The sequence below is a fragment of the Acinetobacter sp. GG2 genome (assembly GCF_000292385.1).
GTDB classification, from domain to species: Bacteria; Pseudomonadota; Gammaproteobacteria; order Pseudomonadales; family Moraxellaceae; genus Acinetobacter; species Acinetobacter seifertii.
In genome coordinates, this window is sequence record NZ_ALOW01000031.1 from 57,672 (window position 1) to 115,342 (window position 57,671).

50 protein-coding genes (2 of these 50 cut by a window edge) are annotated in these 57,671 nt (G+C 39.7%); 32 read left to right on the top strand and 18 right to left on the bottom strand.

Translation table 11 applies throughout. The features are described 5' to 3' along the window. The 12 genes from B554_RS0107695 to B554_RS0107760 all read left to right on the top strand — a co-directional run. A protein-coding gene (locus B554_RS0107695; RefSeq protein ID WP_019457606.1) for an enoyl-CoA hydratase-related protein crosses the window boundary here: on the top strand, positions 1-38 show its final stretch. The gene continues 736 nt to the left of window position 1, outside the view; the window shows 38 of its 774 coding nt (coding positions 737-774); its start codon lies off the left edge, out of view; it ends in the stop codon at positions 36-38. Continuing rightward, positions 38-829 carry a 2-(1,2-epoxy-1,2-dihydrophenyl)acetyl-CoA isomerase PaaG gene (gene paaG, locus B554_RS0107700; protein ID WP_005041595.1) on the top strand — a complete coding sequence of 264 codons (792 nt, stop codon included), beginning with the start codon at positions 38-40 and terminating at the stop codon, positions 827-829. Before B554_RS0107695 ends, paaG begins: the two co-directional genes overlap by 1 nt. A 2-nt stretch (positions 830-831) precedes the next feature. Beyond that, on the top strand, positions 832-2,370 hold the full coding sequence (locus B554_RS0107705; protein ID WP_019457607.1) for a 3-hydroxyacyl-CoA dehydrogenase: 1,539 nt from the start codon (positions 832-834) through the stop codon (positions 2,368-2,370). Positions 2,371-2,382: 12 nt separating this feature from the next. After that, positions 2,383-3,591: a 3-oxoadipyl-CoA thiolase gene (gene pcaF / locus B554_RS0107710; RefSeq protein WP_019457608.1), complete on the top strand. Its 1,209-nt coding sequence runs from the start codon at positions 2,383-2,385 to the stop codon at positions 3,589-3,591. A 40-nt stretch (positions 3,592-3,631) separates the two neighbouring features. Beyond that, positions 3,632-4,921, top strand: coding sequence for a phenylacetate--CoA ligase PaaK (gene paaK, locus B554_RS0107715; RefSeq protein WP_000377855.1), 1,290 nt, complete (start codon positions 3,632-3,634; stop codon positions 4,919-4,921). 53 nt (positions 4,922-4,974) lie between these two features. Then, positions 4,975-5,940, top strand: coding sequence for a phenylacetic acid degradation operon negative regulatory protein PaaX (paaX, locus tag B554_RS0107720; protein ID WP_081318642.1), 966 nt, complete (start codon positions 4,975-4,977; stop codon positions 5,938-5,940). Continuing rightward, positions 5,927-6,532, top strand: a complete 606-nt coding sequence (locus B554_RS0107725; protein WP_019457610.1) for a DapH/DapD/GlmU-related protein — start codon at positions 5,927-5,929, stop codon at positions 6,530-6,532. The genes paaX and B554_RS0107725 overlap by 14 nt, the downstream gene beginning before the upstream one ends. A gap of 77 nt (positions 6,533-6,609) precedes the next feature. Further along, the gene (locus B554_RS0107730) at positions 6,610-6,993 is read left to right on the top strand and encodes a PaaI family thioesterase (protein ID WP_019457611.1); all 384 of its coding nucleotides are present in this window, start codon (positions 6,610-6,612) and stop codon (positions 6,991-6,993) included. A 126-nt stretch (positions 6,994-7,119) separates the two neighbouring features. Continuing rightward, the gene (locus B554_RS0107735; protein ID WP_019457612.1) at positions 7,120-7,368 is read left to right on the top strand and encodes a hypothetical protein; all 249 of its coding nucleotides are present in this window, start codon (positions 7,120-7,122) and stop codon (positions 7,366-7,368) included. A gap of 332 nt (positions 7,369-7,700) precedes the next feature. Next, positions 7,701-11,777 carry an ATP-binding protein gene (locus B554_RS0107745; protein ID WP_019457614.1) on the top strand — a complete coding sequence of 1,359 codons (4,077 nt, stop codon included), beginning with the start codon at positions 7,701-7,703 and terminating at the stop codon, positions 11,775-11,777. Positions 11,778-12,547: 770 nt separating this feature from the next. Next, the gene (locus tag B554_RS0107755; RefSeq protein ID WP_025465145.1) at positions 12,548-13,132 is read left to right on the top strand and encodes a TetR/AcrR family transcriptional regulator; all 585 of its coding nucleotides are present in this window, start codon (positions 12,548-12,550) and stop codon (positions 13,130-13,132) included. A 235-nt stretch (positions 13,133-13,367) separates the two neighbouring features. Next, on the top strand, positions 13,368-14,708 hold the full coding sequence (locus tag B554_RS0107760; RefSeq protein ID WP_019457615.1) for an aspartate aminotransferase family protein: 1,341 nt from the start codon (positions 13,368-13,370) through the stop codon (positions 14,706-14,708). Positions 14,709-14,862: 154 nt separating this feature from the next. On the opposite strand, the gene B554_RS0107765 is transcribed toward B554_RS0107760, so the two are convergent. The 3 genes from B554_RS0107765 to B554_RS0107775 all read right to left on the bottom strand — a co-directional run bounded on the left by B554_RS0107765 (position 14,863) and on the right by B554_RS0107775 (position 18,607). Beyond that, on the bottom strand, positions 14,863-15,897 hold the full coding sequence (locus B554_RS0107765) for an AraC family transcriptional regulator (RefSeq protein WP_031944937.1): 1,035 nt from the start codon (positions 15,895-15,897) through the stop codon (positions 14,863-14,865). A gap of 308 nt (positions 15,898-16,205) precedes the next feature. Beyond that, on the bottom strand, positions 16,206-17,531 hold the full coding sequence (locus tag B554_RS0107770) for a phosphoserine phosphatase (protein ID WP_019457617.1): 1,326 nt from the start codon (positions 17,529-17,531) through the stop codon (positions 16,206-16,208). A 74-nt stretch (positions 17,532-17,605) separates the two neighbouring features. Next, positions 17,606-18,607, bottom strand: coding sequence for a phosphotransferase enzyme family protein (locus tag B554_RS0107775; protein WP_019457618.1), 1,002 nt, complete (start codon positions 18,605-18,607; stop codon positions 17,606-17,608). A gap of 180 nt (positions 18,608-18,787) precedes the next feature. On the opposite strand from B554_RS0107775, the gene eat reads away from it, so the two are divergent. Continuing rightward, the gene (eat, locus tag B554_RS0107780; RefSeq protein WP_019457619.1) at positions 18,788-20,203 is read left to right on the top strand and encodes an ethanolamine permease; all 1,416 of its coding nucleotides are present in this window, start codon (positions 18,788-18,790) and stop codon (positions 20,201-20,203) included. A gap of 363 nt (positions 20,204-20,566) precedes the next feature. Here the strand turns inward: eat and B554_RS0107785 are convergent, their stop codons facing one another. The 3 genes from B554_RS0107785 to B554_RS0107795 all read right to left on the bottom strand — a co-directional run bounded on the left by B554_RS0107785 (position 20,567) and on the right by B554_RS0107795 (position 22,394). Beyond that, on the bottom strand, positions 20,567-20,881 hold the full coding sequence (locus B554_RS0107785) for a hypothetical protein (protein WP_227501326.1): 315 nt from the start codon (positions 20,879-20,881) through the stop codon (positions 20,567-20,569). A gap of 35 nt (positions 20,882-20,916) precedes the next feature. Next, positions 20,917-21,267 (bottom strand): hypothetical protein, encoded by a 351-nt coding sequence (locus B554_RS0107790; protein WP_019457621.1) that lies wholly within the window; start codon positions 21,265-21,267, stop codon positions 20,917-20,919. A 215-nt stretch (positions 21,268-21,482) separates the two neighbouring features. Continuing rightward, complete coding sequence (locus B554_RS0107795; protein WP_019457622.1) at positions 21,483-22,394, bottom strand: LysR family transcriptional regulator; 912 nt, start codon at positions 22,392-22,394, stop codon at positions 21,483-21,485. Between the two features lie 98 nt (positions 22,395-22,492). Here B554_RS0107795 and B554_RS0107800 point away from each other — a divergent pair, with 98 nt between their 5' ends. Continuing rightward, the gene (locus B554_RS0107800) at positions 22,493-23,089 is read left to right on the top strand and encodes an NAD(P)H-dependent oxidoreductase (RefSeq protein ID WP_019457623.1); all 597 of its coding nucleotides are present in this window, start codon (positions 22,493-22,495) and stop codon (positions 23,087-23,089) included. Between the two features lie 56 nt (positions 23,090-23,145). On the opposite strand, the gene pobR is transcribed toward B554_RS0107800, so the two are convergent. Continuing rightward, a complete protein-coding gene (gene pobR, locus B554_RS0107805; RefSeq protein WP_019457624.1) occupies positions 23,146-23,961 on the bottom strand; it encodes an IclR family transcriptional regulator PobR in 816 nt (271 codons plus the stop codon). A 141-nt stretch (positions 23,962-24,102) separates the two neighbouring features. Between pobR and pobA the strand changes: the two genes are divergently transcribed. Next, positions 24,103-25,317, top strand: coding sequence for a 4-hydroxybenzoate 3-monooxygenase (gene pobA / locus B554_RS0107810; RefSeq protein ID WP_019457625.1), 1,215 nt, complete (start codon positions 24,103-24,105; stop codon positions 25,315-25,317). Positions 25,318-25,464: 147 nt separating this feature from the next. On the opposite strand, the gene alr is transcribed toward pobA, so the two are convergent. Next, a complete protein-coding gene (gene alr, locus B554_RS0107815; RefSeq protein WP_019457626.1) occupies positions 25,465-26,757 on the bottom strand; it encodes an alanine racemase in 1,293 nt (430 codons plus the stop codon). A 1,245-nt stretch (positions 26,758-28,002) separates the two neighbouring features. On the opposite strand from alr, the gene B554_RS0107820 reads away from it, so the two are divergent. From B554_RS0107820 to phnX, 7 genes are all read left to right on the top strand, one after another. Further along, on the top strand, positions 28,003-28,725 hold the full coding sequence (locus tag B554_RS0107820; protein ID WP_000434318.1) for a UTRA domain-containing protein: 723 nt from the start codon (positions 28,003-28,005) through the stop codon (positions 28,723-28,725). 91 nt (positions 28,726-28,816) lie between these two features. After that, positions 28,817-29,854, top strand: coding sequence for a putative 2-aminoethylphosphonate ABC transporter substrate-binding protein (locus B554_RS0107825; RefSeq protein ID WP_019457627.1), 1,038 nt, complete (start codon positions 28,817-28,819; stop codon positions 29,852-29,854). A 22-nt stretch (positions 29,855-29,876) separates the two neighbouring features. Then, positions 29,877-31,079: an ABC transporter ATP-binding protein gene (locus B554_RS0107830; RefSeq protein ID WP_019457628.1), complete on the top strand. Its 1,203-nt coding sequence runs from the start codon at positions 29,877-29,879 to the stop codon at positions 31,077-31,079. After that, a complete protein-coding gene (locus B554_RS0107835; protein ID WP_019457629.1) occupies positions 31,073-32,782 on the top strand; it encodes a putative 2-aminoethylphosphonate ABC transporter permease subunit in 1,710 nt (569 codons plus the stop codon). The genes B554_RS0107830 and B554_RS0107835 overlap by 7 nt, the downstream gene beginning before the upstream one ends. A gap of 102 nt (positions 32,783-32,884) precedes the next feature. Further along, the gene (locus tag B554_RS0107840) at positions 32,885-34,039 is read left to right on the top strand and encodes a TIGR03364 family FAD-dependent oxidoreductase (RefSeq protein ID WP_019457630.1); all 1,155 of its coding nucleotides are present in this window, start codon (positions 32,885-32,887) and stop codon (positions 34,037-34,039) included. A gap of 26 nt (positions 34,040-34,065) precedes the next feature. Further along, a complete protein-coding gene (gene phnW / locus B554_RS0107845) occupies positions 34,066-35,253 on the top strand; it encodes a 2-aminoethylphosphonate--pyruvate transaminase (RefSeq protein ID WP_025465147.1) in 1,188 nt (395 codons plus the stop codon). A gap of 38 nt (positions 35,254-35,291) precedes the next feature. Next, complete coding sequence (gene phnX, locus B554_RS0107850; protein WP_019457632.1) at positions 35,292-36,107, top strand: phosphonoacetaldehyde hydrolase; 816 nt, start codon at positions 35,292-35,294, stop codon at positions 36,105-36,107. Positions 36,108-36,332: 225 nt separating this feature from the next. Here the strand turns inward: phnX and B554_RS0107855 are convergent, their stop codons facing one another. Continuing rightward, positions 36,333-37,583 carry an MFS transporter gene (locus tag B554_RS0107855; RefSeq protein WP_019457633.1) on the bottom strand — a complete coding sequence of 417 codons (1,251 nt, stop codon included), beginning with the start codon at positions 37,581-37,583 and terminating at the stop codon, positions 36,333-36,335. 61 nt (positions 37,584-37,644) lie between these two features. Then, positions 37,645-38,796, bottom strand: coding sequence for an acyl-CoA dehydrogenase family protein (locus B554_RS0107860; protein WP_019457634.1), 1,152 nt, complete (start codon positions 38,794-38,796; stop codon positions 37,645-37,647). 331 nt (positions 38,797-39,127) lie between these two features. On the opposite strand from B554_RS0107860, the gene B554_RS0107865 reads away from it, so the two are divergent. Together B554_RS0107865 and B554_RS0107870 are read left to right on the top strand one after the other, a co-directional pair. Next, positions 39,128-40,345 (top strand): CaiB/BaiF CoA transferase family protein, encoded by a 1,218-nt coding sequence (locus B554_RS0107865; RefSeq protein ID WP_019457635.1) that lies wholly within the window; start codon positions 39,128-39,130, stop codon positions 40,343-40,345. 187 nt (positions 40,346-40,532) lie between these two features. Beyond that, entirely contained in the window at positions 40,533-41,378 is an 846-nt protein-coding gene (locus B554_RS0107870) for an IclR family transcriptional regulator (protein WP_013198245.1), read from the top strand. 66 nt (positions 41,379-41,444) lie between these two features. On the opposite strand, the gene B554_RS0107875 is transcribed toward B554_RS0107870, so the two are convergent. Next, complete coding sequence (locus B554_RS0107875) at positions 41,445-42,254, bottom strand: enoyl-CoA hydratase (RefSeq protein WP_019457636.1); 810 nt, start codon at positions 42,252-42,254, stop codon at positions 41,445-41,447. Between the two features lie 230 nt (positions 42,255-42,484). Between B554_RS0107875 and B554_RS0107880 the strand changes: the two genes are divergently transcribed. Next, positions 42,485-43,456 carry an NAD(P)H-dependent flavin oxidoreductase gene (locus tag B554_RS0107880; RefSeq protein ID WP_019457637.1) on the top strand — a complete coding sequence of 324 codons (972 nt, stop codon included), beginning with the start codon at positions 42,485-42,487 and terminating at the stop codon, positions 43,454-43,456. Positions 43,457-43,516: 60 nt separating this feature from the next. Here B554_RS0107880 and B554_RS0107885 read toward each other — a convergent pair whose 3' ends face one another. The 6 genes from B554_RS0107885 to B554_RS0107910 form a co-directional block, all read right to left on the bottom strand. Then, positions 43,517-44,689 (bottom strand): MFS transporter, encoded by a 1,173-nt coding sequence (locus B554_RS0107885; RefSeq protein WP_019457638.1) that lies wholly within the window; start codon positions 44,687-44,689, stop codon positions 43,517-43,519. Positions 44,690-44,753: 64 nt separating this feature from the next. After that, complete coding sequence (locus B554_RS0107890) at positions 44,754-45,596, bottom strand: IclR family transcriptional regulator (protein WP_009391028.1); 843 nt, start codon at positions 45,594-45,596, stop codon at positions 44,754-44,756. A 109-nt stretch (positions 45,597-45,705) separates the two neighbouring features. Then, on the bottom strand, positions 45,706-46,911 hold the full coding sequence (locus tag B554_RS0107895) for a 3-oxoadipyl-CoA thiolase (protein WP_019457639.1): 1,206 nt from the start codon (positions 46,909-46,911) through the stop codon (positions 45,706-45,708). A gap of 14 nt (positions 46,912-46,925) precedes the next feature. Further along, positions 46,926-48,449, bottom strand: coding sequence for a 3-hydroxyacyl-CoA dehydrogenase (locus tag B554_RS0107900; protein ID WP_019457640.1), 1,524 nt, complete (start codon positions 48,447-48,449; stop codon positions 46,926-46,928). A gap of 61 nt (positions 48,450-48,510) precedes the next feature. Then, positions 48,511-49,272, bottom strand: coding sequence for an SDR family oxidoreductase (locus B554_RS0107905; RefSeq protein ID WP_019457641.1), 762 nt, complete (start codon positions 49,270-49,272; stop codon positions 48,511-48,513). Between the two features lie 29 nt (positions 49,273-49,301). Next, on the bottom strand, positions 49,302-50,090 hold the full coding sequence (locus tag B554_RS0107910; RefSeq protein WP_019457642.1) for an enoyl-CoA hydratase: 789 nt from the start codon (positions 50,088-50,090) through the stop codon (positions 49,302-49,304). 311 nt (positions 50,091-50,401) lie between these two features. On the opposite strand from B554_RS0107910, the gene B554_RS0107915 reads away from it, so the two are divergent. The 6 genes from B554_RS0107915 to B554_RS0107940 are packed head-to-tail and all read left to right on the top strand — an operon-like array spanning position 50,402 to position 56,856. Then, entirely contained in the window at positions 50,402-51,556 is a 1,155-nt protein-coding gene (locus tag B554_RS0107915) for an acyl-CoA dehydrogenase family protein (RefSeq protein ID WP_019457643.1), read from the top strand. Positions 51,557-51,613: 57 nt separating this feature from the next. Further along, the gene (locus B554_RS0107920) at positions 51,614-52,897 is read left to right on the top strand and encodes an MFS transporter (RefSeq protein ID WP_002048335.1); all 1,284 of its coding nucleotides are present in this window, start codon (positions 51,614-51,616) and stop codon (positions 52,895-52,897) included. Between the two features lie 47 nt (positions 52,898-52,944). Continuing rightward, positions 52,945-53,613 (top strand): 3-oxoacid CoA-transferase subunit A, encoded by a 669-nt coding sequence (locus B554_RS0107925; protein WP_002048307.1) that lies wholly within the window; start codon positions 52,945-52,947, stop codon positions 53,611-53,613. After that, entirely contained in the window at positions 53,613-54,266 is a 654-nt protein-coding gene (locus B554_RS0107930) for a 3-oxoacid CoA-transferase subunit B (protein ID WP_000116037.1), read from the top strand. Before B554_RS0107925 ends, B554_RS0107930 begins: the two co-directional genes overlap by 1 nt. Before the next feature lie 37 nt (positions 54,267-54,303). After that, complete coding sequence (gene dcaP, locus B554_RS0107935; RefSeq protein ID WP_019457644.1) at positions 54,304-55,620, top strand: outer membrane trimeric porin-like protein DcaP; 1,317 nt, start codon at positions 54,304-54,306, stop codon at positions 55,618-55,620. Positions 55,621-55,638: 18 nt separating this feature from the next. Beyond that, positions 55,639-56,856, top strand: coding sequence for an MFS transporter (locus tag B554_RS0107940; RefSeq protein ID WP_019457645.1), 1,218 nt, complete (start codon positions 55,639-55,641; stop codon positions 56,854-56,856). A 20-nt stretch (positions 56,857-56,876) separates the two neighbouring features. Here B554_RS0107940 and B554_RS0107945 read toward each other — a convergent pair whose 3' ends face one another. Next, entirely contained in the window at positions 56,877-57,311 is a 435-nt protein-coding gene (locus B554_RS0107945; RefSeq protein ID WP_000445634.1) for a PaaI family thioesterase, read from the bottom strand. Between the two features lie 320 nt (positions 57,312-57,631). On the opposite strand from B554_RS0107945, the gene B554_RS0107950 reads away from it, so the two are divergent. Beyond that, positions 57,632-57,671, top strand: partial view of an acyl-CoA dehydrogenase C-terminal domain-containing protein gene (locus tag B554_RS0107950; RefSeq protein ID WP_019457646.1) — the 5' end (the start) only. Its footprint extends 1,763 nt past the window's final position; 40 of the gene's 1,803 nt are visible here — the first part of the coding sequence; its start codon is at positions 57,632-57,634; the stop codon falls past the right edge of the window.

Here is a 57,671-nt window from a genome sequence, read left to right on the forward strand (position 1 = left end):
TCTTTGAGAAAAGAAAGCCAGTGTTTAGAGGTGAGTGATGGACTATCAAAATATTATTGCTGAAGAAAAAAATGGTGTTGGCTACCTGACATTTAACCGCCCAAAAGCACTGAATAGCTTTAACGTTGATATGCACCGTGAAGTGGCTGAGGTTCTAAACCTGTGGACTAAAAATCCAGATGTTCGCTGTGTGGTGATTAGTGGTGAAGGCCGCGGCTTCTGTGCAGGACAAGATTTAGGTGACCGTGTAGTAGACCCAAATGCTGAAGCTCCAGATTTAGGATATTCCATTGAAACTTACTATAACCCGCTCATTAAAACGATTGTAAATATGCCAAAGCCTGTGATTTGCGCGGTAAATGGTGTGGCAGCAGGTGCAGGGGCAAATATTGCACTGGCGTGTGACTTGGTGATTGCAGCTAAATCGGCAAACTTTGTACAAGCATTTTGCCGTTTAGGTTTAGTTCCAGACTCTGCGGGTACATGGTTTTTACCACGTGCTGTAGGTCATGCGCGTGCTATGGGACTGACTTTGTTAGGTGACAAGCTCCCAGCAGAAACCGCAAAAGAATGGGGCATGATTTGGGATGTCGTTGAAGACGCTGAACTTAAAACAAAAGTCACTGAACTCGCTGAACGTTTAGCGAAACAACCTACTTTTGGTCTATCTCTTATTAAAAAAGCTATTCATCAATCAAGCAATAACACCTTTGATGAGCAAGTGCTGTTAGAGCGTGATTTACAACGTATTGCAGGACGTTCCGAAGATTATCGTGAAGGTGTACAAGCCTTTATGAATAAACGTGAACCAAATTTTAAAGGGCGCTAAGCATGACAGATTTAGACTTATCTCGTGCCCGAATTGCCGTGATTGGTTCTGGCACCATGGGCATCGGCATTGCCCAGTTAGCCATCGTTAATGGACACACGACCGTTTTATATGATCTGGATGCTCAAAAAGCGCAACAAGCCGTTCAAGGTTTAGGGCAGACGTTTAAAAAGCTGGTTGAAAAGAGCAAGCTTACACAGCAGCAAGCTGATGAAGCCTTAGCACGTTTAACTGTGGTCAATCAAGTTGAAGCACTGCGTGATACTGATTTGGTGATTGAGGCAGTCGTTGAGAAAAAGGAAGTTAAACAGTCTTTATTTAAGCAACTCGCTGAAATTTGTAGTCCGCAAACCATTTTTGCAAGCAATACATCTTCAATTTCAGTGATTGCAATTTCGGCGGGCATTGCTCATCCTGAGCGTGTGGTGGGTTTACACTTTTTTAACCCTGCGCCAGTCATGAAACTGGTTGAAATTGTACAAGGCTTAAAAACACCAAACAGCTTATGCTTGGCTCTAAAAAATTTGATGTTGGGCTGGAAAAAAATTCCGGTACTCACCAAGTCGACTCCCGGTTTTATTGTTAACCGAATTGCACGTCCATTTTATGCAGAAGGCTTTAGAGCACTGCAAGAACAAGTCACCAGCTACGACCAGCTAGACTATGCTTTAAAGCAATGTGGCGGTTTTGCGATGGGGCCGTGTGAACTCACTGACCTCATTGGGCAAGATGTTAATTTTTCAGTGACCCAGAGCGTTTATCAAGAGTTTTTTTATGAGCCACGCTACCGTCCAAGCCTCATTCAAAAAGAATTGGTCGATGCAGGTACTTGGGGCCGTAAGTCAAAACAAGGCTTTTATCACTATAACGAAAAAAATCAGTACGAGACATTTCAGCCTCAAGCTGTGGTTGCCAAACCAGTTGATGCCCATATTCAGCTAAAAGGGACTTGGTCTCAGCTACCTGCATTTTTAACCCGTTTAGGTTTAAAAGGCGGATCTGCGAGCGACGACAATATCCTTCAAATTGATGATATCGACTTGCGTTTAAGCCAAGGTGAGTCTGCCAATATTCATTACTTAAGCCGTAAAGTGGTTTTAATGGATTGGCATCATGATTTTGAACACGCAGAGGCTTTAGTACTCAGTCATAACGAGCTTTGTGAAGCAAGTGATTTGGCTAAAGTTGAGGCTTACTTTGCACAGTTTGGTATCAGCGTGATGTGGATTAAAGACCATCCGGCACTGTTAACCTTACGAACCATCGCTTTACTCATTAATGAAGCCTGCGAAGCAAGTTTACATGGTGTTGCGAGTCTGGAAGATATTGATAATGCCATGAAATATGGAGTGAATTATCCTAAAGGCCCTTACCAGTGGTTGACACAAATGGGCGGCGCTTATGTGCTCCAAACCTTAAATAATTTATATGCACTGTATGGAGAGGAAAAATATCGCGCGAGTATCTACCTCAAACAATATGTAGCGAAAACTCAAAACATTGCTACCCAATATTCACGCGATATGACCGAATTTGCATAATCAGGAGTCAACATGGAAGACGTTTTAATTTGCGATTTTATTCGTACCCCAATTGGACGATACGCAGGTGCCTTAAGTGCAGTACGTGCAGATGATTTAGCTGCATTGCCCATCAAATATTTAAAAGATAAACACCCGAACTTGCCGTGGAATACGGTAGACGAAGTGTTTTTAGGATGTGCTAACCAAGCAGGTGAAGACAACCGTAACGTTGCACGTATGGCAACACTCTTGGCAGGCTTACCTGATACAGTTCCAGCCATGACCGTCAATCGCCTGTGTGCTTCGGGTTTAGATGCAGTAGGCCTTGCGGCACGCTCAATTAAAGCAGGCGAAGCAGAGTTTGTGTTGGCAGGTGGTGTTGAGTCAATGAGCCGTGCACCATTTGTACAAGCTAAACCGACCGAAGCGTTTAGCCGTACACCTGAAATTTATGACACCACCATTGGCTGGCGCTTTGTAAATAAGCAGCTTAAAGCGCAATACGGCACCGACAGCATGCCTGAAACTGCCGAAAATGTAGCTGAAAAATACCAGATTAGTCGTGAAGACCAAGATGCGTTTGCATTGCGTAGCCAACAAAAAACGGCTGCGGCACAACAAAACGGTTTCTTTAGCGATGAGATTTTGCCTGTCGAGATTGTAGACCGTAAGAAAAACGTGAACGTTGTTAATCGCGATGAACATCCGCGTGAAACGACACTTGAAGCACTCGCAAAACTAAAAGCCCCATTTAAAAAAGAAGGTGGCTCGGTGACTGCTGGAAATGCCTCTGGTGTAAATGATGGCGCTGCGTGTGTGTTAATTACCAACCGTGAATTTGCAGATACACATGGTTTAAAACCTTTAGCACGTGTGATTGGCATTGCAAGTGCGGGTGTTGAACCCAAATATATGGGTATAGGTCCTGTTCCGGCTGTGCAGAAAATTTTAAAGCAAACAGGTTTAACGCTAGATCAGATGGATGTGATTGAGCTGAATGAAGCATTCGCAGCCCAATCTTTGGCTTGTATGCGTGAACTCGGTCTAAAAGATGACGATGAACGCGTTAACCCAAATGGTGGTGCAATTGCGTTAGGCCATCCGTTAGGCATGAGCGGTACACGTTTAGTGATTACGGCAACACGTGAGCTAAAAAAACGCGGTGGACGCTATGCACTTTGCACGATGTGTGTAGGTGTTGGACAAGGCGTCGCACTGATTTTGGAAAACTTAAATTAATTCAGACGGTTTTTAAAATTACATAATGAGGAGAGAGGCGATGGACAGCCTTACAATGGATAATGTTGAGCAATTAACACTTGCAGAGCTTAGAGAACTGCAAACGAAACGGTTAAAACAAACCCTGACTTTTGTATATGAAAATAGTCCGGTCTATAAGAAAAAGTTCGATGATGCAGGTGTGCATCCTGATGACTTCGTGACTTTAGACGATCTGGCAAAGTTTCCATTTACCACTAAACAGGATTTAAGAGACAACTATCCGTTTGGGATGTTTGCCGTACCGCAAGAGCAAATTGTGCGTTTACATGCATCATCGGGTACAACGGGTAAACCGACTGTGGTGGGTTATACCCAAAAAGATATTAATACTTGGTCGGATATAGTTGCGCGTTGCTTACGCATGGCAGGTTTAACCGCGAAAGACATGGTTCAGGTGGCTTATGGCTATGGACTATTTACAGGTGGACTAGGCGCACATTATGGCGCTGAGCGCTTAGGTGCGACGGTTATTCCAATGTCTGGCGGGCAAACTGAAAAGCAAGTTCAGCTTATTCAAGACTTTAAACCGACTGCAATTATGGTTACGCCATCATATTGCGTAAGTATTATTGAAAAGCTAGAACAACAATTTGGTACTGCACGTAATACGTCTTTAAAAGTGGGTATTTTTGGTGCCGAGCCGTGGACCAACGAACTTCGCCGTGAAATTGAAGAACGCCTCAATATTAAAGCACTCGATATTTATGGCTTGTCTGAGGTGATGGGACCGGGCGTTGCGATGCAGTGCTTAGGTGAGGGCGAGGGATTAACGATTTGGGAAGATCATTTCTACCCAGAAATTATTAACCCTGAAACAGGTGAAGTCTGTAAAGATGGCGAACTTGGTGAGTTAGTCTTTACCACCATTACCAAAGAAGGCTTACCAATTATTCGTTACCGTACTCGTGATTTGACCCGCTTACTACCGGGTGAAAATCTGGCTATGCGTAAAATGGATAAAATAGTGGGCCGTAGCGACGACATGCTGATTATTCGCGGCGTAAACGTTTTCCCGACCCAAATTGAAGAGCAAATTTTGCAAGTTCCGCATTTAGTTCCAAATTATGAAATTTTGGTGACTAAAAAAGGCCATATGGATACTTTGCATATTCGTACAGAGATGTGTCATAACTGTACTATACAGGCCAATCAACTTGCTCAGGAGTTGATGAAACGCATTAAAACCATGATTGGGATTAGCGTTACTGTAGAAGTTGTAACGGAAGCGACCTTACCTCGTTCGGAAGGTAAGGCAAAGCGGGTAATCGATATGCGTCAGATTGCTTAACATCAAGATCATTCAGGGTATAGAATCTATACCCTGAAACTAAACGCCAAGACATGAGTATGAGTGCAAAAATACAGCAAATAATTGATTCTGTTGTAAAGAATGAAACCTTAAGTGGAACTTCGCTTATTTCGACAATTTTTGGAGATTCAGTACTTCATCGGGGTGGAAACATTAGTCTTGCAAGCCTGATTCAGTTATTAGAGCTATTTGGTTTTAATGACCGCGCTGTAAGAACCTCTGTTTTTCGTTTAGTTAAAAATGATTGGTTATGTTCAGACAAAATCGGCAGAACCAGTTTTTATCGCATTACCGATTCAAGCCGTTCAACCTATTTGCAGGCCGAGCAACGTATTTATAACGACCAGATGAAAGAGTGGGACCATTATTGGGATCTTATTCTGATGTCTAGCCTCGACACTGAAAATAAAGCGTTGTTAAAGAAAGAACTTGAATGGTTAGGATTTGCCAATATTTCGACAAACTTAATGGCTTATCCGGGTTGTAACCGTATTGAACTGCAACGCTTGTTGGTTGACTTAAATATGAGTGAGCAAGTGGTGGTGTTTAAAGCCGAAACCTTGCAGCTCTTTAATAACTCGGTCGATACCATTGGTCGTATGCTCAGAACTAACTGGCCCATCGATGAATTACGCCAAAGATATCTACAGTTTCTCGATATTTTTAGAGAAATTGGCGTGTTGCTTATGCAAGAAAACGAACAACTCGAACCTGTTCAGGCCTTTCAAATTCGAACTTTGCTGATTCATTATTATCGACGGATTTTATTGAAAGACCCTGCATTACCGCTTGAGTTGTTGCCAACTGACTGGCCCGCGATTAGTGCACGAACGTTATCAATGAATATTTATAAAAAAGTATTTGAACCTGCGGATGAATACTTCTTGTCTGTTGCCGCAACAGCAGAAGGACCAATGCCAAATGCCACAGCACATTATTGGCGCCGTTTCGGAGGTTTGGTGGCGACAAATGAGAGGTTAAGTCATGCCTTGTTATAGTATTGACGGTGTTATTCCCGTCGTTAGCCCAGATGCTTTTGTACACCCAACCGCTGTTTTAATTGGTGATGTGATTATTGAAGCGGGCGTATATGTAGGACCATTTGCGTCATTGCGTGCCGATTTTGGTCGTATTCACATTAAGCAAAATGCCAATATACAAGATAGCTGCACCGTACATGGTTTTCCGCAAAGCGTGACTTTAGTTGAGGAAATGGGCCACATTGGGCATGGCACAACTTTACATGGCTGCCGCATTGGTAAAAATGTTTTGGTCGGCATGAACAGCGTAATTTTGGACTATGCTGAAATTGGTGAAAACACCATTATTGGTGCAAATAGCTTGGTCAAAACCAAAGATATAATTCCGGCAAATGTACTGGCAATGGGTAGCCCTGCCAAGGTTGCACGTGAGTTATCAGAACAAGAAAAAAAGTGGAAAACCAGAGGCACGCAAGAATACATTGAACTTGCACAGCGCTGCTTAAACTCAATGCAAGAAGTTCAGCCTTTAAGCTCAGAGTTGGATGACCGTCTGACCTATAAGGATTTTAGTTCTTCAAATTATCAGATTAAACAAGATAGTGTTTAACGGCTTTTAATCAGTCGATTTCAATACACATGAGTTCATAAAACTTAAGGAATACTCGCACGAGTAGGGAGACGTTTGTGCAAAATATGGAAACTACTGCGGTTGATCAATTCGCAGAGCTATTGGGTGTTCATGTGCTGCATCGCAGTTTTGATGAAGCGCGTTGCAAGCTTAATGTAAAAGACGAACACATGAATGCTTTGGGCGGTGTGCATGGTGGTGTCATATTTTCTTTAGCCGATATTGCTTTTGCGATGGCTTGTAATGCAGGGGATGCGCCATATACAGGCCTACAGGCGGATATTCGTTATATGAGCGGTGCGAAAGATAAGGTGTTATTTGCAACGGCAACCAAGGTCGGCAGTAGTAAAAAATTTGCGCATTATGAAGTTGTGATAACAGACGGTTTAAATAATAGAGTCGCTTTGTTTACATCTACCTGTTATAGGCTTGCGCCGTGATATGTGGTTATTTGTTTGTTAGATTCAGAGCAAAACTTAACTAGTACGACAGTTTGAGTCGTTCATATATTGATCAATTTAACAGCTTAGATATGATGTAAACTTCTTAACTATGGGGTATTTATTATGTCGAAAAATTCAAAACAAACTTCTAATAAAGTTGCTAAATTGGCATCAGAAGTATTGCGAGACCCATCTTCCTCAGCAATTCAGAAAAAATTAGCTGGTTCAGCTTTATCTCAAACACATTCCCCTAAACAAACGGGAAATAAAATGGAATCGGAAGCATCTAGAGTGCTAAAGAGCGACAAATATAATGACACGACTAAGACTTTAGCTGCTTCCTTAGTATCGCAGTCTAATAAAGAAAGATAACTTATTTCACTCATTAATAAAAATTAGCTGTATATAAATACAGCTAATTATATTTTTGAAAAATAGATTCATTAATAATAAAAAGATTGGTAAGTTCATTATATCTTTTGACCTTTTATTATTTTTGTGAATTGTATAAATAAGACTTTATATTTATCCTTTAAGAGAGAATAGTGAAAAATTACCAACCTTATAATTAAAAAGTGAGATAGATTTTGATTATTTCTCTTATACTTTAACAACAGAAACTTAGATCTATACAATAGTTCATCGTCTGACTGCTGAATAGTGATTGTGACAATAACCTCATATGAATGAGAGGGAAAATTAATATGCTTGTTCATCAGTCTTTAATAGAATATGAAAACATTCCTCAAGCTGATGTAGAACGTCAAGCAATTGATTCCCTTCGAGGGTATGTATATCAAATCTATGCAGCAGCTTTAGCATGGCTTGATATTGATAAAAGTTCTAAAATTTTTCTTGAAGTTGCAGAAGATTATGCCATTGTTGCGCAAGATGCTATTAAAGCTGTCCAGGTCAAGGATACAGTTGCATCAACAAAAGTCACTCTGAACACAGCAAGTGTTCAAGATGCTATTAGCAACTTTATCAAATTAGTAGAAAGTAACACATCAACTAATGTATTTCTTCGATATTTTACAACATCAGAGATAGGGGTTGAGAAAGCATTACTAGATCGACCAGATGGTATAGCAGGTCTTTTGTATTGGCAAAAAGCTGCAATAAGCAGTGATATAGAACCATTACGAAGATTACTTGTTAGCAATAAATTTCCTGAAAATGTACGTGAATTTGTTCAATGCCGGAGTAATGAGGAACTTCGTAAAGATTTACTTCGTAAAATTCATTGGGATTGTGGGAATCCAGACTTAAAAACTCTGCAACAAGAATTTCACGATCGATTGGTTTCGGTATGTAGAGATACTTTTAATATACCAGCTACCGATGTGTCTCAAATTTCAGATATTTTAACTCTTCATGTTTTGAGAAAGAGTATAGTTGCAACACCAGTTGATAGAGTGCTAACTAGCGCTGATCTACATCTAATTATTGATAAAGCTTCGCGTATAAGTATTAAGAAAAATACGTTTGAAACGATGATACAGAGTCTATCTTTATTAGTACCTCAATTAAATAATGGGGTAAATGATAACTTAACAGTTAATTTTACTTCTCCAACTTGGATGATTAAAAGTGCGGACCTGCCTATCAATAACCATATGGTTCAACGGAGTGAACTTGAGAAAAATATTTTAAATAACTTAGAAAAATACGGAGTCACTTTCTTAGTTGGTGCAAGTGGTGTTGGGAAATCCTTTGTAGCAAGATCAGTAGTAGAACAGCTAACTAGTAATTTTGTTATTATTGACTTTAGGGATGCTAATATTGATGAAACAAAAGCAATATTGAGCTCCTTATTATCAAAATTGGGTGGATTAAACTCTGAGTTTATTATTTTCGAAGATTTAAATTATCTTAATGAACCAGCACTCAAATTATTGATTATGCAAATTTTCAAGGCAATTGGTAGACGATACATTTCTGCGATAGTTACTTTATATCAGGAGCCTGCATTAAAAACTCTTTCAAACTTTGATTTTGATCAAAGATCAATTGTTAGTTGCCCATATTTTACAGAGGATGAAACATCAAAACTTGTACAATTGTTTGGTGGAGAACCTTCAGTTTGGGGAAAACTTTGCCATATTAGTGGAGGGCATGGTCATCCACAGTTGGTTTACGCCTTTATTTGTGGTGTTGCTTCACGTGGCTGGGTTCGTTCTGAAATATCAGCAATTATAGAGACTGGATTATCTTCAGGTGATATCGTTTTAGAACGTGAATCCGCCCGAAAGTCACTTATGTCAGCACTTCGAGATGATTCTAGAGAATTACTTTATCGTCTCAGTTTGTTTATAGGCAACTTTAATCGCTTTTCAGCAATGCAAATTGCATTGTTATCACCCTCTATTAATCGTTCAGGGGAGGCGTTCGATTCTGTAACAGGATCATGGATTGAAAAAATTGGGCAAGATAATTATCGCATTTCTCCATTAATTGCGTCATCTGGCAAAGATATGCTTTCACCAGTTTTACAAGAAGAAGTAAATAGTAAGATTGCAGATCAATTCATATCACAAAAGAGTATAGATGTTACTGATATAACAAGAATAATATTACATGCAATGTTGGGTAAAAATGAGAAAGTATTATTTATAATTTCATCCAAATTCATATCTGCGGATGAAAAACTGATTAATTCTTTGGCAGAAAGCTCTTCTATTATTGGTTTATTTGATTTAAGTAAACCAATTTACCCTACTAACATGTATATATCTTTATTGCTGCGATTAGCTCAGTTTAAAATTTTAATGGTAACCCCAAAGAGTGGAAAAATTACTGAGTGTATTGATGTATTGAGAAAAGAGTTAGATCTCTGTGATTCAAAAAACCATAAAGAAATTCAGGCATTAGTTTTTCTAGGTATTCTCAATAATATGGGGATCGCAAATTATATTGATGATTGGGTTGAACTATTACTTAAGCTTCCAGAAGTTTTTGCATCTCTTTCCTTTCCTTTTGACTTGTCATCAGATATTCAGAATATATCAGGTAATAATGGAGATATTGCTACATTGTTCTTTGCGATTGGTAGTGCAAAATTAAACACCATCGAAAATTTACAAAAAGTATTAAAGCAGTTAGATCAGCTTCAACCTACTCAAAGGATGATGTTATTACAAGGAATTAAGGATTTTTCACTTGATTACTCTGTTTTGATTAACTCTTCTTGGTCCTCGCAAAGCAAGAAGCAATTGGATGCTGAAGATGCGTCTCATCGTTATAAACAAATGGCGAAAATGACTCAAGACTGGGGGGTGAGATCAATAACAGTTCAATGCTGGATTGCTAGTGCAATTATGATTGATGAATATGCACATGATCAAAATAGAGCTTTGCAGGTCCTTGATGATGCTATTGTTGAAGTAGGACCAGATATCCTTATCTCAAGAGCAAAAGCAAAAATATTTTTCAATGCAAAAGATTATCCAAATGCACTAGCAATTATGCGGAAAATAGCTGATCAGATTGGTTCGGAAAGTTATATTGAAAGAGCTTTCGCACTGCGTGAGGCTGCGATCAGTGCAGCCAATTGCAATGAGTGGCTTTTAGCTGAGAAGTGGTTTCTTGAAAGTCAAAAAGTTGCTGAGTTAATTGATTTGCCAAATATGAGGATTATGGCGATTGGACTTGGGGCCGATGCCGCAGTTGCTGCATTTAATATTGGAGAAGTCAAAAGGACATTGCAAAGTTTAGTAGTAACTTTAACTAATCTTAGTAATATCTTACCAGAATCATCACTTCAGGCCTCTTATTGTCATCATATGGTTCGCCATACAATATTATGGATTAAAGCTCAACTTGAAGGGTGGAGTGAATTACCAAATGGTGAAGCCATTGTCATGAAACCGGGTATATGTAGTGATATAGAACCTTCGAAAGAAATTTCTGAACGACCATTAGCCGCACTTGAAATCGCTTGGTATTTGTTAGCAGACTGCGAATTCAAAAGTCGTAAAAATACTGGGATTGCCAAAGGCTTAGACAAAAGACTTATTAATGGGCGAATCTTACCTATGGAACTGGGGTTTCGGCTACAGTATTTGTGGCGAGAAATAAATACAATTAATGTTGAGGGTTTTTCAAACTATTTAATGGATTATATTGAGTTAAGGTCATATCTTTCTGAGCATGAGCTAGAAATAAAAAAAGAAAATGATCTTTTGAATCCTAAATATATAAATATTCCCAAACTATCCACAATAGAATTGAATCAAAGTCATCGTGAATATGTTGATGATGCGATTATGGCATTCATAATTGTAGCGGCATGTAAGAATGCCTCTGAAATCTTAGTGAGTTTACGTCAAACTTTAAGCAAGAATTTAGATCGAAAAATCCTGAATGATGAGATATTACTAAGAGTTGTTATAGACGATCCTAAATGTGCTCCAATTTCATTTATACAAATGTTGGTTGATTCAGCAATGCTATTTCGAAGTAATATCCATGTTATTCCACAAAATTATTGCATAGCTGGTCTGCGGTTTTTACTACAGGCTTGGCAATCTCTTTATAAGAGCGAGCTTATTGCAGTTATTGCAATATGGCAGAGGAAGGCATGGACAAGGATTCTCGAATCTGAAAAATTTCAACTTATTTTGCCACAAATATTTGAGCCAGAAATTTATAGAGTTCTTTCCAATCTCGAAAATGATGAGAAATTCTTAGGGTCATTGTTGCTTGTAACAGCTGATGCCACTGGATTAAATCTCTCCCAAGACCTTCGAAATAACTTAAAAATTTTGGCAATTAAAAGTTGATAAAAATTAACTGCTTGAATATTTAAAAAATGGTCGTAATTCAAGAAAAGCCCATAATTCAATGAACTGTGTGATTGGCACCAGATAGTATGAAGGCGAATTTGTTCTGCTCTAGGGATAAAGTAAATTATTGAAAAAAGAATAGCGCCACATTAGATAAAGAAAACATATTTACACCCCCACTTAACAATAACCCCTTCATTATTTAGCCTTACTTTTCTAATGATTTAATTTAAAACAAATGGCATTTTGCGTGCTTGACTGCAAAAGGGTTGGGCACTATTCTTTGCCTGCTGGCCACATTGCCAGCCGGTCGTCGCGGACCGATTACAACAACATCAGAATTATTCCTTTCTGAGGGATAATTTTGTGTGAGCATCTCCTCGTCTCCTCCCGTAGCGGTAGGACGGGAGAGGGACACCCTCGGGTGTGCTGGTTGTTGTACCAGTCCGCGAACCCTTTCTCGTTCTGCCACCATAATTTCTATTCATGTCGGCAGGACTCCCAATAAAAAGGAGTTGGCTTTGCACATCCATTATTTCTTGGCTCTCAATGCCAAAAGCTATAACGACACAGCTTAAAAATTAAAGCAGCTTGAATGCCTCAAGGTTTTCAGGCTTAAAGTCATTTTTACTTAAAACTTAGCAACAACAAACTTGAGATGTGCCAAGCACAGTCTTTACGGCTTTGCTGTGCCTTTTTTTCTCCCAAAAGGGGCACTGGCTTTTTTATCTCATTTAGAAACAACAAGAATTTATAACGGAAAAATTATGCGAAATTTAGAAATCTCTTCCAAAAAACTACAGGTTGTTCAAACTGCAATCCAACTCTTTACCACTCGTGGCTTTCACACCGTAGGTGTAGACCTAATTGCTAAACAATCCCAAATCACTAAATCTACGTTTTATAAATATTTTGGCTCAAAAGAACGCTTAGTTGAAATGTGCATCGCCTTTCAAAAAAGCCTGCTCAGAGAGAAAGTGCTCGCTATTATTTACTCAAGCTGTTATTACGCGTCAAAAAATAAAATCAAAGAAATTATCGTTTTACATACCAATTTAAACAGCCTCTATAACCTTTTACTAAAAGCTATTTTTGAAATAAAACTACTTCACCCGCAGGCTTACCGTATGGCGGTTGAATATAGAAAATGGCTGCGCCATGAAATTTTTGATCTGATTTTTAGCGGAGAAATCCGTGAGCCACAATTCGATGCCAACATGGTGGTAAACCTTATAGATGGTTTACTGCTACAGGTTTTAGGCTCGCAAGGTTTGGAGGAAAGAGATGTAGTGTTGGATTATTTTTTAAATTCTTTTGCTAGAAATTTTAGCCCAGGATTACGGGAAGCATAAGCCCTAATGATAAATAGCGATTAGATGAGCTTTGAGCGTTGCAATAACAGAGCAATAAGTTGACTTCAAATTGTGGCTTAAGTGGTCTGAGGTCAAGTTTTTTTAAAGATACTTCAGCAATATGGTTTGCGTAACTTCAATCAAATACTGAAATATTTCGAATCAGCGTATGAGTTGCCTACGTCAGTCATCGTCTCGCGCAAAAATATGCTGAATATAAATAGAGGAGTCATTCATGGGTACGCGTTCAACCATTATGGATACCAATAGCTTTCGTCCAGAACATGCTGCTGAGCTGGACCATGCTACCCGCAAACTGACCGATAAAAGAAATAAAATTTTAGGCGAATCCTATCGCTTGTTTTATCGTAATCCCGTGCATCTGGTGAAAGGAGAGGGGCAATATTTATGGGATGCAGCAGGTCATCAATATCTGGATGTTTACAACAATGTTGCCAGCATTGGTCATTGTCATCCTGCGGTGATTGAAGCGGTAAATGAGCAAATGAAAATGCTCAATACCCATACCCGTTATTTACATGAAAATATTTTGGATTATACCGAAGAACTTTTACAGACTACTCCCGATGAAATTGACCGTGCCATGTACATGTGTACGGGTTCAGAAGCGAATGATTTAGCGATTCGTATTGCCCGTGAATATAGCGGCGGTACAGGAATCATTGTGTCTCAAGAGTCGTATCATGGAACCAGTAGCTTAACCTCAGGATGCTCTCCAGCACTTGGAACTGAGCAGCCTCTAGATGCGACAACTCGTCTAGTTCCAGCACCTGATTATTATCGGGTTCAAACTGATGATTTGGGCGAATGGTTCGCACAGCAGATTCAGCAACAAATTGACGATATGAATGCTAAAGGGATCAAGTTTGCAGGTTTTTTAGCGGACTCAATATTCTCTTCTGACGGTGTAATGCCTAATCCTGTTGGGTTTTTACAAAAAGCGGTTGATGTTGTGCATGCCAATGGCGGTATTTTTATTGCTGATGAAGTACAACCGGGTTTCGCACGCACTGGCGATTCTTTCTGGGGCTTTGGTCGCCACAATGTTGTGCCTGATATCATTACCACAGGTAAACCAATGGGTAATGGGGTGCCAGTGTCAGGGCTTTTAGCCAAGAGTGAAGTCCTCGCTGCTTTTAGCGATAAAATTCCATATTTTAATACCTTTGGCGGTAATCCTGTTTCTATGGCAGCGGCACAGGCTGTACTTAAAGTCATTCAGGAAGAAGAATTGCAAACCCATAGTAAATATGTGGGAGGGCTACTTCTTAAAGAACTCACTAAACTTATGGACAAACATGAGATGGTCGGTGATGTCCGTGGCGCTGGTCTGTTTATCGGGTTTGAACTGGTTAAAGATAGAGCGACAAAAGAGCCGAATAAAGCATTGGCTTTGAACCTTATTGAAGAGCTCAGAAATACTCATCGAGTTTTAACCTCAGTTGCAGGTCCTTATGGCAACGTATTAAAACTGCGCCCACCTTTGGCTTTCCAAATAAAAGATATCGATTGGTTAGTCGGCGCTTTGGATCAAGCCTTAACAAAATTAAAGTAAGTCACTTTAAATATAAAAAATACCCTTCAAGTTGGATGTTAAATCTAATCTGAGGGGTATTTTGTTGTTCAATGATCTTATGTGGCTGTAAAAGTTATTTCGAATTGCTTAAATAATAAAAAGGCCTTTATTCAAGGCCTGTATTTGCAATGTTTTAGTGCCTTAATTGACGTGGAGTCACACCAAACCAGCGCTTAAATGCACGAGATAAAGCACTTACTTCTGAGTAACCTAGCAGGAATGCCATTTCTGAAATTGGAATATTTTTTTGTTTAATATAATGTTCGGCCAACTCACAACGAACCTGATCGACTAAATGGGTAAAGGTCAGTCCTTCATTTTTTAAACGGCGGGTAAGGGTGCAACTGGTTAAACCAATATCATGAGCGATTTTTTCAAGGTTTGGTTCACCTTCACTCAGTTCAAGTTGGATGTGAGAGCGAACCTGATCTGCAAGACTTTGACTTGGTGACGCGCGATTGAGTAACAGCAGCGTATCTAAAATCACTGTTAATAAAATAGAATCACGCCCCGGCATAGTATGTTGGACGTCTTTTTTCGAAATGATGATGGAGTTAAAAGGTTGATCAAAATAAACAGGCGCGTTAAATAATTTGCTGTGTTCTTGCCAGAATTCAGGTCGAGTATGCTCAAAGTGAATGGCACGTGGTGAATAATGAGGACCCATCACTTCACGGATCACATTCATAAACATGCCCATGGTCAGTTCTGCATCTTGGCGGCGAGTTAAAATCGCGCCGTGTTGAACTTGATAATCTATGCGCCAGCTATCTCCCAAATCTACCATTCGATTAAGCGTATCTTTCTGATGCAAATAAAAGTTATTGGTCATGTTCATGAGTGCAGACTCTAATGTATTTGAACAAAGACCAATGTACCCAATGAGCCCTAATGATTTCGGTTGAAACTGTTGACCATAATGCAGGCCAAAATTATCACAACCAGAAACTAGCGCTGCCTGTTCTAGCACCTTGCAATAATTGGGCAGTTGTAAGCTCAACGTTGGGCTGATTAAAAGTTCAGGATTAATACCACTAATACCTAAAACGCGATCAACATCTGCACCTTTATGACGAATAAACTCGCTTAAACCAGAGGCAGCTGCAGACAATACACCTTGATTACACATATTTGAATCGACAAGATGAGCTGGGTTGAGATGTAACATGTCAAGTCTCATGATATTTATTCCTAACTATTCTTATATTAAGCAAAAGCCATACCAGTTTTTGCTTACGTCCATGATTTTGTATTGTTAAAAGCTTTTATAAAATAATGATTTATGTGTTGCTGTTTTAAGTTTCAGGCTTGATTCTTTAAGAAGAGATCAAGAGTTGTATTTAAGGTTGGGTAGCGAACTAAAAGAAGGCAGAAAATGCATTAGAGATAGGCAAAAAGGGCAGAACTAAAACAAGAAATTAAGCGGCTTCTCATGCATACAACATCTATTGTAGGCATGAGAAAATAAGTGAAATACTAATTTTTTGTAGTTTTTGCCGTTTGCGCACCATAACTTAAACTGGCCATTGAAGGTCTAAATTGACCTGTATTGGCATCGCGGCCCTGTAGTAAAAATTTAGGATTGGCTTGCCCATAGCCCTGCACAGCCTGCTGAGAAAATTTTCCAATATCAGAACTCGGACTGCGCAATCGGTTGATAATTAGAACCTTCTGAGTCGCCGCAAAATCTTGCATCATATTTTGATCGCCTTCACTGTCACCCGCGATAAAAATTGGTCCGTAACCATATTTAGAGACTAAAAAACGTTGAATGGTTGCGGTTTTGCCTTTACCTTGAGTTTGCGCATAGCCATGACGAAACTCGGGTAAAATTCGATTTTGAGCATCTCGCTCTAACTCCATGGCGTAGGCATTTTTTTCATTAATGTTATAGCCGATCTCTGGATTAGAAATAATTTCCTTAATCACATCAATAAAAGATGCCGAGCAGACATAGACATCAATGCCATTGTCCTGAAAAGCCTTAAATAGATTTTGCATTTCACGGTATGGTCTTAAACCATTTTCCCAAGTGGTTTTCACAACGCCTGCTTTGCCCGAAAGTGCTACGGGAGAGGTCCATGTTACAGGTCCAATCGGTTGCTGCATTTGCCAAGCCACCGTTGCTTTTACCAAATTACGGACTTCTTGTTCGGTAAGCCCAGTAAATAAATAAGTGACCCATGGATATGCAACTTCATGATCAAACGTGTCTCCAATTGCCGCATATAGATATCTCATTTTAGTAATGAAATCGAGATAATGCGGATCTTGTTTAATTTGATCGAGACTCTGCTTGCCTTTTAGACCGCTATAGTGGTGATAAAGCCATGTGTAGCTGGCAATAATATCTGGGGCGATTTTATCAATATTGACGGCTTGGCCTTGCTGGTTATTGTAGGCCGCTTCAAAATTTTTCGAGCTAATTCCTTTACGAATAATCTGATTAAGCTGCTCTGGCGTGACATTAAACGCTAAGTGTTCAAGCTGATAAATTAAAGTTGCTTCTTCGATGTCTAAAAATACCGAGGTATTGTCAAAGTCAGTGACAATATACGGGCGTTTTTCAGGGTTATAGTTGGGGCTATCTTTTCCATAGCTAGCAATCAATTGATTAAGCTGGTCAAAGTTAAAAGCGTCCCATTGACCTTTTTGTATATATTCCTTTTTTTGAATAGTGACTGGGGGAGATGTGTTTTGTAGAGGGTTGTAGTTACATGCGCTTAGGGCAATCATGCTTGCCAGACTACTGGTGAGTAATAGTGCTTTGGCAACTTTGCTCAGTTGATGGGTAGCTTGCATAAACCCTTCCTTTAAATTCTATAAAATTTAAAAACTAAAAATTGAAAATGAAGAAAAGCGATCGAAATCACTTTTCAAATTCCAACAGGCATTTGTCCGTTTAGATATTTTTTACAAAGACGCACAGTTTCATTGGACCATTGGTCTCCAAGACTTTGAGCCATTTCTGTTTGTGCGTGAGAACCATTCCAAGCCATCATTTGAATGCGGCGTTGCATGATAAAAGTCGGGATCATTTCATATTCTTCAGAATGAATATGACCTACGCGCTCGTAGCCTTTTAACCAGTAATCAACCCAATGAGGTGCATTTGCATAATGTTCATTGAAGCTAATTGCAGCGGCGAGATCATGCATAAACCAGCTCATTCCGCAGTCATCAAAATCGATCACACCGATACGTTCTTGTTGTAGTAATAAATTGGTTAAACGCAAATCGGCATGAATCAGGCCATAGCGCTCTTGGGTTTTGCCAAAGAAATTTAAATCTTTCGAAATCTGTGCAATCGCTTCTTCAATCACGCCGTGATCTTGTGGTCTTAAATGAGGTGCATTTTTCCAGTTTCCCCAGTGACCATCTGCACCGACCATGGTTTCATGGTTCCACACAATACGTTGAAAGTTTTCAGGCGCTTGCCATGTCTTACTATGTACGTGCAGCTTTGCGGTAATTTGTCCTAATTGTTCAAATGCAGTGGGGTCAACTTCAACAGTCGGCATATCGCCCTCAACCCAGTTGAAAAGAACTGCATAACGATAAATATCATTCGATAGTTTCAAGGTAATTACGCGTTCACCCGACTGATCTGCAATCGCAACAGGAACTTGAATACCACTCGCATTTAAAGCATCTAACCATTCAAGCTCACTTTGTATATCGAGTTTGCTGTGATAGTTGGGACGGTGAATTCGAAGTGCATATCGGGCAGACCCAGTTGAAACTTGATAGGTTGCATTTTCAGACTGACACAGTAGTTTGACCTGTCCTTGATAGTCTGATGGATATTGCTTAATTGCTTGTTCTGCCAGTATTTGTAATTGAACTTGGCTTAAAAATTCATTTTGTTCTACAGACATAACCCATCTCCTCAATTTAATTTTTAAACACGTTTCGTGTTGAGATGCCGTCGATCTTATAAAAGAAAAAATGAATCAACTTGACTTCAAGTGGTCGGGGAGATGTTTTGCTGTCAAGTTTTATGAATATCTTTTGCGCAACTATTGGTGGTGTAAATTTAGTCGATAAGGCATACGACAATGAAAGAATCTGAATTAAGCGTAGATGTTGGTGCTTTACAACAGGACGCAGAGTATTTTGCAAAACGTCAGTTAAAAAAAGGGGCAGTAGGTTGGTTACTTTTAGTGGGGCTAGGTGTTTCTTACGTCATTTCGGGTGACTTTGCGGGTTGGAATTTTGGGTTGGCACAAGGCGGCTGGGGAGGACTCTTTATTGCAACAGTCATCGTCGCGTTTATGTATCTCTGCATGAGCTTTGTGATGTCTGAGATGTCAACGATGTTACCCACTGCTGGCGGTGGCTATAGTTTTGCCCGTGTTGCATTTGGTCCTTTTGGAGGTTACCTCACAGGAACTGCGATTTTAATTGAATATGCAATTGCACCTGCCGCGATTGCCGTTTTTATTGGGTCATATTGCCAATCACTCTTTGGAGTTGGCGGCTGGGCTGTTTATTTAATTTGCTATTTAGTTTTTATGGGCATTCATCTGAAAGGTGCAGGTGAAGCGCTTAAAATCATGTTTGGAATTACTGCAGTTGCTTGTATAGCACTGGTCGTATTCATTGTCGCGATGCTTCCACATTTTGACAGTGCGCGTTTGTTTGATATTCCAGTCAGTTCTCATGCAGGTGCGAGTAGCTTTTTACCATTCGGCTATATGGGAATATGGGCCGCAGTACCTTATGCCATCTGGTTTTTCCTTGCAGTTGAAGGGGTGCCACTGGCAGCCGAAGAAGCAAAAGATCCAGTACGTTCTTTACCACGAGGTTTGATTGGTTCAATGTTGATATTGGCATCGTTTGCACTTTTAATCTTATTTTTGGGAGCAGGCGCTGCGGGTTCAAATGCTTTAAAAAATTCAGGAGCACCTTTAGTTGATGCACTCATTGCGGTATATGGTCAACACACATGGTTAGCAAGCTTTGTTAACTTTGTGGGTCTTGCGGGTCTTGTCGCCAGTTTCTTCTCAATTATTTATGCCTATTCGCGCCAGATTTTTGCATTGTCACGTGCAGGATATTTACCAAAAAACTTATCACTTACCAATGAAAATAAAGCGCCATATTGGGCCATTATCATTCCGGGCATTATTGGCTTCTTACTTTCTTTAACAGGTGAGGGTGACTTACTCATTTTAATGGCAGTATTTGGCGCAACCATTTCTTATGTGTTGATGATGCTTTCACATATCAAATTACGTTTGTCTCGCCCCGAATTACGACGCCCTTATAAAACGCCTGGTGGAATGTGGACGTCTTGCATAGCCTTGATTCTTGCTGCTGTTGCTGTTGTGGCAGGGTTAATGGTAAATCCAAAAGTTTGGTTATTGGCCGCGCTGATTTATGTCGGATTTATACTCTATTACTTGTTATATAGCCGTCACCATTTAGTGAAAGGTACGCCTGAACAAGAGTTCGCTATGATTGATGACTGAGTTTGATTGCAATAAAAATAAAGAGGCTTCGGCCTCTTTTTTAGCTTTTATAAGTTATATCTGGTTCATGGAAGCAATTATTTTCACTCTAAACAAAGTTTTATTGAAATTTGTCTGATTGTGAAAAGAGCGACTTCAAGACCAATTTATTGCACTAGTCGAGTACGACCAACACAAGCGTGATGGAAAAAACTCAATATGTATATTGCGACTTTGGGGTAAAGCGATAGGCACTTACGGTGCCTTGATCGCTGCAGCCAAGTGCTGATTAATTATTTACAGAGCCGCGCACATACCTTTACTTTTACTACTACTACAGATCGTGAGGAGATGGTTGGAATTGATGGGGGTGGCTTAAGGTCGTTAAGGGTTGATCTTGCCACGTCGTGCATCCACGACATAATTGCCATCCACACAATTAATTGATATCAGATTACCACTCTCATCAACATAGTCAGCATTTAAAACCGAAGTACATGGATGTTGTTGCAGTCTCAGCGCACTAGCCACAGCCTCTAATATTTCGGTCTGAGTTGCAGCACGCTCGGTGGGCATCTTTGGCATTTCAGCTATTTGATTGGCATTAAAATAAACATTTTGCGTAAAACCGAGTAATTGACCAAGTAAGGCTTGAGACAATTCTTGTTGGGGCTGCGCATTAACATTGCTCATCAGCATTGCTGAAATAAATCCAAATAGGCAAATGCGCGATTTCATTTACCTTTAACCTCACCTGTTAGAGGCAACACTTGATAGCTTTCCCCGCCAGCACACTTCACCGATATTTTTGAACCATTGGCATCTAGTGCACGAGCGTCAACCACACTATTGCAGTTTTTACCACGAACTCGAACACCAGCCGCCACACCATTATAAAGTTCAGCTTTCGTCAACGGATGTCCTTTAGGAAATTGAGGCATATCCGCTGCTTTTTTTATACCTACAAATGCATTGTATACAAAAGCTCTCAAGCCCAAGTGAGTTGCATCCATAGGGGCTTCCTCGGCGTGAGCAGTAGATACCAATAAAAAACCTGTAAGTAATGCGATAACGTTATATTTCATATAAATAATTCTTGTAAAGTGAGTCGAGTGAATACTCACATAAACGCTTTTTATAGTCAAGAAAGTTGAACGTCACTTTATTAGTTTTCTTCTAATAAAAGAATAACTTAATAGTTTTTTAAGTGCGCTGCATAGTGAAGAGATAGGGTTGAAAATTTGATTGAGAAGACGAGGCTTATTAAAGCTTAGTTCCTCATGTTAATGCCTTATTTATTTTAAGCTTGCTTGTTCAGTTCAGATGGTAAATGCTGCGCCAAATAATCAATTGCTAGCCGGGTTTTGAGTGGCATAAAGGGCAGTGTAGGCCATACCAAATGAATCGGAAAAGCAATGCTCGACATGGTTTCTAATACTTGTACGAGTTTACCATCCTGTAATTCATTTTGAATGAGCCAATCGGGTAGCCAAGCGATACCTGCTCCAGCGAGCACTGCATTTTTAATGGCCTGTAAGTCGTTTAAAAGAAGTTTTGCTTTGGGCTTAATAAATAAAGGCTCGCTATTTTCCTTTTGAAGTTGCCATTTTTTTATTTGACCAAAATGCGGATCGGCAATCGTGGCGTGATGGTCTAAGTCCTCAATATGTTCTAGGGGACCTGCTTCATTTAAATAGTCAGGTGAGGCACAAAGTAGCATTCGATGCTCACCAATCGGTTTGGCAACGAGCTGAGTTGTATCAGGCAGTGCCCCGATTCTTATACATAAATCAAAACCTTCTTCGACCAAGTCTACAGTTCGATCATTAAATGAAATTTCGAGCTGTAAGTCCGCATACTGCTGAGCAAATTTAACCATGAGCGGGGCAGCAAAGAGTTGCCCGAATAGCACTGGCACAGACATTCGCAAACGGCCTGTTGCGTTAATTTTCCCTTGGTCTAATAGTGCTGCCGCATTTTGTATTTCACTTAATGCTCGGCGGCTATGTTCATAAAACAAAGCACCTTCATCAGTCATGCTAAGCGAACGTGTTGTTCTTTTAAATAAAGCAACGCCAAGCTGATCTTCAAGGCGAGCAATATTTTTACTAATGGCTGAGCGAGTTAAATGCAATTGCTCGGCAGCTTTCACAAAACTTCCAGCTTCAACCACAGTCACAAATATAGAAATTGCACTTAACTCATGTTGCATAATTGTTGCCTAACTGGAACCAATATAGAGAAATAATATCACCACTGTTGAATTTATTGTGGAGTTAATATGGCTTGATCAAAAACTTGGAGATGGTCATGGCTAAAATATTGGTATTAAAATCCAGCATTATGGGTGAGGGTTCACAAACCAATCGCCTCATTGATGTAATGCTTGAACACCGTAAAGACCAAGGTTTACAAGATGACATCACCATACGCAATTTAGCTGAAATGAACCTGCCTGTATTAGATCTGGAAATTTTTCAAGCGCTGCGTGGGGCTGACAATAATAATCAAGACATTCAGCAGATCGTTGCTTTGTCTGATGAATTAATTGCTGAATTAAAAAGCGCTGACTTATTGGTCATTGGCGCACCCATGTACAACTTAAATGTGCCTACTCAACTCAAAAACTGGTTTGATTTAGTGGCACGAGCAAGACAAACATTCCGCTATACCGAAACTTATCCTCAAGGTTTGGTTGAAGAGGTAAAAGCGGTGGTGGTAAGTAGTCGGGGCGGTATCCATGTCGGCCAAGAAACTGAGGTAGTCACGCCTTATCTCAAAGCTGTGTTAGGGCTAATGGGCATTCATGACGTCGATTTTATCTATGCAGAAGGCTTAGACATGCAGGCTTATCGCAGCAACGCTTTAGATTTGGCAAGCCAGCAAGTTAAAGAATTCGCCATTTAAAATCATGAGCTGAAACTCTTGTACCTCTAATTGATCACAAGAGTTTCTAAGTTTATTTAAATCACATTTCTAAGTTCATTTGCCGTGTTGCGTAGCAATGGCAATATTTGCTGAACCAAATAATCTTCTTGTACGCGGTTGGTTTGAGACATACAGTTAAGTGCTGCTATGGCTTGACCTTGTGCATTAAAAACGGGCACGGCAATCGCAATCACACCAAGCTCATGTTCTTCTTTAGAAAGACAATAATCTGATAACGTAATGCCCTTAAGCACTTCAAAAAACTTTGACTCATCTACAATGGTAAAAGGGGTTAAGCGCTTTAAACCATAAGTTTTTACCCATGCATGCTGAGCTTCTTCAGGTAGTGCTGCCAGTAAAACTTTACCTGTAGACGTGGCATGGGCAGGGAGACGGTTTCCTAAATGCATGCCATAAGGACTTACACGTAAATTATCTTGCTGCGGTAAATAACTACGGGCAATCGGCACGACTTCGTTATCGTCTAACACCACAATTGAAAAAGTCAGGGATGTCTGCGCGCACAAAAGATTTAAAAATGACTGGGCAACTTTAGGCAGGTGGGCAGAGCTTAAATAAGAACTCGAAAAGCGCAGCACGCGATGAGTGAGCCAAAAGTAATGTTCATCGGTTTCTAAATAGCCTAAGTATTTTAAAGTTTTTAGGTAACGCCTTGCCGCTGTACGACTAATACCGGTTCGCTCAGCCACTTGAGTCACATTAAGCCGTTGTCGGTCTGTTCCAAAAGCTTCGAGTAAAGCTAAGCCTTTTGCTAACCCTGCAATGTAGTCATCTTGACGAATTTTCTCATGCGAGTTCGGGTGCTCTAGAAAAGCATCGAGAGAAGGCATCCTTTCATTCCTGTTATTTTGATTGTTTCTGTCCGCTATTCGGACAAACTAAATGATAAACGGTTATTTTCGTCTTGCATACATAGTGAACAAAACTTAAAGCCAGTAATTTAAAAGTCAGGATGAAACAAGGATGAAGTTATGGATATTTTAAAGACACAGGTTGCAATTATTGGTTCTGGACCAGCAGGGTTATTGCTTGGGCAGCTTCTATATAAAGCTGGGATCGATCATATTATTGTTGAGCAACGCAGTGCTGAATATGTGGCTTCACGGATTCGTGCAGGAATTTTAGAGCAAGTTTCAGTCGACTTACTGAAACAAGCAGGCGTTGACCAAAACTTAAAAGAAAAAGGATTACCACATTCGGGCATCGAAATCTTAACCAATGGTGAGTTACATCGGGTTGATCTGGCCGCACTGACAGGTGGTAAACAAGTGACCGTATATGGTCAGACCGAGGTCACCAAAGATTTAATGACTGCGCGTGAAGCAGAGCAGCTCACTTCATTTTATGAAGCTCAAAATGTACAAGTAAAAGATTTTTACACTGCACCAAAAGTTGAGTTTGAGTACCAAGGTAAAGTTTTTCAAATTCAGTGTGATTTTATAGCAGGGTGTGATGGTTACCACGGTGTCTGCCGTGCCAGCGTGCCTCAAGATAAAATAAAGACCTTTGAAAAAGTTTATCCGTTTGGCTGGTTAGGGGTGTTGGCAGATGTCCCACCTGTAGCCGATGAACTCATTTACGTACAATCAGAACGTGGTTTTGCTTTATGCAGTATGCGTTCAGAGACACGTAGCCGTTATTATTTGCAAGTGCCTTTAACAGATCACGTCGAAGACTGGTCAGATGAAAAGTTCTGGGATGAGTTAAAAAACCGCCTAGACCCTGAAAGCCGTGAAAAGTTGGTGACAGGACCTTCTATTGAAAAAAGTATTGCGCCGTTACGTAGCTTTGTGACTGAACCAATGCGTTTCGGAAAACTATTTTTAGCAGGTGATGCTGCGCATATTGTTCCACCGACAGGAGCAAAAGGCCTAAACCTCGCTGCATCTGATATTGCTTATTTATCAAGTGCACTCATTGAATATTATGCCGAAGGTTCAGAGCAAGGTATAAATGAATATTCTGAAAAATGTCTACAACGTGTATGGAAAGCAGAGCGTTTTTCTTGGTGGATGACTCATTTATTGCATCGCTTTGAAACTGAAAGTGAGTTCGATCACAAGATTAAACAAGCCGAGTTAAGTTATGTACTGGGTTCAATTGCAGGTAAAACCACATTAGCCGAAAACTATGTCGGTTTGCCTTATGAAATTAAGCAAATTGATAGTTTTAAGCATGCAAGCTAAAGACTAAATAAAAATAAAAAGGGCATGAAAATGCTCTTTTTTATATAAGAATTTAAGTAGGATGTAATAGATTAAGAGATATGGTCATACTAAAAGTAGCCCCGATACTTTTTGAAATATAGGGCTACTTATCAATTCACCTAAAGTTTACTCAGCGGTTGCTGTAACTTGATGATTACTGATTTGCGTTGATTGCTGAGATTGAATAGGTTTAATCACTTGTGGATTAGAGTTACTCCATGGAGTATAGGCCTCTGTCAAAATATGGCCTGTAAGACTCGTTAAATCACTAGATTGAACCTCAGCATTGCCTTGACGTCCAAATAATACAACTTCATCACCCGCTTTGGCTTCTGGAATATCTGTTACATCAACCATAACAGTATTCATGGATACTCGACCAACCACTGGCGCTTTTTGTCCATTGACTAAGACAAAAGCTTTATTACTAAAACTACGACGGTAGCCATCCGAATAACCTACAGGCAAGTTTGCGAGTTTAGAATCACGTGTCAACGTATAAGTTTGGTCATAACCTACAGTTGAACCTTTAAGGTAATTATTAACTGCAGCAATTTGTGTTTTAAATGTCATCATGCGTTTAAATTCAGGGTGATTAGGAAAATCTCCATAAATAATTGCGCCTGCACGGACCATATCTAAATGTGATTCAGGAACATTTAAAGTAGCAAATGAATTTGCTGTATGTAATGTTAATTCTTTACGATTCAGTTTGGCTTTTTTAATCAACCATGCTGTTTGTTCATTAAATTGAGCTAGGCGCTCACGAACATATTTTTCATCTTCTACAGCATAATGGGTCATAATGCCGTCAATTTTAAGATTTGGAAGCTTAGTGATTGCAACAGCTTGTTCTTTACCTTGAGCTGTAGACATTTCAAGACCATTACGATCCATACCACCCGAATTTAAAGCCAAGCTATAATGAACAGTTGTATTGTTCGCTTCTGCCCATTTAGAGATACGGGCAGCCTGATCATAATTACCCAAAAGCTCTTCGATATTTAACGCATGTGCATTGATGATTTCACTATCAGTTGCTGTACGTAAACGTGTAATTTTGCCTTTATAGCCATGCTTACGCACCATCGCCGCTTCTGCATTACTGGTGATGCCAATACAAGACACATTTAATTTCATAACACTCGGCATAAGTAGATCAATACTATGCCCATATGCATTTGCTTTCATGACTACACAAAGTTGTGTTTTGCCATTAAGTAATTGATTTGTCCTTTTAATATTATCTTCAAAAGCTTGAGTGTCAACTTCAACCCATGCATTTGCTGTAGGTGCAGGGCTGACTTCATTTGTGATATGAGACGTGAGTAAAGGTGCAGCATGGGCAAATTGTATGGAACCGAATAATACCAATGCACAGCTATAAGCGAGATGCGAAAAATTTGTTTTAAGTTTCATGAGTTTTTTAATCGTTCCTGGCTGAATATGATTTAACGCTGGGTGGGTTTTTATGGTTAAGTACAGAGATATAATTAATTTAAAATGTCACACGATTTGGTCGTAATAATACTTTCTCCTTAAAATATTATAGTCAGTGTTAAGTAAAATTTAATTTTGCTTAAACTGTATTCATAAAATACAAATGTGATTTTAAATAATCTTAATTAAATCTAAATATACATTTGTGAAAAAACAAGAAGAAAAATCATTATATTTTTTTGAATGTTATTTTTTTAATCTAATTATTGGTGATATTTTTAATAACAATTTTTAAAATATAACATTTGGTAAATAATTAACTTTATTATTAAAAGGGGTTTTTTATTTTTATTATTTATTAATTATGATTTTTTTATCATTCGGTAAAATATAAAAAATATATGGAGGTAAACATCCGAAACTTTGTTTTAGGGCATATGAAATATTAAAATTATTATACTTATCATATGTTTATATTTTTTATTAAAATTATTTAGAAATTTTTGGTTATATCGTGACAAATTTTTATGCATCAAATGTCATATTTAATAGTTTTTAATTAATTAATTTAAATTTTATAAATGAAATATTAATTAGATTGAATAAATAGTTGAGTATTATTTAACCTTGGAGGTGTGGTTATGGTTTTGTGTAATAAATCGACGAATTGGCCTTATCTTGTTTTTTTAATTAAATTTGTTGTTTGAAATTTTGATTAAATTAAAATTTTATGTTTATTTTTAAATCAGGAAATTTTATTAATATTTTAGTTTTTATTAAATGGGTGATTTTATATTGAGAGTTTTTAAATATAAGATGGTAGGTTATTTTTTAAATTACTCAAGAAGTTTTGGGGTTTTATTGACCATACTATTCTAATTCTACAAGGCAGTAATATTGGAGGACGGATATTTAGTGTTAGGGCAAATCCTCAATTCCTGTGTAAGAGTCAGTACAAAATATGAATTTTTATCTTAAATAAGTGTCTCAATAAATATGATGTAATGATTAAGCTATGCTGTTTTCCTTGATAAACAGATGAGTCAAGGGAAGTTTTCCGAAGCCAGAGTATGCGTGCACACACGAATTTTTATGGAAAAGTTGAATTGAAAAAAGCGGGGAATAGGACGCGTTTTGCTTAAAAGATCAGCATTAATAAAAGCTTTTGTCACATTTTTTCAGTATATTGCTATTAATTTCTTTATTTATAAATTCTAAGTTTGTATGGAACAGGACCAAGCTCGCATACCTAAATATATTCCTATTCGCGATGCGATTGCCCATGATATTGAATCGGGTGTATTAGAAGCCCACGCAAAACTCCCATCAGAAAGAGTGCTGTCTGAACAGTTCCAAACCACTCGTGTGGCTGCACGTGAAGCTTTACTGGCTTTGGAAACTGATGGCTTGATTTATCGCTTAGACCGCCGTGGTTGGTATGTTCGTTCTCCTCGCATTATTTATCACCCGCAATCGACAAAAAACTTTAACCAGTTTGTGATTGAACAAGGCTATGAACCTTCTACAGAAGTAATTTCGAGTGAACTTACGCAAGCTACTTCTTGGGATGCCAAGCATTTAAAAGTTGAAAAAGGGCATCCGATTTATTCAGTTTGGCGACGTCGTTGTATTAATGGACGACCTGTTTTGGTTGAGCATTTACGGGTGAATGCCGAACTTTTCCCTGAGTTTTTAACTCATGATCTCAAGCAATCCATTACTTTACTGATGGCAAATCAATATAACTGCCATATCACCAGAGCTGACATTAACCTGTATCCAACCGCTTTATCGGAACAACAGGCTAAAGCACTGCATGTGAATGTTGGCGCACTGGGTTTATATATTTGCCGTAGCAACAGAAATGAAGAAGGCGTAATTACCGATGTTGACCAAGAATATTGGCTACATGATGTTTTAGATTTGCACTTCGAAGCGCGAGCATAAAAATGCAATCTGGTTTAAACCAGATTAATTAAACTGTCATATAAAGCTGTTGAAATACGATCATCAAATAATTGCATTCGATGGTTTGCAGATGAAACAGTACGTTCAACAGACAATTAAACTCGGTACTGCATCAGTTTTAGGTGTAGTGGTCGCTATTCAAATGGGATGTTCATCAGCAACATCAAAACAATCAGAAGAAATTACAGTCTATACGGCAGTGGAAGCCGACCAGCTTAAGCAATACCAAGAGGAATTACATAAAGCCTATCCTGAACTCAAAGTAAAATGGGTACGTGATTCAACAGGTGTAATCACCGCTAAACTTTTGGCAGAGCAGAAAAACCCACAAGCAGATGTGGTTTTTGGTGTGGCTTTAACCAGTTTGCTGGTCATGGAAAAAAAAGACATGCTTGAGCCTTTTAAACCTGAAGGCATTGAAAATTTAAAACCAGAATTTGTGAGCCAAAAACCTGTACCAACGTGGACGGGTATGGATGCATGGGAATCTGCAATTTGTGTCAATAAAGTCGAATTAGAAAAACGTAAGTTACCGATTCCAAAAACTTGGAAAGATTTAACCAACCCGATTTATAAAAACCTGATTGTGATGCCAAACCCAGCCTCAAGTGGAACAGGCTATTTGGATGTCACAGCTTGGATGCAAATTTGGGGTGAAAAGCAGGCATGGGACTATATGCAGGCTTTGGATAAAAACATTTCACAATATCCTCATTCGGGTTCAAAACCTTGCAAAATGGCAGCGCAGGGTGAAATCCCAATTGGTGTTTCTTTCGGTTATCCGGCATTTAAATTAAAAGCAGAAGGTGCACCTTTAGAAGTGGTTTATCCATCTGAAGGTTTAGGCTGGGAAATGGAAGCCTCAGCGATTGTGAAAGCAACGAAGAAGCTAAGTAGCGCACAGAAATTTATAAACTGGTCGGTAAGCAAAGCGGCAAATGAAGCCTATGCCCATAACTTTTCAATGGTGGCTTATAAAGGCATCGAAAATACGACCATGGACTTCCCGAAAAATCTTCCTCAAATGCTCGTAAAAAATGATTTTTATTGGGCGGCCGAGCAGCGTGAACGTATTTTGGCTGAATGGTCAAAGCGTTTTGAAAAGTGATCTTTTGGATAAGGGCCTCATTATGCAAATTCCTTCGTCATTGCAATCATCGCTGCTAGGTCAAAACCAGAAGGGTGAGTTAGCAGGGCATTTACTGTCGTCATTAACGACCTATAAATATCCTGAACATGGTCCGTCGGTTTTAGAAGTGGTGGATATACAAAAAAAGTTCCAACACTTTCAGGCCCTAACGCATATTAATTTAGACCTGAAAGCTGGCGAGTTCGTGAGCTTTTTGGGACCTTCTGGATGCGGTAAAACCACTTTACTACGCATCATTGCGGGTCTAGAAAAACCTGATTATGGAAAGGTTATAAAAAAGGGCGCAGACATTACGTTGCTCAGTGCTGAAAAGCGTCACTGTGGCATTGTGTTTCAGAACTATGCGTTATTTCCAAACTTAAACGTCGAAGAAAATATTGCTTTCGGCTTAGACAAAAAAAAGTGGGATAAGGCACAACGTAGCCAACGGGTTCAACAGTTATTAGAACTAATTGAGTTACCTGATATTGCTAAAAAGTATCCCAACCAATTATCAGGCGGGCAGCAGCAACGTGTTGCGCTTGCTCGGGCAATTGCACCGAAGCCTGATATTTTACTGCTAGATGAACCATTGTCTGCTCTCGATGCTCAGGTACGTCTAAACCTAAGACAAAAGATCCGTTCGATTCAATCACAGCTTAATTTGCCTACTATTATGGTCACACACGATCAAGAAGAAGCTTTAAGCATTTCTGACCGTGTGGTTGTCATGAATCATGGCGTCATTGAGCAGATTGATACACCGCACAATATTTACTACAAGCCACAAACCCAATTCGTTGCAAAGTTTATTGGCACCATGAACTTTTTTAAAGCCACTTGTTCAGTCACCAATCAGCTCGAGGTTTTAGGTTTTATTCCTTTAAATTTGGAGCAGCAAAAACTTAAAGTTGGGCAAAGGTACAGTATTGGTTTTAGACCCGAAGCTGTTGAGTTGGTTGATAATTTTGGCAGTGATAAAGAGTCGTTGTATTTGCCAGTTAAAGTATTAAGCACTGAATTTTTAGGCGCAAAACGCCGTTTGTTTTGTACCATTCATATCGATGGAGTTGAGCAGGCAAAACACCTTTTGCAAATTGAAATTGAAAATACCAAGTTCAAATCTTTGCAAGAACTCATGTTTATAAAAGTGCCTAATCAGCTCATTCATGTCTTTGACGAACAAGGGTACGCACTATGTTAAATGAAGCTGCTTCAGCGGTTTTAAAAACACAGCCGCGTCGAAAAACTAAATATTCATTAAGATCGAACATCGCTTTATTTGTTGTGGCGATTGCTTTGACCTTAGCCATTGTCGCACCATTAGTTATGCTGTTTGAAAGTGCATTTTTTGATGAAAATCAGCAGTTTGTTGGCCTTGAAAACTTCTATAATTATTTTGCAAGCCCAGCTTTACTCAGCTCTGTATTTAACTCGGTGTGGGTTGCTTGTGCTGCCACTGTCATTACAGTGTTGCTTGCCAGTATTTATGCTTTTGCACTTACCAACGTCAATATGAAAGGCAAAGGCTTCTTTAAAGTGGTCGCTTTTTTACCCATTTTAGCGCCGTCACTTTTGCCCTCTTTGGCACTGGTTTACTTGTTTGGTAAGCAAGGTGTATTAAAACCTTTACTGGGCGATATACAAATTTATGGCCCAATCGGTATTTTAATCAGTTATTGCTTTTGGCTATTTCCAGCAATTTTAATGTTGATGATGGTGTCTTTTCGCAGTGTTGATCAACGTTTAATTGAGGCATCTTTGTCGCTCAGCAAAAATATCTGGAAGACCCATTACCATGTCACGCTACCTGCAATTCGTTATGGACTCATCAGTGCAAGTTTAGTGGCTTTTATTTATGTACTGACCGATTTTGGTATTCCAAAAGTCATTGGCGGTTCATTTAACATGATGGCGCTTGATGTCTATAAACAGATTATTGGTCAGCAAAACATGAGCATGGGTGCGGTAATTTCCATCTTGTTATTGCTACCAGCAGTTTTTGTGTTCATTTTCGACCGAATACAAAGCAAGCGGCATGCACGGTTTCAAGCTTTTCAGGCTAAACCTTATGTTTCAGCACCGAATAAAAAACTTGAAGTCGTTCTGAGCCTATTTTGTGGCTTAGTTTCGGGCTCGATTTTACTGATTATTTTTACGGCTGTGTTGGCTTCATTTATTCAGTCTTGGCCATACGATTTGTCTTTAACCTTGGCACATTACAGTTTTGAATATGTGGATGGCGGCGGTTGGGCGGCGTATTTTAACTCGATTCGCATGGCACTCTTTAGTACGGTTTTTGGAACGGCACTGATTTTTATGGTGGCACTGTTAACCGAACGTTTTAAGGCACATCCATTCATTAAAAACTATGTACAAGCTTTGGTTTTATTGCCACTCGCTGTGCCGGGATTGGTCTTGGGTATTGCTTATATTTTGTTTTTTAACCAGCAAAGCAACCCGTTAAATGTACTGTATGGGACCATGACCATTTTGGTGATTTCAACCATTGTGCATTATTACACCGTGCCACATCTTACTTTAACCAATGCCATTAAACAGATTCCGCTACAGCTCGATCAGGCAGCAGAAACTCTAGGAACATCGAAGTGGAAAACCTTTTGGAAAGTATATTTGCCCATGTGTTTTCCAGCGCTATGCGATGTATCGGTCTATATTTTTGTGAATGCCATGACCACTGTGTCGGCTGCGATTTTCCTTTATTCACCAGACACCAGTTTAGCGGCGGTGGCGGTTTTAAATATGGATGATGCAGGCGACACGGTTGCTGCTGTTGCCATGAGTATTCTCATTTTAACGACCTCATGTGTTGTAAAACTCATTCATTGGTTATTTACCAGAAAAATTATGGCAAGAAGTCAGCAATGGCGTGAAAGTGCTCACTAAGTTTTAGCTAAACACAATTTTTATTTAACCGACTGAAATGAAAATGCTTTGTTCAACAAGGCAAGGGTTTATTCATCCTAAATTTCGCAAATTGGAAGTCTTATGAATCACGCACAGTTTGATTTAATTGTTGTCGGAGCCGGTATTTTAGGTTTGTCCGCTGCCATACAAGCGCAAGAACAAGGCTTAAAAGTTTGTATCTTTGAGAAAAATGCCAAACCTGTAGGGGCAACTCGTCGTAATTTTGGCATGGTTGGAACATCGACATTAACTCATCCAGAGCAACAGTGGCGAAAGTATGCGCTTGAAACGCGTTGTTTTTATCAGCGTATTCAGGCTGAAACCGATATTTCATTTGAGCAAAGACAAGGTGTCTATTTCGCCAATACGTCACTTGAATGGCAGGTTTTAAAAGAGTTTGCCGAGCGTGCAAATGATTATCAAATTCCAGTTCATTTGCTAAACCATGATGAACTGGTTACCCAATTTTCTTATTTAAATCCTTCGCAGCATTTTCAAGGCGGCTTGGTTTTTGAGGAAGATTATTCGGTCGAACCACATGTGATTGGGCAGCGACTGTTGGCATATGCCGAAAGAAAAGGTGTAGAAATTTATACCAATGCTTGTGTCGTTCAAACCCAATATCAACATGGAATTTGTCAGGTTCGCTTGGCAAGTGGCGAGGCATATCGGGCAAATAAAGTTTTGATCTGCCATGGTGAAGTTATCGATGTTTTATATCCAGATCTATTACAAAGCTTGAACCTGAAACGTTGTGGCTTACAAATGGCCCTGACTCAACGGTTTCGCCAAAACTTAAATGCTTCTCTTTATTCGGGCTTATCCATTTCACGTTATCCAGCTTTTGAAATTTGTCCAAGTCATGCTGAGTTGGTTAAAGCGTCACAACAAGGCTTCATTAAAGAATTCGGTATTCATATTCTGATTAAACAAAACGAATTTGGTGAACTGATCGTGGGCGATAGTCACGAATACCATCCGATTAATGAAGCGCCTCAGTTCGAGCAGCGTGAAGAGATTAATGAGTTTATTCAAGCTTACTGCTACGAAAAACTAGGGCTGACTTTACCTCCAATTCAACAACGTTGGAATGGTTATTACCTGACTCATGAACATGAGTTGGCCTGTGTCACTGAAGCCGAAAAAAATATCTTTCTGGTGAGTGCGATTGCTGGCAAAGGCATGACTACAGGGGCTGGATTTATGAAAGAAATATTAGAACAAAATATTTACTAGTTTGTCATCTGGTTTAAACCAGATTGGTGTATATTGAAATGAACGCAAAAGAAATGAGCAACATTATGAACATGCAACCCCAACTTGATATGGATTTAGAGAACAAGTATTTGCTTCTTACTCCAGGACCATTATCAACATCGGCAACAGTACGCCGTGCCATGCAAAAAGACTGGTGTACTTGGGATCAAGAATACAACTCGCTTGTACAAGATATCCGCTCTCGTCTAGTCAACTTAGCAACTAGCCAATCTGAAAAATATACGGCTGTGTTAATGCAAGGCAGTGGTAGTTTTGCCGTAGAGTCTGTGCTTGGTTCAGCTATTCCACGTGATGGAAAAATCTTAATTATTAATAATGGCGCATACGGTGCACGTATGGTGCAAATGGCGCGTTGCTTAAATATTGAAGTTGTAGAACTGAACTATTTAGAAACCCAAACACCAGATTTAAAAGAGATTGAGCGTGTTTTAAAAGATAAAACCATTAGCCACGTTGCATGTGTGCACTGTGAAACCACCACAGGAATTTTAAACCCGATTCAAGACATTGGTCGTTTAGTGAAAGCAGCAGGAAAAATCTGGATTGTGGACGCCATGAGTTCATTTGGCGGTGTGCCAATGGATATGGCTGAGCTTGAAATTGATTTCCTGATTTCAAGTGCAAATAAATGCATTCAAGGTGTTCCGGGCTTTGGTTTTATTTTGGCGAAACGTGATTGCCTAGAAGCGTGTAAAGGTTTGGCACGTTCGGTTAGCCTCGATTTATATGACCAGTGGAACACAATGGAGCAACATAATGGTAAATGGCGCTTTACCTCGCCAACCCATGTGGTACGTGCATTCTATCAAGCATTGCTTGAGCTTGAGGCAGAGGGCGGAGTAGCTGCACGTTATCAACGTTATTTACAAAACCAGCAAACCTTATCTCAAGGTATGCAACAGCTTGGTTTTGAGTTGGTACTCGGTAAAGAGTGTCCACAATCACCAATTATCACCACATTCCTTTATCCGACAGTTGAAACATTTAGCTTTCAGTCATTCTACGGAACCTTGAAAAAATCAGGCTACGTAATTTATCCAGGCAAAGTCACCGACCTTAACTGCTTCCGTATAGGCAATATTGGCGAAGTTTATGTTCATGACATTGAAGGGCTTCTTGCTGCAATTGTCAGCTACTGCGAAAACCACCTAAATCAAGCTGTAACAGCATAATTTTTTTATTAAATTATTTAAATTAAAGGAAATACACCATGACAACCAACAACACACAAATTCAGGCTGTGGTTTTTGACTGGGCTGGTACAACAGTAGATTTTGGCTCACGCGCACCAATTTTAGCTTTTATGGCTTTATTTAAAGACAATAAAGTTGAAATTACGGTTGAAGAAGCGCGTGCCCCAATGGGCTTAGAAAAACGTGACCATATTGCAGCTGTTTTAAAAATGCCGCGTGTAGCAGCTGCATGGCAGGAAGTGTATGGGAAGCCTGCAACTGAAGCAGATATTGACCGTTTATATAAGGACTTTATTCCTTATCAATTAGATTTGATTCCAACATGCTCGGCTTTAATTCCGGGTGCATTGGCGACTTTTGAAAATATTAAAAAGCGTGGTGCAAAAATTGGCAGTAACACGGGATATGCATCTATGATGATTAGTCGTTTGGTTAAAGATGCTGCCGATCAGGGCTATCGACCGGACTGTATCGTTACGGCAAGTGATGTGAAATTTGGCCGTCCATATCCTGAAATGTTATGGAAGAACTTAATTCAACTCGATGTGTCTGACATCAAAACTGTTGTAAAAGTAGATGATACCGTGGTGGGTATTGATGAAGGTTTAAATGCCGGATGCTGGACAGTAGGACTTGCAGTTAGCGGTAACGAAGTCGGTTTAAGCTATGAAGAGTGGAGTGCACTATCGGCCGATGAACAGATTGTTCTAAAAGATAAGGCATATCAAAAAATGAATGCGTCGGGCGCTCACTATGTGATTGATAGTGTCGCTGATTTGCCAAACGTACTCGATGATATTGAACGCCGTTTGGGGCAGGGTGAACGACCTTAAACAAATGTTTCGGTCTATATCTTTTTAAGCTTAGCTCCCTTGGGAGCTAAGCTTACCTAAAAAATTAAAATGAAGAGTAATAAACTCTACATAGGTGGAAATAAGGAATAACTTTGAAACGTCAATTCCTTATTTCCTGCTAACCATCTAAAACACATGTTTAGATCGTTAGTACCATCAATCCTATAGGCACAGAACCAATAGGATTTTTTGTGATGGATCTCTTTACGACTTTTGTGGGTCGTATAATTTTTCTTTAATGAATAGGGCAGGTATCACGCCACAAATCAGGTAGGCAGCGCCCATTACGACGAAACCTAAACCAATAGAACCACCAGACGCTAAGAAACCAATCGTTGCTGGGGCTAATGCAGCGCCTAAACGTCCAACGTTATAAGCACCGCCAATGGCTGTACCGCGAATGGCAGTCGCAAAACTTTCTGTCATATAGGTTGCATTTACGCCATAAGGGATGCCGTAGAGGAAACCAAAGGTCACCAGTAAATATAGAATGTTACTTGGTGAGTTATAAAAAACAATTAAAGGTAGGAAAATAGCAGTGCCAATAGCACCAAAGGCATAAGTAAAACGACGCCCTAATTTATCAGCCATCATGCCCGCAAGAACTTTACCTAAAATCATGGCGGTATATGTACCTACCATATAGGCAGTCATTTCTTTAAACTTCATACCGAGTTCACTTTCAAGGTATGACGGCATCCAGTTATTTACGCCATAGTAACCAAACTGTAAAAAGCCTGCGGTTAACGCCCATAAGATAAACATATTACGGTTTCGTTTATCTTGGAAAATAAGCTTAAATGCTGAAGTTTTCGATGCATTTTGAGCTACAACAGGTTGTTGTAGTCGAGACTTTTGCCATGCTTCTGGTTCTGGTACAAGAATATGCATGAGCACAGCAATAACAACGGGAATAATCGCAACATAAAACAGCATGCGCCAGCCATGATCAGGAATAATCCAACCTGCAAGCAAAGTCGCAACAATATAGCCTACGGTCCAGCCAGCTTGTAGTGTGCCGAGTACAGTTGTGCGGAAACGTGTTGGTACATATTCGGCCATGAGGGTATTACAGGCAATATAAAGAGAACCCAAACCCAGTGATGCAAAAAATCTTAAAATACCAAATTGAAGAAAGCTCTGAGTAAAACCTAAGCCACAGGTGAGGAGTGAGAAAATTAAAATAGAAATAACAACAATGCGCACACGACCAAATTTATCGCACGCCCATCCCCCAAAAATTCCACCAACAGCCATGCCTGCCAATGTGAAACTGCCAAGCATACCTGCTTGTACTGAACTTAATCCAAAATCTGCCTTAATACTATTTAAGCTATAAGACAGCAGCATCAAATCTGCACCATCTACCAATAGTGCTAGAAATGCAAAAATAAATGCTATTTTCCACGTATGAGGCTGTATACGAGAAAAACCTTCTTTGTAATTTGTAGCCATAATCCATTACCTACATTTGATTGAAAGTACTTCAAGTCGTTTTGAAGTGCTTAAAATTTGATTAAGACGCAGCGCGAATCATGTTTCGGGCAATAATCATTTGTTGAATTTGGGTCGTGCCTTCATAAAGGCGGAACAAACGGACATCTCGATAAAAACGTTCAATCGCATATTCACTGATATAGCCCGCACCGCCATGAATCTGTACGCAGCGATCAGCAACGCGGCCACACATTTCGGTTGCAAACATTTTTGCGCATGAGGCTTCAGTGCTAACGTTTTGTCCTGCATCACGTAGGCGTGCAGCGTCTAAGACCATACATTTAGCGGCATAAATCTCAGCTTTTGAGTCGGCAAGCATGGCTTGAATGAGTTGGAATTCAGCAATTGGTTGTCCAAATTGCTTGCGTTCGATGGCGTAATTTAAAGAATCATCTAGCATTCGGGTTGCTGCACCGACGCTCAAGGCAGCTATATGCAAACGGCCTTTATCGAGTACTTTCATGGCCGTTTTAAAACCAACACCTTCAACACCACCAATGAGCGCTGAGGCTGGAATGCGACAATTTTCAAAAATCACATCACAGGTATGGGCACCTTTTTGTCCCATTTTTTTATCGCGTTTGCCAAGAAAAATGCCCGGAGTTTGGCTATCGACAATAAAAGCAGAAATGCCACCAGCGCCTTTAATATCAGGGTTTGTACGTGCCATGACTGTAAATACACCAGCGTGAGGAGCATTAGTAATAAAGCGTTTGGTGCCATTTAAAATATAAAAGTCACCATCTTTTATAGCGCTGGTTTTTAAAGAGGCAGCGTCAGAACCCGCGTCCGGTTCGGTTAAGCAAAAAGAACTAATCACTTCACCACGTGCTAAACGCGGCAAGAAAAATGATTTTTGTGTCTCAGTACCATCAATAATCAGGCCACTTGAGCCAATGCCATTATTGGTTCCAATGAGAGAGCGAAAAGCAGGAGAGGTACGACCTAATTCAAAAGCCACATAGACCTCTTCTTCCATTGCCAGTCCAAGACCTTCGTACTCTTCAGGAATGGTTAAACCAAATAAACCGAGAGCTTTCATTTGCTCAACAATATCTTGTGGAATTTCATCCGTTTCAGCGACTTCATTCTCATGAGGAATTAATACACCTTCAACAAATTGTCGAATCATATCAACAAGTTGATCTAAGGTTTCCTGATCTCGAATCATAGTCTCGTCCTTTTACTACATGCAGAAAACATCAATGTGATGTTCGTAAAATCACCAATATTTGAAGCGATAGTAATCAAAGGATGAACGCAAAACAATATATTTTGAAAATTAATTTCGCAATGCGATACTTTGTTGTTGATTTATATTTGGCTAATTTATTGATTTATTTAAGCTATATTTTCTTATAAAAAATCATTATTTTTAGTGGAAAATTAAAGTTTGATTTTTAAAAATAGGTATGTATATTAAAAATATATATCGCTATGCGAAATTTTAAATGGATAAGTTTTCCTATAGGAAATAAGTCACAAAATATAGTGGGATGAAGATGGGTGCTTTAAATGGAATTCGGGTACTTGACTTAAGTCGGGTATTGGCTGGGCCTTGGTGTGGACAGATTCTTGCCGATTTAGGCGCAGAAGTAATCAAGATTGAACGACCGAAAGTCGGTGATGACACCCGTTCTTGGGGGCCACCTTGGATGAAAGATGACTCAGGCCAAGATACTCAAGAAGCTGCTTATTATCAGTCCACTAACCGCAATAAACTATCCGTTGCTATCGACATTGCGAGTCCTGATGGCCAAGAATTGATTAAAGCCCTTATTCAAGACACCGATGTCGTGATTGAAAACTACAAAGCGGGTTCTTTGAAAAAGTACGGTTTGGACTATGAGTCTTTATCTGAGATTAACCCTAAACTGGTTTATTGCTCAATTACAGGTTTTGGTCAAACTGGCCCCAGAGCAGAAGAGCCCGGTTATGACTTTATTATTCAGGGCATGGGCGGACTAATGTCAGTTACAGGTGAGCGTGATGATTTGCCTAGTGGTGGACCACAAAAAGTAGGGGTCGCATTTTCCGATTTAGCCACGGGACTTTATTCTACGATTGCCATACAGGCTGCTTTACTCAACCGCTATGTGACAGGTTTAGGCCAATACATTGATATGGCTTTGCTTGATGTTCAAATTGCTACAATGGCAAATCAGGGAATGAACTATCTTTCATCAGGAAATATCCCTAAGCGTTATGGCAATGCACACGCTAATATTGTGCCTTATCAAGTGTTCAAAGCTTCTGACCGTGATTTTATTATCGCGTGTGGAAATGACACTCAGTTTATTCAACTTTGTCGAAGTATTGGGTTACCCGATCTACCAAATGATGCACGTTTTGCCAGAAATGCAGACCGAATTAAGCATCGCGATGAAATTATCGGAATTTTACAAACTCACTTTTTAACAAAAACAGCAGATGAATGGGTAGATGCAATCTATGCCGCTAAAGTTCCGGTCGGTGTGATTAATAACTTGGAACAAGCTTTTCAAGAGCCACAAGTGATTGCCCGAGAAATGTTAGTCGAGATGAACCATCCTCAGCGTGAAAAATTGAAGATAATTGGCTCTCCAATCAAACTTTCTAGAACGCCCGTTGAATACAAAACAGCACCACCGCTGCTGGGAGAACATACGCAGGCCGTTTTGGGAAGAGTTGTTTCTTCAGAAAAACTGGCTGAGCTCAAAGAAAAAGGTGTAATTGGGTAGGTGGCTTAAAAGCGGAAGGTTAAAATTATATTTAAAATCAGAAAATAAAATATTTAATCTTTCGCTTTAACGAGTTAAATAAAGTTATCTTTTAGATGCAGACTCGGATGTTTGCTCTTTTGCTATTTATAGAAAAAATAGATTATAATTTTCGCAGTGCGAAACAAAAATGTGGATTGGTATGACAATGAACGATGCAGTTGATGCAGAACCGACAGAAAAATTATTAGCGCCTTTAAGGCATGAATTATTACATCCGATTGAAGACATGCAGGATGAAAATGATCGCCAATTTATTACTGCATTAGCACGTGGTTTAGAGCTATTACGTTGTTTTACGCCTAAACATCAGCATTTGGGCAACCAAGAACTTGCTCAAATGACAGGTTTGCCAAAACCAACTATTACTCGCCTTACACATACCTTGTCGCGTTTGGGTTATATCAAACAAGTCCCTAACTCAAGCAAATTCCAGCTTTCAGTAGGTGTTCTTGCTTTTGGTTATTCCATGCTCTCTAACGTGTCGATTCGCTCTATTGCTCATCCATATATGAAAAATTTGGCAGACTATGCGGGCGCTGCTGTAGCCATGGCAACACGTGATCGACTGAATATGATTTATCTTGATGTAGTACAAGGTAAAGGCAATATGACCATGCGTCGTCAAGTTGGAACCTATTTACCGATTCATTTAAGTTCGATGGGACGTGCCTGTTTAGCCGCAATGCCTGAAGACGAAAGAGAATTTTTACTTGATGCTATCCGTAGCAAACACAAAGAAGACTGGATCAAAATTAACCGCGATCTAGACAAAGCGTTTAAAGACTACCAAGATTTTGGATACTGTTTTTCAATCGGTGAATGGCATAAAGATGTGAACTCGGTTGCGGTTCCACTCATTCATGAACAACATGGTTTACTGGTGTTCAACTGTGGCGGTCCAAGCTTTATTATGAACCGTGAAAAACTTGAAGAAGATATTGCACCACGTCTTTTACACATGGTGAATAATATTCGTACCGAGATTAGCTAAACCAATCTGATTTACTTATAAAAGCCAGCTTTGATTTTCAATACTGGCTTTTTTAGTGGGTGAGTTTTAGGCTGTTTGGCTGTGAAAGTTCGGTTTCCTTTTTTCTTTGAAGGCACTTAATGCTTCTTTAAACTCGGAACCATGTAAACAATGCGAGAAAATAGTCGACTCATGATCAATACGATTGAGTAGATCATCAATTGGCATATCTCTTAGTAACTTTTTACTCAGTTGTAAGGCTTGGCTTGGTTTCTGGGCTAATTTGATTGCCACATCCTCAATCACTTGATCCAGCTCAGTTGCCTCAAATATTTCATTTACTAGACCATAATTTTTTGCTTGGTCTGCCGAAAACTTTTCACCCAATAAAATAATTTCAGAAGCGCGTGCAAAACCTAAGAGCCTTGGCAAGATGTAGCTGGAGCCAGCTTCAGGTACAAGTCCCAAGTTTACAAAGGGGAATTGGAAAATAGAGCCTTGGCTTGCATACACAAGGTCGCAATGTAGAAGCATGGTGCTGCCAATACCAATTGCTACACCATTTACTTTAGCAATAATCGGTTTTGGAAAAGTTGCCAAGCTTTTTAAGAAAACAATCGAAGCGGGTGGTTCTGAACTTGATGCGTCGCGTTTTTCAAATGCATTGACATCATTACCACTGGTAAACGAAGAACCTTCACCAGTAAGCACAATGACATGAACGTCTTGATTAGTTGCAGCCTCATCTAATGCCTGACTTAGGGCCGCATACATTTCGTAATTAATTGCATTCTTTTTAGTGGGATTACTCATGGTGAGCGTTAGTATATTTCTATCAAAAGATTCATGAATTGTGCCTGTTTTAAGCTGGTTTTGAGTTTTGTTGTCCTGCTGCATCATTCATTCCTTTAACTAACTTTCTGTCTAAAAATTAAACTCATTAAAATAATGCTATCGAAAAATAATTCCGTTATCAATTATTTTGTTTTATATTGTGGTATAAAATTTTGTATTATGAAATTTTTAACTTGAATTAATTTAAATGCTGATAGGATTTATGCGTAAATAAGCATCTAGCTCTGCTAAGGAAATAAGAGGCTAGCTATAGAACAGTGAGTGGAAAGAATATGAAGACCAAAATTACAGAATTATTTGAAATTGAGCATCCAATTATTCAAGGCGGTATGCATTTTGTTGGTTTTGCAGAGCTTGCGGCTGCGGTTTCAAATGCGGGTGGGTTAGGTATTATCACTGGCCTGACTCAGCGTACACCTGAAAATCTGGCAAAAGAAATTGCACGTTGCCGTGAAATGACTGATAAGCCTTTTGGGGTAAATTTAACCTTTTTGCCTACGGTGAATACCCCTGATTATCCGGGTTTTGTAGAGGCAATTATTAAAGGTGGAGTCAAGGTTGTAGAAACAGCAGGGCGTAATCCTGAACAAGTCATGCCATATTTAAAGGCTGCTGGTATTAAAGTAATTCACAAATGTACTTCGGTTCGACATAGCTTAAAAGCTCAGCAAATTGGATGTGATACGGTTTCTGTAGATGGTTTTGAGTGCGGTGGGCATCCTGGTGAGGATGATGTACCAAATATGATTTTATTGCCTTTAGCAGCCGATGCATTAGAGATTCCGTTTGTTGCTTCAGGTGGTATGGCAGATGGGCGCTCACTCGCTGCTGCTTTAGCGATGGGAGCAGATGGAATTAACATGGGAACGCGCTTTATTGCAACTCAGGAAGCTCCCGTACATGCAAATGTGAAACAGGCGATTTTGAATGCCACCGAACGAGATACGCGGTTAATTATGCGTGCTTTGCGAAACACAGAACGCGTCATAAATAATGCTGCTGTAGAAAAAATCGTGACAAAAGAAAAAGCACTTGGCGATAACATTAAATTTGAAGATATTATTGAAGAAGTTGCAGGGGTTTATCCAAAAGTCATGATTGATGGCGATGTAAATGCAGGTGCATGGTCATGCGGTTTAGTGGCAAGCTTGATTCATGATATTCCGACATGCGATGAACTGGTTAACCGAATTGTCAAAGAGGCAGAAGACATTATTCGTGGTCGGTTATTAGGGCTTTTATAGAACTTAATCTAGCTCCTCTAATTAACTATTAGCATGCTTTATATAAGATCAGCACAAGTTTTAACTGTGCTGATCTTTTGCATCACTCACACAATAATAAAGACATAAAGCGGCAAAAATTAAGCCTAAAATGCAGACACCTGTCCATCCGAAGTGTTTCCAAGCGTAGCTTCCTGCCGTTGTACCTAATGCGCCGCCAGCAAAGTAACCAGTCATATAAATGGCATTAAACCGCGAACGTAATTCTTGATTAAGTTTAAATACAATACTTTGGTTGGTGACATGCACAGCAGAAAGAGAAGCGTAAAGAATGAGTAAGGCAATAATGTAAAAAGCGAAATGGTAGGGTAAAAGTGAAAAAAGTATCCAACTTAAAATCAGCCCAATGCCGCAAAAAACCGAAATTTTATGGATATAGCCTTGGTCAATAAATTTACCTGAAAAATTGGCAACGAACGTTCCTAATACGCCAACAAAACCGAAAAGGCCAATGGTAAAGTCGCTAAAAAAATAGGGTGCCGGAGCCAGAAGCAACGACATGGTGGTAAAGGTTAAACTCACACATGCAAATGTAAAACCACCAATATAAGTTCTGGTTCTTAACCGTCGATTTTGAATAAAAATCTGTGGAAGAGAGCGAATAGTTTTTACATAGTTTTCAGATTTAGTCGGTGGGAATAACCCGATATTACGATGCAAAATAAAGGCAATAACAAGTAATAGAAAACCACTGACGAGATAAATAATATTCCAAGCAAAAAGTGTAGACATCAACCCTGAAAGGGAACGGGCGAGTAAAACACCCATCATCAGGCCGCTCAGTAAAAAGCCTACGACACGGCCGCTTTGTTGAATCGGAACCAGACTTGCAGCAAGGGGTAATAACAGTTGAGCTGAACTTGAAAATAGACCAGTAATGACGGTGCCAAGTAGTAAAAGATAAATATTGTGCGAAAAACCGCTAATAATTAATCCGCTTGAAGCCAATAACATAAAGATAAATAGTAGCTTGCGCTTTTCTATGATGTCTCCCAGCGGCATTAAAAAGAGCAAGCCACATGCGTAGGTGATTTGGGCTAGAGTTGGCACCCACGCTGTAGTTGTTTCGGTTAAATTTAGGCTTACACTAATTGAATGAATGAGTGGCTGACTAAAATAATTTCCGCCTGTACAAATGCCTGCTGCAATTGCCATTAAAATAATGGTTGGGGTATAGAGTGCGTTTTTCATCATGCCTATAGTCATAATGAAAGTGGAACTTTAATCAACACAACCATGACTGTTTTAAGTATGGTTATTAGTGCGTTTCATTCAAGGCATCTTGAATATTGTGCACCATGTGGATTAAACGTGGTCCAATTTCACCTTCAAGTTTTTCTGGATTTAAATGAAAACTTGGCGCACCACAGTTAAAAACATAAAGACCATGTTTGGAGCTGACCAAAGGTACAGCCACTGAGTTCACTTCTTTATGCCACTCGCCTAAAGACAAACAATATCCATAATCTTGATAATCACGGAAAGCTCGTTCTAAAGAGCGTTTTATGGCTGGCCAGTTTTCGGGATTCTTTTGTTTCAATGCATCGAGTAGAAAGTTGCGCTCACGTTCAGGAGTTGCAGCCAAACAAGCTCGACCCATTGAACTACTATGAAGTGGTAAGGTTGACCCAATTGGACGGCGCATATTTAATGCAGTTTCAATTTGCACAACATCGATATACACCATATTTAATCGGTCACGCGTTGCCATCGCCACAGGCGCTTGAACATACTGACTCAGCTCTTCCATATATTGATGAGCAATATTACGAATCGAGATATTAGATAATGCTGCATATCCTAAAGATAAGACACCAATATCTAGTGTGTATTTGGTCGAGTTAGGCAATTGTTTTAAATAACCTAATGACACAAGGGTATTGGTAATACGTGCAATGGTCGGTTTAGGTAAACCTGTCATTTTTGCTAATTCTTGGTTGCCAAGCACCTGATTATTTGCAGAAAAGCATCTTAAAAGTTCTAAACCGCGCGCTAAAGAAGCAATAAATTGCGGGTTGTTTTCCCGATGTATATGCGAAATAGGATCTAAACGTATCTCATCAAAATTTATTGGTTTTTCAGTTTCCGTGTTTTGAGACATTCGATCCTCAAATATAATTAAAGCAATAGTTTTGCCATTATATTTCGCTCTGCAAAATAAATCCATTCATCACTGCGCTGTTGTGATGAATGGATATCCGGTTCAATGGTTATGAAACGTTTTCAATCACCATCGCAAGACCTTGACCTACACCAATACATAGGCTCACCACAGCATATTTCTTTTTACGGCGAATTAACTCGCGCGCTACTGTTAAGCTAAGACGAGCGCCAGATGCACCAAGTGGATGACCAACTGCAATCGCACCACCGTTTGGATTTACGCGTGGGTCATTAAAATCGACATTCAAGCCTTTTAAACAAGATAAAACCTGTGAAGCAAAAGCTTCATTAATTTCAATAATATCCATGTCGTCTAAAGTAAGGCCAGCACGCGCAACTGCTTTTTTAATGGCTTCGATCGGGCCTGCACCCATAATGCGTGGTTCAATACCAGCCGCCGCAGCTGACAAGATTTTTGCCATTGGTTTTAGGCCATATTTTTGACCTGCTGCTTCTGAACCAATCAAGAGGGCTGCTGCACCATCATTAATACCTGAGGCATTACCAGCAGTGACCACACCACCTTCAAATAGTGGTTTTAACTTTGTGAGTGCTTCAACAGTTGAGCTTGGGCGAGGGTGTTCATCTTCTGAAACGAGTTTGGGCGGTAATTTTTTGCCTTGGAAAACTTCAATTGGCGTAATTTCATCGGCAAAGAAACCTTCTTCTTTAGCTTTTTGATATTTAGCTTGTGATTGGGCTGCAAATAAGTCTGCTTGTTCACGGCTAATCCCAAACTCGGCTGCAACGTTATCGGCTGTTTCAGGCATTGAATGTCCGCCGTACTGAGCAATAATTTTTTTATTTGGAAAACGAGAGCCAATTGTGGTGTCATAAATTTTTGCATCACGGCTATAAGCACTTTCTGCTTTACCCATCACAAAGGGTGCGCGTGACATACTTTCTACACCTCCTGCAATATAGAGTTCGCCTTCACCACAAGTAATAGCACGTGCTGAGTCAATGACAGCACCTAGACCACTAGCACATAGGCGGTTTACTGTTTGGCCCGGTACAGTGACTGGTAAACCCGCAAGTAATAGTGCATTTCGTGCCACATTACGGCTATCTTCACCCGCTTGGTTGGTGTCGCCTAAAATCACATCTTCAATATCAGCACCTGGAACACCAGTTTTTTCTAATAGTTTTTGAATGACAGTTGCGGCTAAATCATCAGGGCGAATTGAGGCAAGTTCACCTGCATGGCGGCCAAATGGGCTACGCAAACCATCATAGATATATGCATTTAACATTGAGAAATTCCTTTTCAAGACTCGTGAGTAAAAGTAAGAGGTAAATGAAGTGCGACACGGCGCTGTAACCACGGGCTAGGGCGGTAACGTGGGTCATGCGTAAGTGCTGTTATACGGTTCAGAATGAGTAAGATTCTTTGACTGCCGACTTGATCACCCCATTCAATTGGGCCAAATGGATAACCTAAGCCAAGACGTACCGCCGCATTAATATCATCTACCGTGGCAACATTTTGCTGGGCAATATCACAGCCTAAATTAATGACCATTGCTAAAACGCGCTGCGCAACAAAGCCAATACTTTCAGCAATCATGCTGACCACATTTCCATCTAGATTGAAAATAGAGTGAGCTGCTTGTCGGTATTCAGGTTTGGTAATAAGTGATGGCATTAAGGTTCTATGCTTCGCAATACCATAAAGCATGTCTATAGCAACAGCTTGTTCTGGATTAACCCCAAGGCGAGTAGCCGTTTGAGTTGTATCTTCACCATAACAAGCGAGTAAACATAAGCTATCTGTTTGTGGTTCCGGATTGGTGTCTAAGGCAATATTTTGCTGAGTTAAATAATCTTCAAGCAGTTTTTTATCATCTAAGAAATCTGCCGCAATCCAAACTTTTGGATATTGTGCTAAACGCTCTACAAACTGAGCAGGTTGTTCACCTGTTTTTGAACCAGTTTCATAGTTATAAAAACCTTGATTGACTTTACGTCCAAGTTGCTTGGCATCTAGCATTTGTTTGGTGAGCGGGTTTGGTCTGTAGCGGGCTTCTTCATAGTATTGATGATAAATCGACTCCATGACTGGATGAGAAACATCAAGACCAGTTAAATCGAGTAATTCAAAAGGACCCATTCTAAAACCAACGCCGTCACGTAAAATTCGGTCAATTTCACTAATGTCACAAACGTTTTCATTTAAAATTTTGAGCGCTTCAGTGCCATAAGCCCGACCCGCATGATTAATAATAAATCCAGGGGTGTCCTTCGCTACAACAGGGCGATGACCAAATGCACGAGACAGATCATTTAAGGCATCAATAATAAGTGGGTCAGTTTTTAAACCACGGATCACTTCGACCACTTTCATGAGTGGAACGGGATTAAAGAAGTGATAACCCACAACACGCTCAGGTTTTTTGCAGTTTGCAGCAATGGCTGTAATAGACAAAGAGGAGGTGTTCGAGGCTAAAATTGCATTTTCTGAAACGACGTCTTCAAGCTGCTGCATCAAGCTCTGTTTGATATCTAGACGTTCAACAATTGCTTCTACAATCAGATCGCAATTTTTTAAATCTTCAATTTGATGAGCAACAACTAAATGGCTATTTGCCTGAGCTGCTTGCTCAAGTGTAATTTTATTTTTGTCGACTAACTTTTGAAATGTGGCAGCTAGTTTTTCTTTGGCCTGTTCTGCTGCACCCACTTTGGCATCATATAAATAAGTGGTATGACCTGACTGCGCAGCAATTTGAGCAATACCGCTGCCCATAATACCGACACCAATCACAGCCATGCTTTTAATATCATAAGTCATGTCGATCATCCTGATGATTAATCTATATTTGAAATTAAACTGAAAAATAGGGTTTGGTGATTTAGCTTAAGCATTGTTTATCACCATCAATCGGTAAGATTTGACCTGAAATTGAGCGACCACTGTCTGATGCTAAAAACAGGCATAAATCTGCAATATGCTTTGGATTGACAAAATATTTGAGCGACTGATTTTTCAGTGCATTTTGAGTCACTTCTTCAAGTGAGGTATGCGCTACATCGGCACGGGCCTGTAATACGCGTTGAACCCGATCACCATCGACTGCACCAGGAAGAATAGCGTTAACTCGAATATTGTCTGCACCAAGTTCCATAGAAAGCGTTTTGGTAAAACCGATCAGTCCCCATTTTGAGGTGGAATAGGCCAATCGATATGGATAGCCTAAGCGGCCAGCAATAGACGACATATTAATAATCACGCCTGCCTGTGCTTGCTTTAAATAGGGAATGGCTAACTGGGTAATTAAAAAAGTGCTATTAAGGTTTAAATTAATGACCGTATTCCAATCTTCAAAACTTAGCTCATCTGCTGCAACGGTCGGGCCTGAAATGCCTGTGTTATTGACTAAAACATCAATACCGCCAAGTTTCGAAATTGCTTGGCTAAACATCAGTTTAATTTGTTCATGGTCAGCCAAATCACACGTATGTATATGCAGCTTTGGATAATCTTGTTGAAACTGTTCTAGGCTTTTAGCACTAATATCACAAACGAAAACTTCATCATGATTGTTTAAAAATGCTTCGGCAATGCATCGTCCAATCCCTGAACCACCTGCACTAATCAATACTTTTCTGCTCATTTCCATTCCTTTGTTATTATCGTTTTGAGTTATTTACCTTGATAAGACGGTTTACGTTTTTCGATAAAAGCTTGAACGCCTTCATTTTTATCTTCGGTAGAAAACAGTAACTGGAATGCTTTTCGTTCTAGAGTTAAACCTGCATTTAATGGAACATCTTCGCTCATCAACGCAACTTCTTTAATTTGTTGCAGGGCAATAGGAGGCATTTTGGCTAGGCTTTGCGCCATTTGAATCGCAGTTGGAATAGTTTGGTCATCTTCTGTGACTTGTGAAACAAGCCCGATGGTATAAGCTTCTTCGGCTTTCACCATGGCACCCGTCATAATCATGCGCATGGCATGAAATTTACCCACAGCACGGAATAAGCGTTGTGTACCGCCAGCACCCGGCATTAAACCGACTTTAATTTCCGGTTGACCAAAGGTTGCGCCTTTACCTGCAATAATAATGTCAGCATGCATTGCAAGTTCACAGCCCCCACCCAATGCATAACCATTTACTGCAGCAATCACAGGTTTAGGGCACTGAGCAATCGCGTTCCAGTAACGTTCGGTATGACGCAATAGCATTTCTGTGGAGGTTGCAGTTGCCATTTCTTTTAAATCGGCACCTGCTGCAAAGACTTCTTCACTACCTGTGAGCACAACTGCATTGATCTCATCGTTAAAACTTAATTCGGTAAAAGCTTGTGCTAGTTGTTTGCGAACCTCTGTATTCAGTGCATTTTTTGCTTCAGGTCGGTTTATTTTTACAATCGCTATTTTTTGAATAGAAAAGTCGACTTCTACGAAATTATTCCCTATAGATACACTCATTTTTGAATCCCTTGTTTCGCATATCAAAACTATATTCCTTTTATGATGCTTATTTTGGAATTTATTTCAAGTCTTATTTAGTCTGTTATGGCGATTATGAACTATGAAATAAGCTAAGTGATTGATATTATGTAATGGTAATTTTATTAATTTCGTTTAACGAAATTAATTTTCAAAAAAGCTTGAAATTTGTATTTTCGTTCTCGTACTATGAAACACATCCGCAGTAAACAAGATTTAAAACATGGTATCCAGACAAGCTGGAGATGGCTGATGGGTGCGATGGAAATACATAAAAAGGGAGATCACAGATGATCCGTGATGAAGGGATGTTGGAGCAGTTACTTTCAACAATTCGAGATTTTGTAAAAAATGAATTGATCCCTCGTGAAAACGAAGTGGTAGAGAAAGACAAAATTCCAGATGACATTGTGCAGCAAATGCGTGAGCTTGGTTTGTTCGGCCTCACAATTCCCGAAGAGTATGGCGGCCTAGGCATCACCATGGAAGAAGAAGTCAGAGTTGCATTTGAACTTGGGCAAACTTCACCAGCTTTTCGCTCTTTAATTGGTACTAATAACGGTATTGGCTCAAGTGCAATTTTGATTGATGGCACAGAAGAACAAAAGCAAAAATATTTACCGCGTTATGCAAGTGGCGAAATTATTGGTTCATTTTGTTTGACCGAGCCTGAATCTGGTTCTGATGCGGCCTCTTTAAAAACCAGTGCGGTAAAAGATGGTGATTTTTATGTATTAAACGGTACCAAACGTTTTATTACCAATGCGCCCCATGCTGCAACTTTCACTGTAATGGCTCGAACCAATCCTGAAATTAAAGGGTCTGGTGGCATTTCAGCTTTTTTAGTTGAGGCCAATACACCAGGTATTACGTTAGGCAAAATTGACCAAAAAATGGGGCAAAAGGGTTCGCACACCTGTGATGTGATTTTTGAAAATTGCCGTGTGCCTGCTTCTGCATTGATTGGTGGCGTAGAAGGTGTCGGTTTTAAAACGGCCATGAAAGTGCTGGATAAAGGACGCTTGCATATTGGTGCATATAGCGTGGGTGTTTCTGAGCGTATGTTAAATGACGCATTGAACTATGCAATTGAGCGCAAACAGTTCGGTCAGCCTATTGCGAACTTCCAGCTGATTCAAGCCATGCTTGCAGACTCAAAAGCCGAGATTTATGCGGCTAAATGTATGGTCCTAGATGCAGCCCGCCGCCGTGATAATGGAGAAAACATTAGTACGGAAGCCTCTTGCGCAAAAATGTTTGCAACTGAAATGTGCGGACGCGTTGCTGACCGCTGTGTACAGATTCACGGTGGAGCGGGTTATATCAGTGAATATGCCATTGAGCGCTTTTATCGCGATGTGCGTTTGTTCCGTTTATATGAAGGAACCACGCAAGTTCAACAAATTATTATTGCCAAAAACATGATTAGGGAAGCTACTACCTAATAAAAAACAAATGCCATGAGGCATTGGATGCCTCATGTTCCTTCTGAGGATATGGACATGACAACAAATACTGTGACAGAAAATATGAGTAGCACTGAAGCTATTCAAACGCCCAAAAAGATTTGGATTACTGCATTTATATTCGCTTTTTTTACACTTTTATGTGATGGGGCAGATTTAGGTTTTTTGGCATTAAGCCTCACTAGTCTTAAAACAGAATTTCATTTAACTGGTGTGCAAGCTGGAACATTAGGAAGCCTGACTCTATTTGGCTCAGCCGTGGGTGGACTCATTGGTGGTTGGGCATGTGACCGTTTTGGTCGGGTTCGTATTATTGTTTTCTTTATTGCTTATTCTTCAGTTTTAACCTGTGCGCTAGGCTTTACACACTCTTATATGCAATTTGCAGTTTTAAGAACTTTTGGAGCGATGGGTTTAGGTGCACTTTATATTGCCTGTAATATTTTAATGTCAGAAATGGTTCCGACCAAACATCGTTCTACCGTTTTAGCAACGCTGATGACAGGTTATACCTTAGGTTCTTTATTAGCGACATTACTAGCAGGACACATTATTCCTGAACACGGCTGGCGTTTCTTGTATTGGATTGCAATTGCGCCTGTGGTGTTATCAATTTTGATGCACATATGTGTACCTGAACCTGAGTCATGGAAAAAAGCGCGTCAATTAAAAGCGTTAGAAATAGCTCAAAGTAGCCAACCTAAAAAACGTCAAAATCCATATCTTGAGATTTTAAGAGATAAAAAACATGGCACCATGTTTGTACTTTGGATTATTAGTACTGGTGCACTACAGTTTGGTTATTACGGCGTAAGTAACTGGTTACCGGCTTATTTAGAGTCTGATCTAGGCATCAAGTTTAAAGAAATGGCCATGTATATGGTCGGTACTTTCCTGATTATGATGTTCGCCAAAGTAATTGCAGGAATTGTTGCCGATAAATTAGGACGCCGCGCTGTATTCGCTTTTGGAACCATTGGTACAGCCTTATTTATTCCAGTCATTGTTTACTTAAATACACCAACCAACATTTTATGGATGATGCTGTTCTTCGGTTTCCTTTACGGTATTCCATATGCAATTAATGCCACCTATATGACAGAAAGCTTCCCGACTTCTATTCGAGGTTCGGCGGTGGGCGGCGCTTATAACATTGGCAAAGTACTTTCAATTTTCTCTCCATTAACAATTGGTTATCTATCGCAAAACGGTTCTATTGGTTTAGGACTTTTGGTGATGGCTGCGGCTTATTTTATCTGCGGTGTAATTCCATTGTTATTTATTAAAGACCGACTATTTAACCCGCAAAAGGCAGAGTGACAGATCAATCTGTCACCTTAAATTAAGGATGAAAAGGGATAAGTGAGATGATAAATAAAATCACCAGTGACATTGAACCGATTTTAAAAGCTATTCCTGATGGAGCAACCATCATGACAGGCGGGTTTGGTGTGACGGGGCAACCTGCTGAATTAATAGAAGCCTTAATCGATTTAGGAAAAAAAGAACTCACCATTGTAAACAATAATGCAGCTTCGGGTGACCGTGGCCTAACCAAGCTGATTATTGCCGGTTGTGTCAAAAAAATGATTAGCTCATTTCCGAAATCTGCAGGATCCACTGTTTTTCAAGACTTATATAGAGCGGGAAAAATTGAGTTAGAACTGGTACCGCAAGGTAATTTGGCATGTCGTATTCAAGCCGCAGGGGCAGGTTTGGGTGCTATTTTTACTCCGACTGGTTATGGCACTAAAATTGCCGAAGGCAAAGAAACCCGAACCATCAACGGTAAAAACTATGTGCTTGAATATCCACTTGAAGCTGATTTTGCACTGATTTATGCCGATAAAGCCGACCGCTGGGGCAATTTAACTTATCGCAAAGCGGCCCGCAATTTTGGTCCAATCATGGCAAAAGCCGCCAAGACCACGATTGTTCAAGTGAATGACACCGTAGAGCTAGGAACGCTTGACCCAGAGTGCATTATTACACCGGGAATTTTTGTTCAGCACGTTGTAAAAGTAGGAGATATCTAATGTCAGTTCAAAAGCGTTCTCGTGAAGATATTGCCAAACTCATTGCTAACGACATTCCGGAAGGTTCTTATGTCAATTTAGGCATTGGCTTACCAACCAACGTTGCTAAATTCTTGCCAAAAGACAAAGAAATTTTTTTACATTCGGAAAATGGTGTTTTGGCTTTTGGGCCTCCACCACAACCGGGTGAGGAAGATGAAGATCTGGTAAATGCCGGAAAAGAACTTGTCACTTTGTTAGATGGTGGATGCTTTATGCATCATGGTGACTCGTTTGACATTATGCGTGGCGGTCATTTAGACATTTGCGTGATTGGTGCATTCCAAGTTGCGGTCAATGGAGACTTGGCAAACTGGCATACCGGTAAAGCAGATGATGTACCTGCAGTTGGCGGTGCTATGGATTTGGCAGTTGGTGCAAAAACGATTTATGTCTATATGGAGCATGTGACTAAAAAAGGTGAGCCCAAAATTGTAAAAGAACTGAGTTATCCAATAACGGGTGAGCAGTGTGTAAACCGTATTTACACCGATTTATGCATTATTGAACTCAAGGACCAAAAAGCTTACGTCAAGGAAATGGTAGACGGCTTAACTTTTGATGAATTACAGGCAGTTACTGACTGTGAACTAATTGATGCACGTGTAGCCTAAATACACACGGAAAAAACGCTTCTTTAAGGATTAAAAGATGAAAAAATTAATTTTAGCTGCAGCTTGCGCTGCGGCTTCAGGGACTATTTTTGCAAATTCTTCAGATACCACAGAACAAAGAATTAATTTGCTAGAAACCGAGCTGCAAAAATTAAAAGCAGAACTTGCTGCTCAGAAACAAACTCAAAATAATTTACAGGTCAAACAGGTTAAGATCGAAGAGAACATTGAAAAAACTAAAGCAACGGTAACAGAAAAGCCTGTTGCTCCTTCATGGGTGACTTGGACGGATAACGTTAAGGTTTATGGTATTGCCCGTATTGATGCAGCGGTTGATTTTAAGTCATCACCAGACTCAGGGGGTAGAACGACCAGCAGTCTGTACCGAACACCTTTTGAAAATGAAAAACGTTCGAATCATGCACGCTCTGATGCCATGATTAATGCAAGCCGACTCGGTGTTTATTTTAATAGCCCAAATAAAGCTGTGACGGGAAATATTGAAGCCGATTTCTTTGATAGTTCTAACATGGGAACGGGGGATGGTAAATTCCGTATCCGTCATGCTTTTTTCACTTATAAAGACTGGACCTTTGGTCAAACATGGTCACTCATGTCTAACATGGAAACCCGTACAGAAGCTGTTGATTACACCCAATTTGTGGGAACTTCCTATACGCGTACCCCTCAAATTCGCTATGATTGGAAAATCGATGCGAATAATGATTTAAAACTAGCTTTGGAATATACAGGTTCGAGAGTCTCGGCATTGCCATCTTTAACGGGGCGCTATACTTTTAAACAAGGGCCTTTAACTGCTCTTGCGCAAGGTTTTATAAATGAAAAATCCGCAGATGTCGCAACTGCTACGGTGAAGAAAGTAAGCTGGGGTGCAGGAGGTGGCTTAAAATATCAACTCACGCCACAACAATCGCTGCAAGCAAATTATCAATATATAGTCGGTGATCAAAAATTTATGCCGTACACCACTCAGAGTGGACTGGCAAATTCAACAAGTTTAAATGCTGCGGGAGATTTCTCTTTAAACGAAGACAAAACAGATTTGGTGATGAATAAGTTGAATAGCGTCAATATTGGCTATTCATATAAATTTAATGAGCAATGGCGTGCGAACTTATCGGCCTCAATGTTTGATTATGATGATGACACGGCTTATGCCAAACTCAACCCAGATGCTAATAAACGCTTAACGGACTATGCTGCTAACGTCTTTTATTCTCCAATTGAGCAAATGGATATTGGGATGGAATATCACCAAGGCAAACGTGAAGTGTTCGATGGCCGAACCGCTGATGTGTCACGCATAAACTTTGTATCAATGTATAAATTCTAAAATAGGGCGTAATTAAAAATGGAAAAAATAGTTGAGCCCAATGCAGAAAATATACTGTCAAAAAGCTTTATTTTTATCATGGCAATGACATGTGGAATTTGTGCGGGTTCAAACTATTATAATCAGCCCTTAATTTATTCCATTGCAGAAGCATTAAAAGTCAATGCCGAACAAGTCGCCTTAACTATTGTGATTAGCCAACTGTCATATGCAGTTGGCCTTTTTATATTGGTTCCCTTAGGCGATTTCTTTGAAAAACGTAGTTATATTTGCTTGCTCATGTGTTGTACGGGCCTTGCACAAGTGGGGTTATCTTTAAGTCAAACTTTGCCAGCTTTATATGGCTTTACCTTTTTAGCAACATTCTTTTCGATTGCGACTCAAGTTTTAGTTCCTTTTGCCGCGGGTTTAGCCAGCCCGAAAAAAAGCCCTCAAGTTGTAGGGACTCTCATGAGTGGTTTGTTCTTGGGAATATTATTGGCACGTTCTATTGCAGGCTTACTTTCTACAGTTTGGTCTTGGCATGCGGTTTATTTAATTAGCGGAATTGTCATTTTGGTGTTTGCTTGGGTAATGTGGGTAAAGTTACCAGTGGCGCGAAAATCCCATCAACTCAATATTCTACAGATTTATGGTTCGCTATTTTCATTAGCTGTTCATCAGCCTCATTTACTACGCCGTGGTTTGGCAGGGGGAATTGGCTTTGGAATTTTGGCTCTCATTTTTACCACCATGACTTTTATTTTGGCGAATGAGCCTTATCACTTTAACGATTTCCAGATTGGTTTATTTGGTATTGTTGGCTTGGCTGGCGTGTTTGCGACCCCATGGGCAGGCAAGAAAATTGCAGCAGGCCTTGAAAATAGGATTGCATTGATTTGTATGGGACTATTAATGAGTGCATGGATACCACTATTTTTTGCACAGCAGTCTCTGCTTGCCTACGCTGTTGGTGTGATCATGGCGTACTTTGGGTTGTCAGCATTTCATGTACTCAACCAAAATCTGGTGTACCGGATTTCGGCCGAGGCACGTTCCCGTATTAATTCAATTTATATGACTTTATATTTTGGTGGAGCCGCCTTAGGTTCGTTTATTGCGGTGTATGCGTGGAAACACTGGGGATGGGAAGCATGTGTTGCTTTAGGTTTAGCAATGGCAATGTTAAGTTTTACGATTGATCGCTTAGATTTTTATGAAATGGGTAAGATTACCAAGCAAGAAAAAGCTCCATAAACAGGAGCTTTAAAATTTTATTATTTGCGAATAATCATTAAGGTTGCCGAAGCAAAAGCATACACCTTGCCGTTTTCATCTACGATTTTACCTTGGGTACTAATAATATTACGGCCCGCATTAATCAACTCGGCTGTCGCATAGTAAGACGTATCGACCTGCATAGGACGAATCATTTTTACATTTAAATCAATAGTTCCATAACCAACACCATGTTCAAGTAGGGTATGAGCTGCGCTGCCTGTTGCCGTATCTAAAGCTGTGGCGCAAAAGCCGCCGTGTACACCGCCTTGTATATTTCTATGTTCTTTGCGAGGGGTAACTTTATAAGTTGCTTTACCTTCGGAAACTTCAACGAGCTCCATCGGTATAGTGTGAGCCATAGGTGATGGTGAAACTTCACCATTTTTTAAAGCGGTTAAAAACTCAAGACCTGTGTATTTCGGGCTTTCCATAAATCGTCCTTGGGTGATTAAGCAGTCTAATCACCATACTATAAATTGAATTTTTACGGAATAAAATTTTGCAATACAAAATATAAATTTATTCTACTTAAAACGAGACTAATAACTTTTTATCTTATATTTGTATTTAAAACATATATCTATATTTTATTCCTATGGCTAAGTTACGATAATTTTATTAAATTAGTGAAAATATATTTTGCTATAAGAAATTTTTTGATATTTTGATGAGATTGAAACAATAAAAATCCATTTTAAGGAAAAACGATATCTGCCCATAACACAGGCAGAGAGGTGAAAGGAAAAAAACTATGCCTTTATACAAAGCTCCATTACGCGATATGCAATTTG

What these genes read in the sequence shown, in the direction of transcription:
- paaG (WP_005041595.1), top strand. Translation starts at nt 38, where the DNA reads ATGGACTATCAAAATATTATTGCTGAAGAAAAAAATGGTGTTGGCTAC.
- B554_RS0107705 (WP_019457607.1), top strand. Translation starts at nt 832, where the DNA reads ATGACAGATTTAGACTTATCTCGTGCCCGAATTGCCGTGATTGGTTCT.
- pcaF (WP_019457608.1), top strand. Translation starts at nt 2,383, where the DNA reads ATGGAAGACGTTTTAATTTGCGATTTTATTCGTACCCCAATTGGACGA.
- paaK (WP_000377855.1), top strand. Translation starts at nt 3,632, where the DNA reads ATGGACAGCCTTACAATGGATAATGTTGAGCAATTAACACTTGCAGAG.
- paaX (WP_081318642.1), top strand. Translation starts at nt 4,975, where the DNA reads ATGAGTATGAGTGCAAAAATACAGCAAATAATTGATTCTGTTGTAAAG.
- B554_RS0107725 (WP_019457610.1), top strand. Translation starts at nt 5,927, where the DNA reads ATGCCTTGTTATAGTATTGACGGTGTTATTCCCGTCGTTAGCCCAGAT.
- B554_RS0107735 (WP_019457612.1), top strand. Translation starts at nt 7,120, where the DNA reads ATGTCGAAAAATTCAAAACAAACTTCTAATAAAGTTGCTAAATTGGCA.
- B554_RS0107745 (WP_019457614.1), top strand. Translation starts at nt 7,701, where the DNA reads ATGCTTGTTCATCAGTCTTTAATAGAATATGAAAACATTCCTCAAGCT.
- B554_RS0107755 (WP_025465145.1), top strand. Translation starts at nt 12,548, where the DNA reads ATGCGAAATTTAGAAATCTCTTCCAAAAAACTACAGGTTGTTCAAACT.
- B554_RS0107760 (WP_019457615.1), top strand. Translation starts at nt 13,368, where the DNA reads ATGGGTACGCGTTCAACCATTATGGATACCAATAGCTTTCGTCCAGAA.
- B554_RS0107765 (WP_031944937.1), bottom strand. Translation starts at nt 15,897, where the DNA reads ATGTTACATCTCAACCCAGCTCATCTTGTCGATTCAAATATGTGTAAT.
- B554_RS0107770 (WP_019457617.1), bottom strand. Translation starts at nt 17,531, where the DNA reads ATGCAAGCTACCCATCAACTGAGCAAAGTTGCCAAAGCACTATTACTC.
- B554_RS0107775 (WP_019457618.1), bottom strand. Translation starts at nt 18,607, where the DNA reads ATGTCTGTAGAACAAAATGAATTTTTAAGCCAAGTTCAATTACAAATA.
- eat (WP_019457619.1), top strand. Translation starts at nt 18,788, where the DNA reads ATGAAAGAATCTGAATTAAGCGTAGATGTTGGTGCTTTACAACAGGAC.
- B554_RS0107785 (WP_227501326.1), bottom strand. Translation starts at nt 20,881, where the DNA reads ATGCTGATGAGCAATGTTAATGCGCAGCCCCAACAAGAATTGTCTCAA.
- B554_RS0107790 (WP_019457621.1), bottom strand. Translation starts at nt 21,267, where the DNA reads ATGAAATATAACGTTATCGCATTACTTACAGGTTTTTTATTGGTATCT.
- B554_RS0107795 (WP_019457622.1), bottom strand. Translation starts at nt 22,394, where the DNA reads ATGCAACATGAGTTAAGTGCAATTTCTATATTTGTGACTGTGGTTGAA.
- B554_RS0107800 (WP_019457623.1), top strand. Translation starts at nt 22,493, where the DNA reads ATGGCTAAAATATTGGTATTAAAATCCAGCATTATGGGTGAGGGTTCA.
- pobR (WP_019457624.1), bottom strand. Translation starts at nt 23,961, where the DNA reads ATGCCTTCTCTCGATGCTTTTCTAGAGCACCCGAACTCGCATGAGAAA.
- pobA (WP_019457625.1), top strand. Translation starts at nt 24,103, where the DNA reads ATGGATATTTTAAAGACACAGGTTGCAATTATTGGTTCTGGACCAGCA.
- alr (WP_019457626.1), bottom strand. Translation starts at nt 26,757, where the DNA reads ATGAAACTTAAAACAAATTTTTCGCATCTCGCTTATAGCTGTGCATTG.
- B554_RS0107820 (WP_000434318.1), top strand. Translation starts at nt 28,003, where the DNA reads ATGGAACAGGACCAAGCTCGCATACCTAAATATATTCCTATTCGCGAT.
- B554_RS0107825 (WP_019457627.1), top strand. Translation starts at nt 28,817, where the DNA reads ATGAAACAGTACGTTCAACAGACAATTAAACTCGGTACTGCATCAGTT.
- B554_RS0107830 (WP_019457628.1), top strand. Translation starts at nt 29,877, where the DNA reads ATGCAAATTCCTTCGTCATTGCAATCATCGCTGCTAGGTCAAAACCAG.
- B554_RS0107835 (WP_019457629.1), top strand. Translation starts at nt 31,073, where the DNA reads ATGTTAAATGAAGCTGCTTCAGCGGTTTTAAAAACACAGCCGCGTCGA.
- B554_RS0107840 (WP_019457630.1), top strand. Translation starts at nt 32,885, where the DNA reads ATGAATCACGCACAGTTTGATTTAATTGTTGTCGGAGCCGGTATTTTA.
- phnX (WP_019457632.1), top strand. Translation starts at nt 35,292, where the DNA reads ATGACAACCAACAACACACAAATTCAGGCTGTGGTTTTTGACTGGGCT.
- B554_RS0107855 (WP_019457633.1), bottom strand. Translation starts at nt 37,583, where the DNA reads ATGGCTACAAATTACAAAGAAGGTTTTTCTCGTATACAGCCTCATACG.
- B554_RS0107860 (WP_019457634.1), bottom strand. Translation starts at nt 38,796, where the DNA reads ATGATTCGAGATCAGGAAACCTTAGATCAACTTGTTGATATGATTCGA.
- B554_RS0107865 (WP_019457635.1), top strand. Translation starts at nt 39,128, where the DNA reads ATGGGTGCTTTAAATGGAATTCGGGTACTTGACTTAAGTCGGGTATTG.
- B554_RS0107870 (WP_013198245.1), top strand. Translation starts at nt 40,533, where the DNA reads ATGAACGATGCAGTTGATGCAGAACCGACAGAAAAATTATTAGCGCCT.
- B554_RS0107875 (WP_019457636.1), bottom strand. Translation starts at nt 42,254, where the DNA reads ATGCAGCAGGACAACAAAACTCAAAACCAGCTTAAAACAGGCACAATT.
- B554_RS0107880 (WP_019457637.1), top strand. Translation starts at nt 42,485, where the DNA reads ATGAAGACCAAAATTACAGAATTATTTGAAATTGAGCATCCAATTATT.
- B554_RS0107885 (WP_019457638.1), bottom strand. Translation starts at nt 44,689, where the DNA reads ATGATGAAAAACGCACTCTATACCCCAACCATTATTTTAATGGCAATT.
- B554_RS0107890 (WP_009391028.1), bottom strand. Translation starts at nt 45,596, where the DNA reads ATGTCTCAAAACACGGAAACTGAAAAACCAATAAATTTTGATGAGATA.
- B554_RS0107895 (WP_019457639.1), bottom strand. Translation starts at nt 46,911, where the DNA reads ATGTTAAATGCATATATCTATGATGGTTTGCGTAGCCCATTTGGCCGC.
- B554_RS0107900 (WP_019457640.1), bottom strand. Translation starts at nt 48,449, where the DNA reads ATGACTTATGATATTAAAAGCATGGCTGTGATTGGTGTCGGTATTATG.
- B554_RS0107905 (WP_019457641.1), bottom strand. Translation starts at nt 49,272, where the DNA reads ATGAGCAGAAAAGTATTGATTAGTGCAGGTGGTTCAGGGATTGGACGA.
- B554_RS0107910 (WP_019457642.1), bottom strand. Translation starts at nt 50,090, where the DNA reads ATGAGTGTATCTATAGGGAATAATTTCGTAGAAGTCGACTTTTCTATT.
- B554_RS0107915 (WP_019457643.1), top strand. Translation starts at nt 50,402, where the DNA reads ATGATCCGTGATGAAGGGATGTTGGAGCAGTTACTTTCAACAATTCGA.
- B554_RS0107920 (WP_002048335.1), top strand. Translation starts at nt 51,614, where the DNA reads ATGACAACAAATACTGTGACAGAAAATATGAGTAGCACTGAAGCTATT.
- B554_RS0107925 (WP_002048307.1), top strand. Translation starts at nt 52,945, where the DNA reads ATGATAAATAAAATCACCAGTGACATTGAACCGATTTTAAAAGCTATT.
- B554_RS0107930 (WP_000116037.1), top strand. Translation starts at nt 53,613, where the DNA reads ATGTCAGTTCAAAAGCGTTCTCGTGAAGATATTGCCAAACTCATTGCT.
- dcaP (WP_019457644.1), top strand. Translation starts at nt 54,304, where the DNA reads ATGAAAAAATTAATTTTAGCTGCAGCTTGCGCTGCGGCTTCAGGGACT.
- B554_RS0107940 (WP_019457645.1), top strand. Translation starts at nt 55,639, where the DNA reads ATGGAAAAAATAGTTGAGCCCAATGCAGAAAATATACTGTCAAAAAGC.
- B554_RS0107945 (WP_000445634.1), bottom strand. Translation starts at nt 57,311, where the DNA reads ATGGAAAGCCCGAAATACACAGGTCTTGAGTTTTTAACCGCTTTAAAA.